The sequence below is a fragment of the Streptomyces sp. NPDC048718 genome (assembly GCF_043198875.1).
Lineage (GTDB): Bacteria > Actinomycetota > Actinomycetes > Streptomycetales > Streptomycetaceae > Streptomyces.
This window is the reverse complement of sequence record NZ_JBICVG010000015.1, coordinates 153963-210004: the sequence shown is the minus strand read 5'-3', so window position 1 is coordinate 210004 and position 56042 is coordinate 153963. Positions and strand designations below refer to the sequence as shown.

Below are 56042 nucleotides of genomic sequence, written 5' to 3'. Positions count from 1 at the left end.
TCGAGCCCGCGCACGCCACGGCGGCGATCGACGCGGCGGCACCGGGGCCGGTGGCGGAGGGCTGTGTCGGCGGCGGTACGGGGATGCGCTGCTACGGCTTCAAGGGCGGCGCGGGCACCGCCTCGCGGGTGGTCGCGTACGGCGAGGACCGGTACACGGTCGGGGCGTACGTCCAGGCCAACTTCGGGGCCCGGGACGAGCTGGTCGTCGCCGGGGTGCCGGTGGGCCGGGAGGCCGCCCGACGGGCCGAAGCGGCCGGGGACGCCGGGACGGCCGGGGAATCGGGAGACACCGGTGACACCGGTGACACCGACGGGATCCCGCCGGGTGCCGGTTCCGTGGTGGTGATCGTGGCGACCGACGCACCGCTGCTGCCGGGGCAGTGCAAGGCGCTGGCCCGGCGGGTGCCGATGGGTCTGGCCCGTACCGGCACCGCGGGCAGCCACTTCTCGGGCGATCTGTTCCTCGTCTTCTCCACGGCGAACGAGTCGGCGCTGACCAGCACGTTCCCCGTGAAGGGCGCCCCGGCGGAGTACGAGACCATGCGGTTCGTGCCGTGGGGCCGGATCGACCCGTTCGGGACGGCGGTGGTGGAGGCGGTCGAGGAGGCGGTGCTCAACGCGCTCACGACGGCCACCACGACGACGGGCCGGGCCGGCCACCGGGTCCCGGCGCTCCCGCTCGACCTGGTGCGCGGGCTGCCGTCGAGCCGCCGCCGGTGACGGTGACACTGATCGTGTGCCGGCCGGTGGCACCGTTCGGCATGGTGGCGGAGGTCCGGCCGGTCTGGACGGCCCCGGTGCCGTCGACGGCCCGGACGGCGAGGGTGTGGTCGCCGGGCACGGGGTGCCAGCGGTAGACCCACTGGCGCCAGGTGTCCCGGCTGTCCTGGGCCGCGAGCTCGGCGTCCCGCCAGGGCCCGTCGTCGACCCGTACCTGCACCTTGGAGATCCCCCGGTGCTGGGCCCAGGCGACCCCGGCCACCGGGACCGGCCGGGGCCCGGCGGCGACCTTCGCGAACGCCTGGGGGGTGTCGATCCGCGACTGGGTCTTGATCGGGGCCCGGGCGGCCCAGCCGCGCGGCACCCAGTAGGCGTCGTACGCGGCGAAGGTGGTCAGTTCGAGCGAGGTGAGCCACTTGCAGGCCGAGACGTAGCCGTACAGGCCGGGGACGACCATGCGGACCGGGAAGCCGTGCGCGAAGGGCAGCGGCTGTCCGTTCATGCCGAAGGCGAGCAGGGCGTCCCGGCCGTCCATCACCTCCTCGACGGGGCTGCCGATGGTCATGCCGTCGGCGGAGCGGGCGACGAGCTGGTCCGCCGGGCCGCCCCGGGACGGCGGGCGGACCCCGCACTCGCGCAGCAGGTCGGCGAGGCGGACGCCGAGCCAGCGGGCGTTGCCGACGTAGGGGCCGCCGACCTCGTTGGAGACGCAGGCGAGGGTGATGTCGCGTTCGACCGCCTCGCGCCGCAGCAGCTCGGGCAGGGTGAAGACGCGCGCCCGGGGCACTCCTTGGCCATGGACGTTCAGCTGCCAGGTCCCGGCGTCGAGGCGCGGGACGACGAGGGCGGTGTCGACCCGGTAGAAGTCGCCGTTCGGGGTGATGAAGGGGCTGATGCCGGCGACGGGCAACTGCGCGCCGGGCGGTACGGGCTTCGCCGGGGAGGCGGGCCGGGGCAGTCGGAGTGCTTCGCGTGAGGCGGCGGCGTTCTCGGAGCGGGTGGCTCCGGTGGCCCGGGCCACCAGAAGGACGCCGGTGGCACCGGCCGTGACAACCGCCCCGGTGAGCAGGAAGCGCCGCCGGTCCGCGGGCGCCGGCGGGCGTCCCTCGGGCGCGGGAAGACTCCCCTCGGGTACGGGGGCGGGGACGGGACGCGGCCCGGGGAGCCGCACGGCGAGGACGTACAGGACGAAGCCCGCCGCCAGGGCCCCGGCCAGCGACGGCAGCGCGTCCACCGCGGAGGTGGAGTCGGGCCGGGTGACGGCGGCGAGCGCGCCGGCCAGGCCGAGGACGCCCACTCCGGCGAGGGCGGCGGGGCGGCTGCGCGGGGCGAGCCGGCCGAGGAGCGCGGCGAGGACGACGAGCAGCACCATGATGCCGGTCTCCAGGACCCGCTTGTCGTTCTCGCCGAAGGTGCGGATGGCCCATTCCTTGACCCCGGCCGGGGAGTGGTCGACGACCGTGTCGCCGACGGCGGGCACCGGGCCGGCCTCGGGGCGGGCCACGACGGTGCCGAGCGCTGCGACGGCGAGCCCCGCGTACCCGGCGACGAGGCCCGCCAGGGCGGCGAGCAGCCGGTCGGTGCGGGTGGGCGCGGCGGCCGCAGGAGCGGAGGGCGGAGGTCCGGGAGCGGACGGCGGTCCCGGGGTGGCCGGCGGTCCGGGCGGCGGAGTGGTGCTCATGCCCTTGTTCCTCGGCACACCACACGGCCGGGCTGAGCGTGCGGAGGTGTCACGGCTGCGGCAGCCCGGCGGTGGCGGTGGATGGCGGTGGCGGTGGATGGCGGTGGCGGTGGCGGTGGCGGTGGCGGTGGCGGTGGCGGTGGCGGTGGCGGTGGCGAGCGTGTCCCCGGACTCCGTACGGGCACTCACACGGACGGCGTGCGGTACGGGCGGACCCGCCCCCGCGGACGGACACTGGTGGGGTGGAGGGGGACACGCATCGCAGCCGCCGGTCCGAGGAGGCCCGCCATGACCACCGCCGCCGCGCCGAAGGTCAGCACTCTGCCGCTCGAACAGCGGGAACGGCTGATGGCCTTCGCCCAGGACGTGACCTTCGACGCCGGCGTCCGGCTGTTCGAGGAACAGGACCGGGCCGACCGGTTCTGGATCGTGAAGACGGGCGCCATCTCCCTGGACGCGAAGGTGCCGGGGCGGGGCGCGCCGGTGATCGAGACCCTGCGGCACGGTGAGCTGGTGGGGGTGTCGTGGCTGTTCCCGCCGTATCTGTGCCAGTCGGGCGCGGAGACGACGACGCCGGTGCGGGCGTACGAGTTCGACGGCCGGGCCGTGCGCTCGATGTGCCGGACGGACCCGGAGTTCGGCGCCTCCGTCGCCTTCTGGGTGGGGCAGATCCTCGCGCACCGTCTCCATGTGACCCGGGTGCGGCTGCTCGACCTGTACGCCCCGCACGGGAGCGGGGCGCTGGCCTGAACGGGCGGACCGGCCGGTCGGGGTGTGACGGGGCGAGGCGAGGCAGGCCGAGACCCTTCAGACCGGGGCCGGGCGGGCCGGGGTCCTCCGGATCGGAGGTCTTCGGGTCGAGGCCCGGTGCACCGGGGCCCCGGCGCTCAGGTCCGCCCGAGCGCGCGGACATGCCAGTCGGACAGGGTGCCGTCCGCGTGGCTGATCTGCCCCCGCCGGGCGAACCCGGCCCGGTGGGCCACGGCGGCCGCCGCCGGCCGGCCCGCGGGAGTGAGGATCACCGCGCGGCGGGCTCCCTCGGCACCGGCGTACGCGCAGGCCAGCAGGACCGCCCGGGTCGCGAGGCCCCGGCCGCGGGCCTCGGGGTGCAGGACGTACACCAGGTCGACGTCCCCGGCGGCGAACCCGGCGGGCGCCGGTCGCAGGGCGACGGTGCCGACCGGCCGGCCGGCCCGGATGCCGAAGGCCCGGGCCGGGCCGTGGGCGCGCCACCTCCGGGGGAGTTCCTCGTGCCATCGCTCGTGGAGATCGTGCGGGAGCGGGGCCTCGGGGCGGGGGCCGGCACCCGGACCCGCCGGGTGCAGGGGCGCCAGGGTGACGACGCCGTCGCAGAGCTTCACTTCATCGCGCATCCCAGCGATCTTGTCGGGTCTCGTCCCGCGCCACAATCGGGCACAAGGCGGACAAGCGGCGCCATGCCGACGCGCCCTCATCCAAATGGCTCAGCAAGGCGCGCTCCGAGCGGTTTGTCCGGAACAGGCGGGGCAGGGGAGACAGAAGCGGTGCCGGGTAGGGGACGGGGGACGGACCCGGGTGCCGGCAGGCACGGCGATGGGGAGACGACGGATGAACAGCGGTGACTTCAAGGCGAGCGGCGGCGGTCCGGGGGCAGGGGCCGGGAAGCGGAGCCGGGGCGAGGCGCGGGCACGACTGTTCGCACGGTGCGCTCTGCTCGCCGCGGCCGCCGCCGTGGTCGGCCTGTTCCTGCCGTACGCCGCCGGCGGTCTGCTGATCCTCGGCGGCGGGGTGCTGGGGCTCGCGCTGTGCGCCGCGGGCGTGTGGTGGCTGGTGGCCCACCGCGGGCCGGTGCGGTTCCTCGGCGCGCTGGTCGCGCTCGGTGCGCCGGCGGCCGTCCTCGTCCTGTTCGTCCACGGTGGTCTGTGGACGCACGCCCTGCGCGCGCTGCTGCTGTGGGCGGTGGCCCTCGCCTTCGCCCGTACGGCGATGCGCCACCCCGACCACAAGCGGCACGGCCGGTCCCGTCCCCGGCCCGCACCCCGCGCGCTGCGGCCGGTGCTCCTGATGAACCCGAGATCCGGGGACGGGAAGGTGGGCCGGTTCGGACTCGTCGAGAAGGCCGAACGGCTCGGTGCGCGAGTCGTCCTGCTCGAACCCGGCCCCGACGGCGCCCGTCCGGACCCGGCCGCGCTCGCCCGGGCGGCGGTCGCCGACGGCGCCGACCTGCTCGGGGTGGCGGGCGGCGACGGCACCCAGGCCCTGGTGGCGGCGGTGGCGGCCGAGCACGATCTGCCGTTCGTGGTGATCAGCGCGGGCACCCGGAACCACTTCGCGATGGACCTCGGGCTCGACCGGGCCGACCCGGTGCGCTGTCTGGACGCCCTGACCGACGGCGAGGAGTTGCGGGTGGACCTCGGCGAGGTCGCGGGCCGGGCGTTCGTCAACACGGTCTCGTTCGGGGTGTACGCGGATGTGGTGCAGCGCCCCGAGTACCGGGAAGCCAAGGCGGAGACGGCGCTGAACACGATGCCCGACCTGCTCGCGGGCGGCGCGGGCCGCCGGCTCGACGCGCGGGTGGACGAGGCCCCGCTCCCGGCCCAGCAGGCGCTGTTGGTCAGCAACAATCCGTACGCCTCGCCCGATCCGCTCGGCGGGGGCCGGCGGATCCGGCTGGACGGCGGCGAGCTGGGCGTGATCGGCATCCGGGTGGAGGGCGCGGCGCAGGCGGCCGATCTCGCCGTCCGGGGCCCGCAGTCCCCCGGTCTGAGCGTTCTGACCGCCCACCGGGTCGAGGTCACCGCGGGCTCCGACGGCGGCGCCGACCCGGGGGCCGATGGCTCTGGTTCGGAGTCCGACGGCCCTGGTCAGGGGTCCGGCGGCGCCGATTCCGGGTCCACCGGCTCCGGTTCGGGCCCCGGTGTCGAGTCCGACGGCTCCGATTCGGACTCCGGCGACCCCGGCAGCCTGCCCGTCGCCGTCGACGGCGAGGCGATGCGCCTGCCGACTCCCGTCGTGTGCACGCTGCGGCCGCGCGCGCTACGCGTGCGGCTCCCCCGCGAGCGGCCCGGCACGGTGCCGCCCACGCCGCCACCGGACTGGCGGCTGATCGCCGTTCTCGCGTTCCGCCGCCGTCCCCGAGGAGGGTCCGATGACTGAACAGCCCGCCCCCGCCCCCGCTCCCACCCCCGTTCCGGCGACCGCCCGGCCCCGGGGCATGGCGGCGGTGCGGGCGGTGCTGTCCGATCTGCGCGCGGTGGACGGCGCCTTGTACGCGGCGGTCGCGGCGACCCCGACCCCCACGCTCGACCGGGGGCTGCGCCGCCTGTCGCACGCCGCCGACCACTCCAAGATCTCCCTGTCGATCGCCGCGCTCCTCGCCCTCGCCGACGGTCGGCCCCGCCGGGCCGCGGCGGCCGGAATCGGCGCCGTCGCCCTGGCCTCCGCCGCCGCGAACCTCTTCGGTAAGCGGCTGGTGCGGCGGGCACGCCCGGACCGCGAAGCGGCCCGCGTCTCGGTGGACCGGCAGGTGCCGATGCCGAGTTCGGCCTCCTTCCCATCCGGACACACGGCCTCGGCGGTCGCCTTCGCGACGGCGGTGGGCGTGGTGCTGCCGCCCGCCGCGGTCCCGCTCGGCGTCCTCGCCGGAGCGGTCGGCTACTCGCGCGTCCACACGGGCGTGCACTATCCGGGTGATGTCTTCGCCGGTGCCGTCCTCGGCCTCGCGGGCGCGGTCACCGCGCTGGCGGTCGCCGACGCGCACCCGAGCGGACGGGACCTCCTCCGCTGGTGAACCCGGTTCGCGCGCCCGGTCTCCGGCCGGGGGGCCGGGCGCACGGAATCCGGAGCGTGGGCCACGGACGCGAGGGGCGGACGCGAGGGGGCGTCGCGCCTCCGGCGGCCGGTTCCCCACGCCATCCGACGGCCCCCGGCTTGCCGAAGTTGCTCTTATCGGGTGAGTGAGCCGGGATGTGAGGAACAAGACGGCACACGGGGCGACTTGACTGTGAACATGACCTCCTCTTCGTACGACCCGCGCACCCTGCTCGCCGAGAGCCGTCTCGGCGTCCTCGCCACGCTCAAGGCCGACGGGCGGCCGCAGTTGTCGCCCGTGATGCCGTACTACGACCCGGCGACCGAGACCCTGTACGTGTCGGTCACCGAGGGCCGCGCCAAGACGGCGAACCTGCGGCGCGATCCGCGCGCCGCCCTGGAGGTGACCGCCCCGAACGGCCGGTCGTGGGCCACCGCCGAGGGCACGGTCACCCTGATCGGCCCCGGTACCGATCCGAACGGGCCCGAGGTGGAGGCGCTGGTGGAGTACTACCGGCTCGCGTCCGGGGAGCACCCGGACTGGGCCGAGTACCGGTCGGCGATGGTGAACGACCGGCGGGTGCTCGTACGCATGCCGGTGGACCGGGTGTACGGGCAGAGCATGGGCTGAGCCCACAGTCCGGGCCCGGGGGCCGGGGCCCGCGGCTCCCCCCGGCCGCCGGCTCCGGGCCGCGCCTGCGGGCGCCGACGGCCGCCCGCGCCCGGACGGCTACGCCGGCACCCGACAAGGCCGCACCTTCCCCTCCCCTCACTCCCCCACGTTCCCCTCCCGCGCCCTCACCGTGCCACCACCGCACCCTCACGCCTCCCCCGTACCGGCTCCACAACCGCGCACCCTCATCCGACGCCCCGTCAATAGGTCGTTTGACCCGGACTATTGACTCACTCCTCGTTCCTCGCGATCCTCGGCCCGAGCCGCCGTTACCCACGGAAACATCACGCGCCGCTCACTGCCCGGTATCCCCCATGACCGAAGGCATCGCCGACATGAATCGATCACCACGACGCGGGCCGGGCGGCCGGTTCGCCCTCCTGTCCCTGCTCATCGCGCTGACCACCGTTCTCTTCGGCGCGGGCCCGGTACCCGCCGCCGGCACGGGCGGCTCCTGGTGGGAGCCCACCGCCCGCCCGGCCCCCGATTCCCGGATCAACGCCACCGGCGCCCCCTTCACGGGCACCGACTCCCAGGGCAAGGTGCGCGGCTTCGTCGACGCGCACAACCATCTGATGTCCAACGAGGGCTTCGGCGGCCGCATGATCTGCGGCGCGACCTTCTCCCCCGCGGGTGTCGCCGACGCGCTCAAGGACTGCCCGGAGCACTATCCCGACGGCGTCGGCGCCATCTTCGAGCATCTGACCGGCGGCGACGACGGCACCCACGACCCGGTCGGCTGGCCCACCTTCAAGGACTGGCCGGCCCACGACTCGCTGAGCCATCAGCAGAACTACTACGCGTGGGTCGAGCGGGCCTGGCGCGGCGGCCAGCGGGTCCTGGTCAACGATCTCGTGACCAACGGACTGATCTGCTCGCTCCTGCCCCGCGACCGAGGCTGTGACGAGATGGACGCCATCCGCCTGGAGGCCCGCAAGACCTTCGAGCTCCAGGACTACATCGACCGGATGTACGGCGGTCCCGGCAAGGGCTGGTTCCGTGTCGTCACCGACTCCGCCCAGGCCCGCTCGGTCGTCGAGCAGGGCAAACTCGCGGTGGTGCTCGGCGTGGAGACCTCCGAGCCGTTCGGCTGCAAGCAGATCCTCGATGTCGCGCAGTGCTCGAAGGCCGACATCGACAAGGGTCTCGACGAGCTGTACGGGATGGGCGTGCGCAGCATGTTCCTTTGTCACAAGTTCGACAACGCGCTGTGCGGCGTACGGTTCGACACCGGCACCACCGGAGTCGCCGTGAACATCGGCCAGTTCCTGTCGACGGGCACGTTCTGGGCCACCGAGAAGTGCGCGGGTGCGCAGCACGACAACCCGATCGGGCTGACCGCGCCGCCCGCGATGGCGGAGAAGCTGCCGCCGGGCGTGACCGTCCCCGCGTACGCCTCCGACGCCCGCTGCAACACGCGCGGGCTGACCCGGCTCGGCGAGTACGCCCTCAAGGGCATGATGCACCGCGGCATGATGCTGGAGCTCGACCACATGAGTGTGAAGGCAGCGGGCCGGGCGCTGGACATCGTGGAGGCCGAGCGGTACCCGGGTGTCATCTCCAGCCACAGCTGGATGGACCTGGAGTGGTCCGAGCGGGTCTACCGGCTGGGCGGCTTCATCGCCCCCTACATGCACAGTGCCGAGGGCTTCGTCGGGGAGGCGGCGCAGAACGCCGCGCTGCGGCGCGAGTACGGCGCCGGGCTCGGCTACGGCACGGACATGAACGGGGTCGGGGGCTGGCCGGCTCCGGTCGGCCCGGGCGCTTCGAACGCCGTGACGTACCCGTTCCGCAGCTTCGACGGCGGTACGGTCCTCGACCGCCAGGTCACCGGCGAGCGGACCTGGGACATCAACACCGACGGCGCGGCGCACAACGGTCTCGTCCCGGACTGGGTGGAGCAGATCCGGCTCACACCGGGCGGCCAGGACGTGGTGAACGATCTGGCCCGGGGCGCCGAGACGTATCTGACGACCTGGAAGGCGACCGAGCGGCACGAGACGAGTGTCGATCTGGCGGCCGGACGGGCGGCCTCGGCGTCCAGCACCCAGTGGTGGAACCCGTTCACGAACTTCGCCCCCGCCCTGGCCGTGGACGGCGACAGCGGGACGCGATGGGCGAGCGAGTGGTCCGACGACCAGTGGTGGCAGGTGGACCTGGGCGAGCCGCGCCAGGTCGGCCGGGTGACCCTCGACTGGGAGGAGGCGTTCGCGCGCGGCTACCGGATCGAGCTGTCGGACAACGCAAGCAGCTGGCGGACCGTGTGGTCCACGGACGCGGGGGACGGCGGCATCGACACGGCGACGTTCGCCTCGCAGTCGGCCCGGTACGTCCGGGTGCACGGGGTGAAACGGGCGACCGGCTGGGGCTACTCGCTCTTCGACGTCACGGTGGCCCGGTCCTGACCGGCTCCCGGCCCGGCCCCCGAACCCACCCCCGAACCGGACTCTGATCCACTCCGGGCGGGAGACGGACAAGGCCCCGGCGGTGCCGTCACGGCACCGCCGGGGCCTGCCGTTCCTCGTACGGGGCGGTCCGTTCCGTCGTACGGCCTCTCGGTCCGTCGTACGGAGTTCCGCCCCGCCGGGCGGGAGTCAGGAACCGCAGGTGGCGAGCATCCGGCCGAGCATGGCCTTCTCGGCGGAGGTCACCGTCAGGCCGTACGTCGACTTCACCGAGGTCCACGACCGCCCGTACGCACACCAGTACGACTCCAGCGGAGGCTGCCACTCGTCCGGGCCCTGGTCACCCTTGGAACGGTTGGAGGACGCCGAGACGGCCAGGAGCTGCGGGTGGCTCAGGTCGTTGGCGAACGCCTTGCGCTGCTCCTGGGTCCACGAACGGGCTCCGGAACGCCAGGCGTTGGCGAGCGGCACGGTGTGGTCGATGTCCAGCCCGGACGCGGAGGTGATGACCTTGCCGTCGTACACACTGACCCAGCGGCCGGAGACGGCCCGGCACTGCGCGTCGCGCCGCACTCCCTTGCCGTCCCGCTGCAGGATCGTCTCGCGGGTGTCGCAGCTGTCGCCCTGCCCCGCCCAGTGGGGGAACTTGTCGCGGTTGTAGCCGGTCATCGTCCCCTGCGGGGCCACCGTGAGACCGGCGAGCAGGCGGCGGGAGTGGGCCGCGGTCGGCATGCCGGGCAGCGTGCCGTCGCCGGCCGACGGACGAGGGGTGGAGGTCCGGGTGGGCTTGGCGGTGGGGGTGGCACCGGCGGTGGGGTCGGCCTTTCCGGTGGCGGTGGCACCGGGAGCCGGCGCGTCACCGGTCCGCGAAGGCGAACCCGGAGCCGTGGCCGAGGCGTGGCCCTTCGACTCCGGTCCGGCCGGGCCGGAGTCGACTCCCTCGCACCCGGCCAGGGCGAGCAGCGCCGCCGCTGTCAATACCGTTATCCACTTGTTCTTCTGACGCCGCATGAGCTGAATCGTTCCCTCTGTTTGGCACTGCTACGCGGCAGCGTACCTGTTCGATCCTGTGGGACCGGCTGATGCTCTACAGTCACGTAGAAGTGCAGGCAGAAGCATTCCGCATGTGACGAAGGAGTGGACGCCACGATGGTGTTCAAGAGGCTGCTCGGCTCGCTGGGCGTCGGCGGTCCCGCCGTGGACACGGTCCTCGATCCCGGCGCGGTGACGCCCGGTGGCCAGCTCGGCGGACAGGTCCATCTGCGCGGCGGGGGCGCGGAGTTCACGATCGAGCACATCACGCTCGAACTGGTCGCCCGGGTGGAGGCCGAACACGCCGAGGGCGAGTCGGAGGGCACCGTCGTCTTCCACCGCCATGTCGTCGGGGGCAACTTCCGGCTCGGCGCGCAGGAGCGGCGGTCGGTCCCGTTCAGCTTCCCGCTGCCCTGGGAGACGCCGGTCACCGAACTGCACGGGCAGAGCCTGGGCGTCGTGCTGGGGGTCCGTACCGAGCTGGGCATCGCCGGGGCGCGCGACAAGGGCGACCTGGATCCGCTCGCGGTGCGCCCGCTGCCCGCCCAGGAGGCGGTCCTGGAGGCGCTCGGGGAGCTGGGCTTCGGCTTCAAGTCCGCCGACCTCGAACTCGGCCACATCGGCGGCAGCGGGCAGCAGCTGCCGTTCTACCAGGAGATCGAGCTGGTCCCCGCGCCCCGGTACACACACCGGATGAACGAGCTGGAGGTGACGTTCCTGGCCGGACCGGCCGGTGTCGACGTGGTCCTGGAGGCCGACCGGCGCGGTGGGTTCCTGTCCTCGGGCGACGACGCGCTGTCCCTGTTCACGGTGGGCCACCAGGAGGCCGGACGGCCCGACTGGGCGACCGAGGTGGACGGCTGGATCGCCCGGCTGCTCGACCGGCACGCCGCGTACGAGGCCGCGGCGGCGCATCACGCGTACGGACAGCACCATGGGTACGACGCGTACGACCCCCACAAGGGCCACGCCGACGGATACGGCAGCCCCCACGGCCATAGCGGCGGACACGACGGCGGACACCGCTCGGGCCCCGGCGTGGGGACCGCGATCGCCGCCGGGGCGGCCGGTCTCGCGGTGGGCGTGGTCGGCGGCATGGTCGCCGCCGAGGTCGTCGACGAGGTGGGAGACTTCTTCGAGGGTGACGACGAGAACGAGGAGGGCTGATCATGTTCGGCTTGAGTGAACTGGCGATACTCCTGATCGTCGTCATCGTCCTGGTCGGGATCCGCAAGCTGCCGGGCCTCACCCGCAGCGCGGGCACCTCGCTGCGCATCCTCAAGAGCGAGGCGCGAGCGATGAAGCGGGACGGCGAGGAGGCCGAGCCCCGCGCCGTCTACCAGGTCAAGCGGACGCCCCCGGAACCCGGCCCGGACCGCCCGCTCTGACCAGCGGGCCGATCCGCCCGGCCAGCCCCGGCGCGAGCGCCCTCACCAGCAGCCCCAGCGCCAGGGCGACCAGGGCGCCGACGACGATTCCGACGGCCACGTCGTGCGGGTAGTGGACCCCCACCCACACCCGCGAGGCGGCCATCGCGAGCGCGCAGACGCTCGCGATGACGCCGAGCCGGGCCGACACGAACCACAGGGCGATCGCGGCGGCCGCCGCGATCGTGGCGTGGTTGCTGGGGAAGGACCAGTCGCCGGGCGCCGGGCACGCCTCCAGGGTGACGGCGCGCAGCGACTGGCACGGGCGCAGTTCGCGCACGGCGGACTTGACCAGGGTGCTCACCACGAACGCCAGGACGGTGAGCAGGGGCGCGGCCAGCGCCCGCACGGCGCGTTCACGCTCGCCCCGCACGCGGGCGCGCCACCAGCCGTAGAGCATCAGGACGGCGAAGACCGCGAGCCCGTACGAGGAGTAGAGGCCGACGGCGCGGTCGAGCCAGCCCGGCGCGTCCTGCGCCGCGCGCACCACGTCGAGGTAGGCGGGGCCGTCGATACCGGCCCCGTCGTAGCCGGTGGGCGCGGGGGCGGCGGCGAAGGGCAGAGCGTGCGGAAGGTTCATCGGGTCCATCGATTCATCCGGTTCGTCGAATGCGGCGGTATCGGCTGTTCCATCGGTCTCATCCGACTCATCCGACTCAGTTGATGCGGCTGACGCGGCAGGGGCGCTTGGGCCGTCACGGCGAGCGGGGCCGGCGGGATCACGGCCGGGCCCCCGCACCGGCGCGCCGGGTCCGGCGGGCCCTGCGCACCTCCAGGGCCACGGGCACCAGGGAGAGCGCGACCACGGCGGCGATGACGGGCAGCAGATAGCGGTCGACATTCGGCACGGACGCGCCGAGCCCGTATCCGGCGAGGGTCACCCCGACGGTCCACAGCAGACCGCCGAGCACCTGCCACACCGTGAAGACGCGGGCCGGGACGCCGAGGACGCCGGCGAGCGGATTGAGCACGGTGCGCACGAGCGGCAGGAAGCGGGCGAGGACGATCGCCTTCGCGTAGCCGTACCGCTGGAGGATCTCACCGGCCCGGGCGGCGCCCTCGGCGATCTTCCGCGATCTCGAGCGCGCCAGGAAGGCCGGTCCGGCCCGCCGGCCGAGGAGGTAGCCGGTCTGGGCGCCGGCCAGCGCACCCGCCGCCGCGGCGGTCAGCACCCAGGGCAGCGAGAGATGGCCGGGCACGGCCTTGGAGCCGGCGCACAGCAGTCCGGCGGTGAAGAGCAGCGAGTCCCCCGGCAGGAAGAAACCGACGAGAAGGCCGGTCTCGGCGAACAGGACGACCGCGATGCCCAGCGTGCCGAAGGCGGCGAGCAGGGATTGCGCGTCCAGCACGTTCACCGCCAGAGGGGTGAGCGGGGGCACGGCGGCGGGCGGCGGGAGCATCGGCTCGGCCCTTCGGGTCGGCGGGGGCGCCGGAGCGTACGTCCGGGGCCGGGGCAGCGGAAAGCGGCGACCGCGTATCCTGTGTCTACAGAACAGTAGTCGGTCTACTTCACTGTAGACGAAAGTGCGGAGACGAAGGTTCCGATGGCGGACACGGAGAACGAGCGGCGCCCCTCGGGCGAGCTGGAGGCCAGTGTGCTCGCCGCGCTGTGGGCCGCGGGCGGCCCGCGCACGGCGGCCCAGATCCGGGCCTCGATACCCCAGCCCCTCGCCCGCACCACGGTGGCGACCCTGCTGGCCCGGCTGTACGAGAAGGGGGCGATCGACCGCAGCCCCGCCGGGCGCGGTTTCGCGTACCGCCCGGTCGAGGACGCGCACGGGCTCACCGCTCGCCGGATGCACCGCGAGCTGGACCAGGACGCCGACCGCGGCCTGGTCCTGGCCCGTTTCGTCGAGGGCCTGAACCCCGAGGACGAGGCCGAGCTGCGGCGTCTACTGGAGGACGGCGGCCAGTGACCCTGTCGGCACTGCTGCCCACGGCACCGCTCCCCTTCCTTCTGCTCCCACTGGCCCTGCCGTGGGGGCTGCCGCCGCTCGCCCGGCGGGTGGCGGAGCGGGTCCGGCCCGACATCGCCCTGTGGACGGTCACCTCGGCCGCCGCGGCCCTCGCCCTCGGGGTGCTGGCCTGCCTGGGCGCCCTGCTGCTGCCGCCGGCCCTCGCCCTGCCGCCGCTCGCGCACCTCGCCGAACTCGTCCGCCCCCTGGAGACCGGGCCGCGCGCCCTGGTGCTGGGCGCCGCCGCACCGGCCGCCGGCGCCCTCGCGGTCACCGCGGCCGTCGCCGTACGGCGGGCGCTCGCGGAGGTCCGCCGGTTCCGCGCGGCCCACGAGGACGTGGCCGGACTGCCGCAGGCCGGCGGCCTGTGCGTCGTCGACGACCCGCGCGCGGACGCGTACGCGCTGCCCGGCACCCGCCGCCGGGCGGACCGGATCGTGGTGACGACCGGAATGCTGCGCGCCCTGAGCGCGCCGGAGCGCGAGGCGCTGCTCGCACACGAGCGGGCCCATCTGGCCGGGCGCCACCATCTCTTCCTGGCCGTCGGCCGGCTCGCCGGCTGGTGCCATCCGGCGCTCGGCGGCGTGGTGCGGCAGGTGTCGTACGCGGCGGAACGGGCCGCGGACGAGGCGGCGGCCCGTGCGGCCGGGGACCGCGGCCTGACAGCCCGGGCCGTGGGGCGGGCCGCGCTCGCCACCACCGGGGGACGTACGGACCGGCCCTCGTTCGCGCCGGGCGCGGCCGGCGGCCCCGTACCGGCCCGGGTGAGGGCCCTCATGGGCCGCGCCCCGACGCGGCGGATGGCGCCCGCGCTCCTCGTCATGGCGCTGCTGTGCGGGGTCGCCGGGGGTTCCGCGACCACGGGTCTGACCCTGCTGCACCGGGACGTCGAGATCGCCCAGGGGGACGTCGCGGAACTCTGAGCCGCGAAGAGCCGGGCCGAGTCGACCGCAGGCCTCTGCGCCGTGACAAGCCATGACGGGCGTGACGGACCGTGACGGGCGACCGAGGCCCGGGCCGCCGTACGGCGGCCCACCGACACTCCAGGCCACCGTCCGCCGTAGCCGACCGTGACACATTCGACACCGGTCGGCCGCCGCCAGGCGGAGGCGAAATGCCCGGATCGCGGCCATTTTCCCGCCGAATTCGCCAGTTTGTTGCCTGGGTAAAGTAATTGCCAAGACGCCCGTTCCCCGGGACGTCTCCTTCGGCCTGCCCATCCCCAGGAGATTCGCCATGCCCGCAGCGCGCATGAGCCGCACCCCGCTGCCCGGAATCGGTGTCCGCTACGACCTGACCACCCGCGAGGACCGCCGTCTGTCGGTCGTCGCGAGCCGGGACGGTACCCGGGTGCTCAACACCTACAACCGCGACGATCCCGACGATTGCTCCTTGTCGGTGCGGCTGACCCCGAACGAATCGGAGGCGCTCATCGACGCGCTGATGCCCTCGCACCACAGCCCCAGCCTGCTTTCCACCACGGACCTCGGACTGGTCGCCGAGCGGATCGAACTCGGTGGCTCCTCCCACTGGAACGGCCGCGTCCTCGGGGACACCCGAATGCGGACCGAGACCGGTGTGTCGATCGTGGCCGTGCTGCGGCGCGCCGACGCCATCCCCTCCCCCGGCCCCGATTTCCGTCTCGCCGGCGGGGACACCCTCATCGTCATCGGCACCCGTGAAGGGGTCGACGCCGCCGCCCTGATACTCGAAAGGGAGTGATCCATGCACTCGTCCGCCGTCTTCCTCATCGAGTTCGGTGCCATCATCCTCAGCCTCGGCCTCCTCGGCCGACTCGCCGGCCGGCTGAAGTTCTCCCCGATCCCGCTCTACCTCCTCGCCGGCCTCGCCTTCGGTGAGGGCGGGCTGCTGCCACTCGGCGCGAGCGAGGAGTTCGTGGCCATCGGCGCCGAGATCGGCGTCATCCTGCTGCTCCTGATGCTGGGTCTGGAGTACTCGGCGTCCGACCTGGTCGGCAATCTCAAGACCCAGTACCCCGCCGGTCTCGTCGACGCCACCCTCAACGCCCTGCCCGGCGCGGCGATGGCGCTGATACTCGGCTGGGGGCCGGTCGCGGCCGTCGTCCTCGCCGGTGTCACCTGGATCTCCTCCTCCGGCGTCATCGCCAAGGTCCTCGGCGACCTCGGCCGGCTCGGCAACCGCGAGACGCCGGTGGTGCTGAGCATCCTGGTCCTCGAGGACCTGGCCATGGCGGTCTACCTGCCGATCATCACGGCCCTGCTGGCCGGCGTCGGTCTCGCCGCGGGCAGCGTCACGCTCGCCATCGCGCTCGGTGTCGCGGGTCTCGTGCTCTTCCTCGCCGTCCGCTACGGCCGGATCATCTCCCGCTTCGTCTCCAGTGACGACCCGGAGAAGCTGCTCCTCGTGGTGCTCGGTCTGACCCTGCTCGTCGCGGGCGTCGCCCAGCAGCTCCAGGTGTCGGCCGCCGTCGGCGCGTTCCTGGTCGGCATCGCCCTGTCCGGCGAGGCCGCGGAGGGCGCGCACAATCTGCTCAGCCCGCTGCGGGACCTGTTCGCGGCCGTCTTCTTCGTCTTCTTCGGCCTGCACACCGACCCCTCCAGCATCCCGCCGGTGCTGCTCCCGGCTCTCGCGCTCGCCGTGGTCACGGCCGGTACGAAGATCGCGACGGGCTACTGGGCGGCGCGCCGTGCCGGAATCTCGGTCAAGGGCCGCTGGCGCGCGGGCGGCACGCTCGTGGCGCGCGGCGAGTTCTCGATCGTCATCGCGGGCCTCGCCGTCAGCGCGGGCATCGAGCCCTCCCTGGGCCCGCTCGCCACGGCGTACGTGCTCATCCTGGTCATCGTCGGCCCGCTGACCGCCCGTTACACCGAGCCGATCGCCGCGCTGCTGACGCGCCGGTTCCGGCCGGCCACCGCCGGCGCGGACGGGGCCGCGGTGATGCCGGGGCCGCGGACGTCTCCCGAGGACGCGTCGGCCCCGGTGGGCGACGGCACGAACCGCCGCTCCTGACGGATCCCCCGGCCATCGGGCCCTCGGCCCTCGCGCGGCGCGCGGAGCGGGCCGGGAGAGCCGGGAGGCCGGACACATCGAACGGGCGCGTTCGGACAGCCCCTCACGGGGACCTGTCCGGACGCGCCCGTTCGTTTTCCGCCCCGCCCCGGGGCCTCGGGGTCAGGGGTCGGAGGGCAGGGAAGGCCCCGGAGAGTTCCGGGGGAATCTCCGGGTCGGCTCCAGGGGTTCAGAGCGTACGGAAGACCGAGACGACCTTGCCGAGGATCACCGCGTCGTCGCCGGGGATCGGCTCGTAGCGCGGGTTCTCCGGCATCAGCCAGGCGTGCGCGCCCCGGTGGGCGAGGCGCTTCACGGTGGCCTCGCCGTCCAGCATCGCGGCGACGATGTCGCCGTCGTCCGCCGTCTCCTGCGCGCGGACGATCACCACGTCACCGTCCTCGATCTGCGCGCCCCTCATCGAGTCGCCCACGACGGTCACCGCGAACAGCCGTCCGGAACCGACGACCTGGGCGGGCAGCACCAGGGTGTCCTCCACCAGCTCCTCGGCCGTGATGGGCACACCGGCCGCGATCCGGCCGACCAGAGGCACGGTCACGGCCCCACTCGCCGCCCGTTCCCGGCCCAGGCCCCGCACTCCGGCCCCGAGGGGGCCCAGCGGCGCGCGCCCGGGCAGCCTCGCGGTCCCGGCTTCGGCCTCGGCGACCACGTACGCGCGCGGACGCTGCGGGTCCTGCCGCAGGAAGCCCTTCTTCTCCAGGGCCCGGATCTGGTGGGACACGCTGGAGGTGCTGAGCAGTCCGGCGGCTGCCGCGATCTCCCGCATCGAGGGCGGGAATCCGTGGTCCTGTGTGTGGGACCGGATGATGTCGAGGATCTGCTGCTGCCGCTGGGTCAGCCCGGCAGCGTTGGTCCGGCTGCCGGGCGGCCGGCCGGCACGGTTCCTGCTCATGGTCGGCCTCCGTTCGTCCGCTTCTCCGACAGAGCACACTAACCCGCCGCACCGGGAAAAGGGCAGGTCGGGTCGGCGAGAGCGTCCCGAAATCCCCCGGAATCCCCTGGTCGCCACCCCACCCGGCCCTATCGCAGCGGCCCGCGCTCGTCGACGAGGACCGCCGGTTCGGTCAGGAAGACGTCCCGGTCCCGGGGGCCGTACGCGATGTTGAAGGTGTCGAGCCAGTACAGCCAGTCGCGCAGCCCCAGGGCACTGGAGAACCGGTAGTTGAGCTGCCAGCGGACCCACTGCCCGGGCAGCAGCCGTACGGCCGGCGGCCTGCGCCGCCGGGGCGGTACCCCGCACAGCGGCTCGACCCGGGCGAGCACCCGGAGCCGGTCGCCTTCGTCGCGCAGCCGGAGCCCGACCTCGTCGAGATTCCGGACCGCCGGGCGCGGCGCGAATCCGTCCCGTTCCGCCATCTCGACGTAGTGGGCGAACCCGTAGGGCTGGGAGGGCGGGGGCGGAGAGGACGATCCAGGGGCTCCGGGGCTCCCGTACGGCGCCTCGTCGGGGAGTGGGAATCCGGCCGGCAGCGCGTTCCTACGGATGGCGGCCGGTCCGCCCCGGGACTCCTTCGTCCAGAAGGTCCTGACCCACTGCACGGTGATGTCCACTCCGCCTCCCCCGTCACCGGGAGCGTACGGGCGTTCGGCCGCCGGCCGCATCCGTGTTCCGGCCCGTCCGACCGGCCGCCCCTCCACTCGTCTCGTCCGCCCCTTCCGCTCGGGTCACTCGAAGCGGGCCGGATCCCCCGCCCCGCGCCGGACGATCTCCGCCTCCCCGCTGGAGAAGTCGACGACGGTGGTCGGCTCGGTGCCGCAGTCGCCGGAGTCCACGACGGCGTCGAGGACGTGGTCGAGCCGTTCCTTGATCTCCCAGCCCTGCGTCATCGGCTCGTCCTCGTCGGGCAGCAGCAGGGTGCTGGACAGGAGCGGTTCGCCGAGCTCGGCGAGCAGCGCCCGGGTCACGGCGTGGTCGGGGATCCGGACGCCGACGGTCTTCTTCTTCGGGTGCTGGAGGCGGCGCGGCACCTCGCGGGTCGCGGGCAGGATGAAGGTGTAGCTGCCCGGGGTGGCCGCCTTCACCGCGCGGAAGACGTCGTTGTCGACCTGGACGTACTGGCCCAGCTGGGCGAAGTTCTCGCAGACCAGCGTGAAGTGGTGGCGGTCGTCGAGGTGCCGGATGGAACGGATCCGCTCCAGTCCCTCACGGTTGCCGATCCGGCAGCCGAGCGCGAAGCAGGAGTCGGTGGGGTACGCGATGAGGGCGTCGGCACGGAGGCTGTCGACCACGGTGCCGATGGTACGGGGCTGCGGGGAGATCGGGTGCACGTCGAAGTACTTGGCCATCCGCCGACCCTACGGGATGACGCCCGCCGCACCGCGCCGCACGGTCCTGTGCCGCGCCACGACGCCACCGCCGGAGCACCCCCGAAGCACCGTCCGACCACCGCCGGATCGCCCTCGGGCCACCCCCGGACCAGCGCCCGTACAACCCGCTCCGAGGCGGCCGAGCCGCCGTCCCGTGCGGCTCCCCGCCGTGGCAGTGGTGCGGCGTCAGGGCACGGGACGGGCCCGGAGCATGGGAATCCTGGCGCGCGACTTCCTGGCCCCCGCGTGGAAGGCGAGGATCACCAGCCGGGAACCGGGCGCGGTCATCGGCTGGGCGGCGCAGATGGCGACATGCCCCGGCCCGTGCTCGGGGTGCAGGATCGGGCGCTCGTCGCCGTCGGGGTGGATGGAGGCGCCGCCCGCGTCCCACAACGGCCGCAGATCGGGATCGAGCGCCGCCTCGCGGGCGATCCGCAGCAGCGTCCCGTCATCGGGACGCAAGGTGAGCGCCGCACGCAGCTGCGGCAGAACGGCCGGCGCCCAGACGGTGTCCCACTGGAGCAGGGTCTCGCGGCCGTCGGGTTCGAGGAGGATCCACCGCATCATGTTCCGGGGGATCCGCCGCCCGGCGAAGAACGCGGCCCAGGCCTCGTTGTAGGCGAGCGTGTTCCAGGAGGCATCCGTCACGTACGCCATGTGGGAGATCCCGTCGACCGCGTCCTGCCACAGGCCGGGCACCTCCAGGCCGGAGACCGTGCTGAGCGGGGCGGGCGGGTCGCCGATGCCGGCGTACCGGCACAGGCTGCCCCACTCCTGCTCGTTGAGCCGGAACAGCCGGGCCACCTGGCGGAGGTAGTCGACCGGCGGGTGCGGATAGCGGCCGGTCTCCAGCCGGTTGTACGTGTGCAGCGCGCGTGCCGTCAGCTCGTCGACCTGCTGCTGGGACAGGCCCTGGGCACGGCGGCCCTGCCCGGTCGGCCGGGCGAGTCCGTACTGCTCGGGCTCGATCAGCGCCCGTCGTTCCATCAGGAGCGCCTTCAGCGCGGGCTTGTTCATCGCCATGGTCTGTCGTCCCCCGTGGAGCGTGTGGACACCGCACCGGGAGCCTAATTCCTGGCGCCGTTATTCCTCATAAAAACTGCGCGTAGAAATCGGCTCGGCAGCGGGACAAGCTGTCCGGTGTGGACGCCCGACCAGCCGGAAGGCCGCTCGGGACGGCCACAGTGCAGCACGGCGGGGTGATGGCGAGCCGGGCGGGCGGATCCCGTCCCACAGGCGCGCCGGGGCAGCCCTGTCCGTCCTCGTCGGAGTTCCGGCGGGGTGCGGCCGGCCGGCGCCACGGCGCCGGGACCGGTCGCGCCCGTGCCGGGACTCCGCGGGCCCGTGACTGCGGCCGGTGCCGACAATCGCCACGATGTCGCGTCCTCGACACCGGTCGCGTGAGCGGCCGACGGCGTACACCCGTGGCGCCGGACCGGCCCGTCGACCGGCCCCGGGCAGTTCCCTCCGCCTCTGCCCGGGGCCGCACGACGTCACCCGCCGACCGCGGACCGGGCCGTGCGGACCGGATCCATGGATGGACCGGATCCCCCGGCCCGGGTGGGGTAGCGTGCGCGGACCGCCCGCCGCCGACACACCCGGGAGCCCCGAATGAGCCGACGTTCGGCCGACGAACGCCGTGAGGAGCTGATCGAGGCGGCGATCCGGGTCATGATCCGCGACGGGGTCGGCCGGGCGACGACGCGCGCGGTGGTGGCGGAGGCCGGACTGCCGCTGGGCGCGTTCCACTACTGCTTCCGCTCCAAGGAGGAACTGCTCCAGAGCGTGATCGAACGGATCATGGTGCGGGCCTCGGCCCCGGCGGTCGCGGCGGCCTCGGTCGACGGGATGTCCGTCGAGTCGGCCGTACGGACGGCGCTGCACGCGTACTGGGAACGGATCCGGCAGAGCCCGGACGAGCACCTGCTGACGTACGAGTTGACACAGTACGCGCTGCGCCAGCCCGGCCTCGCGGAACTGGCACGCAAGCAGTACGCGCACTACACCCGGGTCACCCGCGACTCCCTGGAGGCGATGGCCCGGCTCGCCGGCGCCGAGTGGACCGTGCCGATGGCGGTCCTGGCCCGGCACGGGCTCGGGGTCCTCGACGGTCTGACCCTCACCTGGCTGATCGACCGCGACGACGAGCTCGCCCGCGCCGCGCTCGACGAGTACGCCTCCTATCTGGTGTCGGTCGCGCGGCCGGACGGAGGGCGGGGCGCGCGAGCGGAGTGATCCGCGCCGGTACGATCGGGACCATGCCGCACGGGGCACCCGCCGACCAGCCAGCACTCGCCAGCGCGAGGCGGGGGCGAGGCGATCTCGCACCGGGGGCATCCGCCGGGACGTCCGCGGGGCCATCCGCCCGGCCGAAACCCGGGGCGGGGCACGGGGCACGGCGCGGACAGCGGGTGGTGCTGGTCGCCGCGCGGTCGGCGGTGGCGCTGCACCGGCTGCTCGACGCGCTGCCCGTCTTCGAGGGCGATCCCCGGGTCGCCACCCGCTTCACCCTGGTCCCCGGGTCCCGCTTCGGCACCGAGGCGCTGGCCGCGCTCGACCGGGCCGGGGCGCGGACCGTTCCCTGGGACGAGGCCCGGCGGGGCACGCACGATCTGGTGCTGGCCGCGAGCCCCAAGGGCGAGCTGCGCACGCTGTCCGGGCCACGGGCGCTGCTGCCGCACGGGGCGGGCTTCAACAAGGCGCTGAGCGAAGAGGGTTCGGCGGCGCTGCCGTCCGGCCTGGATCCGCATTTCCTGACGTCCGGCGGGGCGCCGTGGGCCGATCTCTACGCGCTGGCGCACGAGGCGGACGCCGAACGGCTGGCCCGGTCCTGTCCGTCCGCCGGGCCGCGAGCCGCCGTGGTCGGGGACCCGACCCTGGACCGGCTGCTCGCCTCCGTCCCGCACCGCGAGTCCTACCGTGACGCGCTGGGCACGGGTCCGCGCCGGCTCGTCGTCCTCGTGTCGACCTGGGGGCCGGAGTCGCTGCTCGAACGCCGCCCCGAACTGCCCGCCGAACTGCTGCTGGGCCACCCCCACGACGGGTATCTGTTCGCCCTGGTGCTGCACCCCAACGCGTACAGCGAGACCGGCCGTTTCGACCTGGCCCGGCAGCTCGCCCCGGCCGTGTCCGCCGGGCTGCTGCTGCCCGATCCGTACGAGGAGTGGGCCGCGCTGCTCGTCGCGGCCGACGGCGTGGTGACCGACCACGGGTCCACCGCCCTTTACGCGGCGGCGCTCGGTCGGCCGGTCGTCGGCGCGTACGACGGGGGCGTGGAGCTGGTGCCGGGCAGTCCGATGGCGCGGCTGCTCGGGTCCGTACCCCCGTTGGCCGCGCCGGAGCGGCTGGAGGAGGCTCTCGGGCTCGCGTCGGCCGTCGACACCCGCGCCGTGGCGGGGGCGGCCTTCGCCCGCCGGGGGCACGCGCTGGAGAGTCTGCGGCGGGAGCTGTACCGGCTTTTGGACCTGGACCCGCCGTCATACGCTCCCCGGCCCCGGCCCTTCCGGTGCCCCGCGCTCCGCCCGGACCGGCCGGCCGTCCACGCGGTGCGGGCCGAGGTGGCGGGCGACCGGGTGGTCCTCGCGCGCTTCCCGCCGGACACCCGCGAGCCGGTGCACCATCTGGCGGCCGAGTACCGGGCGGGCGCGGAGCGCGCGCCGCAGAGCGCGGCCGTTCTCTGGCGCCGGGCGCCCGAGGGCGACGACGGGGCCGGCGGCGGGGCGCGCGGTGCGCACAGGGCCGGCGGGCCGTACGGGTCCCCTGGACCTTACGGGTCCTACGGCGCGCGGACGGCGTGGACCGCGGGCGGCTGGTCGGCGCACACGCTGGGCGAGTTCCCCGGCTGTCGTACGGCCGCCGTGATCGAGTCGGCCGACCGGCTGCTGCTCCGGCACCGCCGGGCGGGACCGCTGCTCGTCCGCGTGGAACCGCACCGGACGGCGGGGCGGGTGGCACGACCCGACCCGGTGGCGGTCGTGTCCGCGGTGCACGCGTGGCTCGGCGCGACCCGGGAGCCGTGTCTGCCGGCGACGCTGTCGTGCGAGGTCGGGCCGGTGACGGTCCGTGTGCGGGTCGCCGAGGCACGGGAGGCCGACCTCGACGCCCGCGAGCTGTGACCGGCCCCGGCCTGGGCAGCTCTCCCAGGGATCTGCCCGGCGGACCGGGCCGGACAGGCCCTATGTCCCGCCGTCGGCGGGCAGCGCACCGGCCTGTTCGGCCAGATTCCGCGCGGCCGCGCCGTACTCCCCGGCCTCCCTCATCCTCCCCAAGTCCTTCATGAGGGCGGACAGTTCGTCCAGGATCCGCTTCTCGTCGGTGCCGGAGCCGCGCCGGCGGGCGGCGGCGAGGGCCGCGGTCATCAGGGGTTCCGCCTCCTCCGTACGGCCGGCGAGGCGCAGCGCGCGGCCGAGTTCGAAGCCGGCCCGGGCGCTCAGCCGCTCCCGGTGCTGCTCCCGCGCGGCCTCGTGGGCCTCGCTCAACAGGCGTACGGCGGCCTCGGCGTCGCCGCTGCCGAGGGCGGCCTTGCCCAGCAGATAGGTCTGGAGCAGGACACCGTACGCGTTGCCGATCGCGGCGTGGATCGCGCGCGAGGCCTCGAAACCGGCGACGGCCCCGGGCCAGTCACCGGCCTCGGCGGCCAGCAGGCCGCCGAACTCCAGCGCGGAGGCCCGCAGTCGGCGATCTCCGGCGTCCGTGCCGAGGTGCTCGGAGGCCGCCACCGCGCGCCGCACCTGCTCGTCCGCTTCCGCGTAACGCCCCTGTTCCCACAGGGGTCTGGCGAGCTGGCAGCGCATCCGGATCCGGGCACCGAGGTGTTCGGACCGGTCGGCGGCGGCCACCCCGGTCCGGAAGGCGTCGATCACGTCCGCGTAGTGGGGGTGGTCGAGGAAGTGGGTCCACAGCGGCTCGCACAACGCCCAGGCGTCCTCGTCGAGTCCGGACGCGAACGCCAGCCGGACACAGCCGTACAGTGCCGCCCGGTGGTCGTCGAGCCAGCGCAGCGCCGCCGCCTTGCCCGCGAAGTCCACGTCGGGTCCGTCGAGAGGGCCCGCCGGGGCGGGTGGTGCTGCGAGGGTCATCCGGGGGCCGGCGGCGAGCAGGTCGGCGCGGGCGGCCTGGCGCCGGAACCACCGGACGAGCGCGGTGCGCGCGGCGAGCGGATCGCGTGTGGCGCCCACGGCGCCGGGGGCGCTCGTGGCGTCCGTGGCGTCCGTGTCCTGCCGGGCGCGCCGCTCGGCGTGGCCGCGTACCAGGTCGTGCATGCGGAAGCCCTCGTCGCGGCCTTCCAGCAGGCCCGCCGACTCCAGTTCGGCCAGGGCGTCGAGGGCCCCGTCCAGGTCCAGGCCGAGGAGGGCGGCGACCGGCTCGGGCTCGACGAGCGGCGCCGGGTAGAGGGGCAGCAGCCGGTACAGCCGGGCGGCTTCGGGGCCGAGTCCGGCGTAGGAAGCGTCCCAGACCGCCTCGACCATGGGGATGCCCTTCCGGTGGAGTTCCCCGGTCAGCTCGACGACCAGCCGGGACAGGCTCTTCCTGCGGTACTTGCGCACCCACTGGCCGGCCACAGTGAGCGCGGCGGGCAAGCCGCCGCAGCCCTGGACCAGTGCGGCCGCGGCGTCCGGCTCGGCGGTCAGCCGGGGGTCGTCGACGATGGCGGCGAGCATCCGTACGGCGTCGTCGGCGGCGAGGGGCGGCACCGCGATCTCGACAGCCGCCGTGCCGTCGAGGTCGTACAGGGGTCCCTGGCTGGTGACGATGACCAGGCTGTGCGGCGACGCCGGAAGCAGCGGCAGCACCTCGCTGCCGAACCGGGCGTTGTCGATCACGACGATGAGCCGCTTGTCCCTGGTCCTGGTCCACAGCTGCCGGGTGCGGCCCGCGAGCGAACGCTCCAGCCATTCGGGGCGCACGTGCAGACCGGTGAGCAGACCGCCGACGGCGTCGGCCACGTCGACGGCGCCGTCCCGGCGCAGGTCGTCGAGGTCGAGGGAGAGCACCCCGTCCGAGTAGCGGTCGGCGAGGCCGCGCGCGACATGGAAGCCCAGAGCCGTCTTCCCGATGCCGGCGATCCCGGTCAGGACGACGGTGAGCGGCCCCGCCCGGCCGGGCCGCTCGTCGACGGCACACCGGATGCATTCCTGTTCGGCGTGCCGGTTCTCGAAGTGGGCGAGTTCCGGCGGCAGCTGATACGGGACCGGGTGCTCGGCCGCCGCCGTGGTGTGGATGTGCTGGTGCAGTTCCCCGATGCGGCCGGCCTGGACGACGAGGTCCGCCTGCCCGCTCACGCTGTTGTGGGTCTCCTCGGCCATGGCCCAACCCTAGGGCCTCGGTGCCGGGGTGACGGGTGCACTGGAGCGGTCGGTGTTCCCAGCAGGCCGCGTTCTTCGGTGGGGCGCGTGAATCCCGTGCTCACGCGTCTTCGGTGTCTCTTCACGCTCTCGGGTGTTTCGACGCTCCCCCCGGCGGGGCCGGGACGGCGCCTCCGGTCCGCTCAGGAGGTGGGGCGCCAGTCGAAGGGGAAGTGTTTGCTCGATCCGCCGCGGTAGCGACGGGAGAAGTCGAAGCCCTCGGCGTGGTCCGCGGACACGACTCCCCAGGTGGCCACCTGTCCCGGTCCGACCTCCGCGCCGGGGGCATTGATCAGCTGGACCCTGCGGCTCGGGTCGGCGGTGGGGCCGGTCAGCGCCCTGGCGCCCACGTCCACCTGGTCCGCCACGGAGGCACGCCAGTACCCCAGGTCCTCGGCGGCCTCGAAGACGACCGGGGCGTACCGCACTTCGCGTACCTCGCCGATGAGCGAGCCGAAGGTGCCCGGCCAGCCGCCCACGTTGCCGCGGAAGATCTCCTCCAGGGCCTGCCGCTGCCGCTGCGTGCCCTTGGCGTCGATGTAGAACATCACGCTCATGCGGGTGTCGGTGTCCTTCTCCCACATGTTGCCGGCGAACTCCCCCAGGGCCACCACGCCCAGGCCGTCCAGCCGTACGTCGTCGAAGTGTCCCTCGTGGATCTGCCACACCAGGGTGAACAGGCAGGCCCCGTCCGTGGGGGCCTGGGCGAAGGTGCAGGGGCAAGGCAGGGAGCAGCTGCAGACGTCGAACCACTCGCCTCGGATGTGCCAGTTCGTCTTGTCCATGACCGCCACCTCCCCACTACCCCTGGGGGGTATGCATTCTCGATTTCTCGTTCGACGCTGATCGGCCACGCGCGAGCCTCCCGGACAGCCCCTCGCCCGCCCGACCCGGCCGGGAACTCCCGCCCGCGGCGCACCTTCAGGCCTGACGGCGCAACCGACCAAGCGTCATCCATGGTTCCGGGCGGGTCACTTCGGAGCACGGGGAACCAGGACCGCGACCCGCCCTCCCCCACAGGACACCCCAAGCGCGAACCGGCCGACAGTGGCGCACAAGAGGAAACGTTTCACGCCCGTCCGAAAACCTACGACCCCGGAACAGACAAAAGGCATGTCGAATGACACTCGCTTTCGAATATACGAAATATATCCCAAAAATCCTTATCCGGACATTTTGGAGTGCATTTCGGCCAGGAGGAATAAAGATGATTGCCGTGCACACCGTTCCCACAGGATCGTCTTCCTGCAAGCCCGAGACGAAACGACGCGAGGGTCGCTCCACGAGGTCATCGACACGCTTTTCCCTGATCGCCCCCAAGGCGTTGCGAAAGCGGCCTCCCGGTTCGGCACCCGAATGAAGGAGAACTCGTGATCTCGAAAATGAAGAGGTTCGCCCGCTCCATGGCCATGGCTTTCGCCGCGGCCGCGACGATCACCCTGACCATGCCCGCCGGCAACGCCTACGCGATCGACCACGTGGAGTGCCGGGGCGGCGAGAGCTTCCTGAAGATCTGGTCGCACAGCGGTGGCCGGAACAGCGTGGACTGCTACGCGAACCGCGGCAGGACCGACTTCGGCGGGTGGTGGGTCGACAAGATCTCCACCGGCAACAACGACCTCATCTACTACGACGCCAACGGCGATTCGGTGAAGATCGAGCGGTGGCACGAGATCTCCTTCCCGAACCGTCCCCCGAAGGTGAAGGCCATCGAAATCCTGTGACCGGCCGAAACTCCTCCGCCAGGAAAGGGAGTTCCCTCGTCTGATCCCTTTTCGAGAACAGCCGCCTTCATGAAAGACATCTCCTCCGAATTCTCCCGCGGGTGAATCCCGCTCCGCCGCATCCCTGATGCCGGCCACGCACTCCGGGCGTGGCCGGTTTCAGTCGTGTTCCGCCACGGAGCCGCCGACATGATGTGTGCGCGAGGCGCCGCCCTCCGGCGCGGCGGCGCGAAGAGCGGTCGCCTTCTGTTCCGTGCACGTTCAACTCGCGGTCCCTGGGCGGGCGATGTGCCACTCCTAAGGTCCTCGGAGGTTTCGACGGAAGGGCCTCATGAACACTCTCCTCGCGATCCGCGCGCGTGGGATCACCAAGTGTTTCGGTGACGTCGTCGCTCTCGACGGCATCGACCTGGAGGTGACGCGAGGCCGGATCCACGGACTCGTCGGACCCAACGGCGCGGGCAAGACGACCCTGCTGGGACTTCTGCTGGGGCTCGCGGTCCCCGACGACGGGCGGCTGGAGATCCTGGGGACGCCGGTCGAGCGGGCGCTCGCCACACCCGACGGTGTCGCCGGGTTCGTGGACGGCCCCGGTCTCTACCCGTCCCTTACCGCCCGGCAGAATCTCGCGGCGCTGGCCGCGCTGCGCGGCCACGACACCCGGGCCACGGGGATCGACGAGGTGCTCGACGAGGTCGGGCTCCGCGAGGTCGCCGACGAACGGACCCGCGGCTTCTCCCTCGGCATGCGCCAACGGCTCGGGCTGGCCGCCGCGTTGCTCACGCAGCCACGGCTGCTCGTCCTCGACGAACCGTCCAACGGTCTCGACCCGGCGGGCAAGCAGCATGTCCACGGCGTCCTGACCCGGCTCGCGGCGCGGGGCACGAGCATCGTCCTGTCGAGCCACCGGATGGACGACCTGGAGGCGTTGTGCTCCGAGGTCACCCTCCTCGCCACCGGCCGGGTCGTCTTCTCCGGCCCGCTGGACAAGCTCGCCGCCGACCACCGTGAACTCGACTACCGGCTGCGGACATCCGATCCGCGGGCCGCGCGGGCCCTGGCCGCGGACACGGCCGGGATCCGGATCGCCGAGGGCGCCCGGCCCCTGCCCGAGGGCTCCGGCACCCTCGTCGTCCGCGCACAGGTGCCCGCCCTCGACGAACTGGTGGAACGGCTCGTCCACGCGGGCATCGCGCTGCGCGAACTCGCCCCGCTGGTCTCGCCCCTCGAAGCCGCCTTCCTCGCCCTCACCGAACCGCGACAGCGACAGCGACAGCAGGAGGCCGGCCGATGACCGCGTCCGCGACCACCGTCCTCGATCCCCCTCGTACGGCGGCTGCCCGCCGCGTCCCGCTCTCCCGTGCCTGCCGGTTCGAGCTGGTCAAGGTCGTCTCCCCGTGGCGGACCCGGCTGCTCCTGCTCACCTGCTGGATCGCGCCGGGGCTCTTCGTCGCGGCGGTGAACCAGCAGAGCACACTGCCCTCGGACACCCTCTTCGGCCGCTGGATGCACGCGACGGGGTGGGCCGGGCCGCTGGTGGTGCTCGGGTTCGCGGGCATCTGGGCGCTCCCGCTGCTGACCTCGGTGGTCGCCGGTGACATCTTCGCCTCCGAGGACCGGCTCGGCACCTGGCGGCATCTGCTCGTCGCGGTCCGGTCGCCCCGGCGCATCTTCGCGGCGAAGGCACTGGCGAGTCTCGCCGTGATCCTGCTGCTGGTGGCCGGGCTCGCCTGTTCCAGCACGGTCGGCGGCCTTCTGACGGCCGGTCACCGGCCGCTGGTCGGGCTCGACGGCCATGCGCTGACCGCCGGGGACGCGGCCGGCCGGGTCGCGCTGGCCTGGCTCTGCGCCCTCGCCCCCACGCTGGCCCTCGCCGCGATCGGCCTCCTCGGGTCGGTCGCCCTCGGACGGTCCCCGATGGGACTGCTGCTGCCCGCGCTCGTCGCCCTCGTGACGCAGCTCGCGCAGCTGCTGCCGCTGCCCGTCGCCGCGCGGCTCGCGCTGCCCGGATACGCGTTCCTCGCCTGGAACGGACTGTTCACCGGCCCCGCGCAGACCGGGCCGCTGCTGATCGGCGTCGCGGTCGCTCTGGCCTGGGCCGTGCTGGCGACCGTCCTCGCGTATCTGCTCTTCCTCCGGCGCGACTTCACCAGCCTGGCCGACGACGGCTCGGGCCGCCGCGCCGCCATCGCCGGGGCCCTGCCGCTCGTCGCCCTGCTCGCGGTGACGATCGTGGCCGTCCGGGTGGCGACGGGGGCCACGGGCTCCGGGATCGACCAGGACAAGGTGCGGCGTTCCGTCGCCACCGCGTTCGCCCACCTCTACCGGCTGCAGACCGATCAGCTCAACCGGCCCGATGTCACCGAGGCGCAGCTGAAGACGGCGGCGACCTGTGACAAGGGCGCCGGGCGGGTCGACGCCGAGGGGCCGGGCAACGACTGGCGCTGCGTCGTCACCTGGCGTCTTCCCGGCGTCGAGGCCGTGGGCTCCGCCGTCTACCAGCTCGACGTCACCTCGGACGGACGCTTCGTCGCCGACGGCGACGGGCCGAAGGAAGTGAACGGCTACTTCGTGGTGCGGACCCCCGCCGGGGACGCGCCGAATCCACTCTGGCAGTTCGACGGCACCGTGGAACTGCTTCCCTCAACCCCGAAGGGATGACCATGCAGGTGACACGCCGAAGGCGTGGCGAGAAGAATCGTTCCGGGTTTCCCGGCGGCCGTCTCGTCCGCAGAGCACCGCTGATCACGGCGGGGGTCACCGCGGCCGCCGTCGCCGCCGCGGGCGTGGCCGTCGCCCGGACCGACCGGTTCGGCACCGACCAGGTCGGCCAGAGCACCACGCGGGGCCAGGTGATCTCCAGCGACCAGTACATCGCCCCGTACGGCGAGCGCCTGGTCGTGAACAACGGCAAGATCATGTCGTCGTCCGTCAGCCCGGACGGCACCCACCTCGCGGCGTCCGTCGCCGACGGCGGCGCGGCCCTCGCCCTCGTGGACCTGGCGAACTGGAAGGTGCAGCAGGTCGTCGGCAGCGCCGCGTCGTCCACACCGCGCATCACCAGCAACGAGGTCGGCCAGGAGGGTCCCACGTACTCCCCCGACGGTACGCGGCTGTGGCTGGGCCAGACCGACGGCTACACCCGGTTCAGCGTGAAACCGGACGGCAGCGTCACCGACCCGTTCACCGTCAAGATCCCGGCGGACGGGCCCCGGCACGCGCTCGTCGGCGAGGCCGTGTTCTCGGCCGACGGCGCCACCGTGTACTCCGCGGTCAACGGTCAGAACCGGGTCGTCGCGATCGACGCGGCGACGGGTGCGATCCAGCGCAGCTGGGCCGTCGGCAACGCGCCCCGCGACATGATCGTGGCCGACGGCAAGCTGTACGTGAGCAACGAGGGCGGTCGTCCGGCGAAGCCCGGCGACACCACGATCAACTCGTACAACACCCAGGTTCCGGCCGACCCGGTGACCGCGGCCACCACGACCGGCACGGTCAGCGTCATCGACCTGGCGAAGCCGGACGCCGCCGTCGGGACGATCGACGTCGGTCTGCACCCGACCGCCCTGTACGCCAAGAACGGGGCGCTGTTCGTCACGAACACCGCCACCAACGACGTGTCGGTCGTCGACATCCGCAAGAACAAGGTCGTCCAGACCATCGCCACCCAGCCGTGGCCGGAGGCGTCGGTCGGCTACGAACCCGACGCGGTGACCCTCACCGACGACGGCCGGCTCCTGGTGACGCTCGGCCGCGCCAACGCGATCGCCGTCTACCGTTACACCTCCCCGCAGGAGCCGGTCGGTTACGTCGGCCTCCTCCCGACGGACTACTTCCCCGCGGAGATCGCCGAGGTCGGGGGGCAGATCGTGGTCTCCAACACCCGGGGCATCGACGCCCGCCGCCCGGGCAACCCGAAGGGGCACGGCACTCACGACACCACGTCGAGCCTGCAGCGGTTCACGCTGCCCGGCGACCGTGTGATCAAGTCCGAGACGAAGAAGGTCTTCCAGCAGAACGGCTGGACCAAGGGCGCGGTCAAGCAGACCCAGGGCAAGGGCGGCGGCAAGGCGAAGGCCGTCCCCGTCCCGGCCCGGATCGGCGACCCGTCGACGATCAAGCACGTCTTCCTGATCGTCAAGGAGAACCGGACCTACGACCAGGTCTTCGGCGACATTCCACAGGGCAACGGCGATCCGGCGCTCGCGGAGTTCGGCGAGAACGTCACCCCCAACCAACACGCTCTCGCCCGGCAGTTCGGCCTCTACGACAACACGTACGACATCGGCACCAACTCCGCCGAGGGCCACAACTGGCTGATGCAGGCCGACAATCCGGAGTACACCGAGTCGTCCGCCGGTGAGTACAAGCGCAGTTACGACACCGAGGACGACGCACTCGGCCACCAGCGCACCGGGTTCCTGTGGACCGGCGCGCAGGCGGCGGGCAAGTCCGTGCGGAACTTCGGCGAGTTCCACAGCTTCCTGACCAAGCCCGCGAACGCGAGCTGGCAGAACTTGTACTGCGATGCCAAGAACATGGCGGCGACCGGGCAGGACACCGCGTACCCGCTGAACTCGTCCTCGCCGATCCCGTCGCTCAACGACGTGTCGGTGCACGGCTTTCCGATGTTCGACACCTCCGTCCCGGACGTCTACCGGCACCAGATCTGGAAGCGCGACTTCGAGAAGAACGGTCCGGCGAACCTGAACATGTTCTGGCTCTCCAGCGACCACACCGGCGGCCCCGCGAACGGGCCGGCGCAGGTCGCGGACAACGACCTCGCCACCGGCCGGATCGTCGACCGGATCACGCACAGCCCGTACTGGAAGGACTCGGCGATCTTCGTCCTGGAGGACGACTCCCAGGCCGGCCTCGACCACGTCGACGGCCACCGCGCCCCGGTCCAGATCATCAGCCCCTGGGCCCGGCACGGTGTCGTCGACAGCCGCTACTACTCCCAGATCACGGTGATCCGCACCATCGAGCAGATCCTCGGGATCCACCCGATGAACCAGAAGGACAGCGCGGCCACCCCGATGCGCACCGCGTTCACCCAGAAGCCGGACTTCACCCCGTTCACGGCGCTGCCGAACCGGACCCCGCTCACCGACGGTCTGAAGACCATGCCGTCGTGCGGCGTGGACGTCCCGGCACCGCAGAACCCGAACGCCGCGGCCGTGCCGTCGGCGAAGGTGCCGGCGGACATGAGGAGCGTCGCGGCGACGTGGGACACCTGGAAGTCGCGACAGCGGCTGACCGGTCCCGGTGCCAAGGCCGACTTCGCGAACCCCGCGCAGATGAACCACTTCACCTGGTACGAGGCGCACGGGTGGCGCGAGCCGTACCCCGGTGAGAAGCGGATCCTCGCGCCGAAGGACGTTCCGGGTTCCTTCATCCCGGCGCCGGAGTCCGACGGCTGACGGCTGACGGCTGACGGCTGACGGCTGATCCGGCCCTGGCCCCGGCGCCCCGAGTGGAGCCCCTTCGCCGCGTGCGGCGAGGGGGCTTCCGTGTGCGGCGTGCGCCGGAGGGCTCGCGGGGCGGGCCCCGCCCCGCGAGCCCTCCGGATCGCCGCCTTCCCCGCCGGACTAATCCGGGCAGCGCTCCAGCGTGCCGCTGTCCACGGCGGACTTGTCGCCGAACACCCAGCCGGCCGTGCCGGTTTCCGCGACGCGGGCGTACATCCACTTGTTGGCGTGGGCGTTCATGACGTAGCAGTCGTAGGAGAGCTTGGTGCCGACCTTGACCGCGGTCACCCAGGAGCACTCCGCGTAAGGCCCGGTGTACAGATGGGTGTTGAGGGTCACATGACCGGTGCCGTTGCTGCTGTTCGCGTGGGCCCAGCCGGTGCATCCGGTCGACACCGGGGTGGGCTCCTTCACGGGCTCCTTCGCCGCGGAGGAGGGCTTCGCCTCCGCGGAGGCGGACGGGCGTCCGGCCGGCTTGGCGTCTTCGGCGCCGGGTGCCGGCGTGGGACTCGCCCCGGGACTCTCCGCCTTCTTCGAGGGGGTGGCGGACGGCGTCTCGCCGGGGTTCATGGACGTCAGGTCCCCCGGGGAGGCCGGCTCGTCGTCGGCACCGTCGGCCCGGCCGCCCGCATCGGACATGTCGCCGTCGGCGGGGGTGCTCGCTCCCGGCGGAAGCGCCGCACCGGCCCCGCCGCCTTCGCCGTTCCGCATGTTCATCACGGCGTACGTGACTCCACCGCAGGTCAGGACGGTGGCGGCGGCCACGGCGGCGACCGTGCGGCCACGACGGCGGATGTGCGCGGTCGCGGCACGGGTCTCGGAGCGACTGTGGGATCCGCCGACGGATCCGGCGGATCCGGGTCCCACGGGCCCCATCGGTCCTACGGGTCCCATGCCCGGCTGTCCGCCGCCCGGCGGCACGGGGGCCGCGTACGCACCGGCCGGCAGCGGGGGCACGACGGACTGCGGCGAAGGCGGGGCGGGCGGCGGGACGGCGGGACCGAAGCCCGGCGTACCGAACGCGGGCGGAGTGGCGGCGGGCGGACCGAAGGCCGGCGGAGCGACCGCCTCGGGCGCGACCTGCTGAGGAGCGGCCTGGGGAGCGGCCTGGGGAGGGGGGACCTGCTGGGGCGTGACCGGCCGGGGCGGTGTGAGGGTCGTCGTCCCGCCCCTGGCGACCGTCTCCAGCATCTCGCGCGCCTGCCCGGCGTCGGGCCGCTGCGCCGGGTCCTTGGCCATCAGCGCCCACAGCACCGGGGTGAGCGGCCCGGCGTTGCGGGGCTCCGGCAGCGGGTCACTGATGATCGCCGCCAGCGTGGACCACATCGACGTACGGCGGAACGGCGCGGCGCCTTCCACCGCCGCGTACAGCGTCATGCCGAGCGCCCAGATGTCCGACGCGGCACTGGGCGGCTGCCCCTGCGCCCGCTCGGGCGACAGATAGTCGAGGGAGCCGAAGATCTGGCCGCTCTGGGTCAGTTTGGCCAGGGCCTCGTCGCCGGTGTTCTCCATGCTGGCGATGCCGAAGTCGGTGAGGACGACCCGGCCTCCGCGTTCGAGCAGGACGTTGCCGGGCTTGACGTCCCGGTGGAGGACCCCGGCCCGGTGCGCCGCGTCGAGCGCGTCCATCAACTTGGCGCCGATCGCCGCCGCTTCGCGCGGATCCAGCGAGCCGCGCTCGGTGAGCACATCGTCGAGGGAAGGCCCGTCGACCAGTTCCATGACGATGACCGGCTGCCCCTGCTCCTCGACCACGTCGTGCACGGTGACCACACCGCCGTGCCGGATGCGGGCGGCCGCCTGCGCTTCGCGCCGCATCCGCAGCCGCAACTCGGCGAGTTCGGCCGGGGCGGCGTCGGTGTAGGTGCGCAGCACCTTCACCGCGACTTCGCGGTTCAGCAACTGGTCCACCGCGCGGGCGACCACGCCCATGCCACCGCGGCCGATCATCGCGGTCACGCGGTACCGACCGCCCAGAACCTCGCCGACCATATCCGCGCCGTTCACCCCCGCCACGTGTCACATCCCCTTCATCGCGCAGTCCGACATCCGCCACTTGGCGAGAACCAGACTAGGGGGTTCACACGTAGCGAGTGCGCACGGTCCGACTCGCCTCGATGGCCCCGTATTTCCTCGTCACCCAGACCGGGACGCACCACCCAGACCGGATGTACTGCCTGCTCAGCGGGCCCGGCGGGCGGTTGACCCGACAGCGGAGCCCCGCACTCGGGGATCGGCTTCGCGAACCGGTCCGTCACCAGCGCATCGCGGTGAAGTCGACCGGCCGGGGGCGCGGTTCGCGGGTTCGCTCCGCCAGTCGCCGCCGACGCCCTGATCACCGCGGGCCGGGTCGTAGGATCATCGGACCGACCTCCGCACCGCTGGGCGGTTGCGGCGAAGCGTCAGAAGTGTTTCCGCGCAGGCGAGTCGGCCTTCCTGCGGCCTTCCATGAACGGGTGAAGACATGACTGGATCCGCGGGCACCGACTCGTCCCTCGCCCCCTTGGCGAACCTCGCCGCTCTGCCCTCCGAAGAGTTCCTCGCGGGTATCGAGGAGGCCGCCGCGCACTTCGACGCGGCGTCCTACCCCCAGCGGCAGATGCCCGCCGAGGACTGGGCCGTGCTGACCGGGGCGGGCGTGCTGCTGCCGGTGCTACCCGCCGCGTACGGGGGCCGGAACAGCCATGCCGAGATGTGCCGGGTCGTCGAGATCCTGGCCGAGCGGAACCTGGCCGTCGCCGTCTACACGGCGATCGTCACCGGGCTGGCGCTGCGCCCCGTCGTGGTGTGGGCCGGGGAGGAGACCAGGCGCGAGGTGCTCCCGCTGTTCGCCGGGCCGCTGGCGCCCACGGCGGGTTTCGCCTCCACCGAGCCCGCCGCCGGCTCCGCCATGTCGGGTCTGACCACCACCTTCGAGGAGGTCGAGGGCGGCTACCGGATCCGCGGCCGCAAGCACTGGCAGGCGCTGAGCGCCACCGCGTCCTGGTGGCTGGTCGTCGCCAGGCGGGACGGCGAGGGCGGTCGCGAGTACGGGTGGTTCGTCGTCGAGCGCGGCGACGGGTTCCGCACGTCGCAGCGGTACGACGCCGTGGGTCTGAAGGTCATCGACTACGGGGTCAACGACATCGACGCGTTCGTGCCCGCGCACCGGCGCATCGACATCGGGGCGGGAAGCCTGAGCTCGATGGTGGACGTCTATCTGTCGGGGCGGGCCCTGATCGGGGCGCTGGCGGGCGGTTTCCTGCGCCGCGTCGCCCGCGAGGCACACACGTACGCCGATACTCGTCGCGTGGGGCGCGGGCCGCTGTCGTCGATCGGATTCGTCCGCTACCGGCTCGACGCCATCGACGGAGCCCACACGGTCTGCGCGGCGCTCGGCCACCATGTCCGGACCCGGCTGGACCTCACCTCCGACCTCACCCCCGCGTTCCCCGCCGTCCAGGCCGTCAAGATCGCGGCCACCGAGCTGATGGTCGGCGCCGCGAACCACTACCAGCAGCTCACCGGCGGCGAGGGCTACCGGTCCGGTTCGCCGACCAACATCGCCGCCCAGGCCTTCCTGGACTCCCGGGTCTTCACCATCTTCGACGGCACCAACGATCTGCTCAGCCAGCAGCTCGCCCAGTACTGCCTGGACCGCTCGGACGGCGTCGGCCTCGGCACCTTCCTGGCCGCCTGGGAGCCGACCGCGCCCGCCGTCTCGGTGTACGGCCTCGACCTGCGGTTCCTCGACGGCGCACTCGCCCAGGAGCACCTGGTCCTGGCCGGCCGGGTGATCGCCTACGCCTTCGCCGCCGCCCGGGTCCTCGAATGGGCCGCCGAGACCGGCACCGACACCGACACCGCCCGCAGGGCGGTCGCGTTCCTGGAGGCCGACATCGAGCGCGTACGCGTGGAGTTCGGTCTCCTCGCCCGCCTCGGGGCCGACACTTGATCCCGGCCCTCACCCGCACCGCCACGGCACACCACTCACGGCTCATGAAACGGAGGAAGAGGTGACCGGAACCCGAGGCTGGATCCACCTCGTGGACTGGCACGGTGAGCTCCCCTACGGGGCGACCGCACTGGGCCTCACCCCGGCGCGGCTGGCCGAAGCCGAGGAGAAGGCCGCAGCCGCCCTGGCCGGCCTGGTCCTTCCCGCCTCCTGGCTGGACGTGGACCCGGCGGAGCGACGGCGGCTCGTCGCCGCGTGCCGGATCATCCCGACGGAGGGACTCTGGCACGTCACGGACGACCGTCCGGACACCGACGAGGACCGCGCCCGGCAGGACTGCCTGCGCGTCCTGGCCGACGATTGGCCGTACGCCCGTCTCATGACGGCGGAGGAAACCGACCGCCTACCGGGGCTGACCGCCCTGGCCCGGCTGAGCGCCGTGGTCTGCCGGCTGCCGGTGGACGGCGAGTGGCTCGACGCCGAGGAGGATCTGCTCGACATCTACGACACCTTCTCGGTGGGCGGCATGCCCGAGCTTTCCTGAGCCTCCGTCGGCGCTGTGGGCCCTCGGGGGACGGTCGCCGATGTGCGTCTGCCGTCGCCCGGCGCCGGCGGGACGGCCGACGGGCGACACACCACGTGAACACCGGCCCGGCACCGGGTCGACGGCGACCGCGAATTCGATCACCGGCGGTCACCAAGTGACGGGCCTCGACCGGGGCTGCGTCCCGAATTTCCCGGGCCGCCGCGGCCGCGTGTGCGCGGAGCTCGACCGCCAGGCCGCGGGTGAGGCGGCTGACGAGGTCGGTGGTCTCGGTGAGCTCGCGCAGTCCGGCCACCGCCTCGTGCTCGCCGAGGCCGACCAGCGGACGGGAGGCAGTGGCCGGCCTGTCTCCGCTCAGCCGCGAGCCGATACGCGTCCTCTCACCGAGACGCTCCGTGGCTTCATGCGCCGGCCAATGGCCGAATCCCCGGCTGACGACCCGTCGACAAAGTCAGCAAAAGGTCAGCATCGATCCGATCGAACCTTGTCACATACTCCCGAACACAGGGCCCGACAGACCCCGCTGCCAAGCCCAGGCCACCTCCGATCCGCCGGCACGCGACAGGCAGCGGATCAGAGTTCCAGACATAACGGCGGCCAGCCGGGGCACCGCCCCCCGCCACACGTTTTTGGAGGTCAGCGCACTCGACCACGCGGCTTGAGAGGGGTGGCGGGCAGCTCCGGAGCGGACAGGCGGGCGCCGTCGTAGCCGTGTACCTCGCCAAACCGTGAACCCTGCTCCCAGTCGTCGCGTGCCTGTGCGATCTCATCACCGGAACGGCCGACGAAGTTCCACCACATGACGATCTCCTCCTCGAAGGGCTCGCCTCCCAGGAGCATCAGGCCCGCGTCGGAGCCGGCGCGCAGGGGGAGTTCGGTGCGGCCGCAACCGAGGTAGAGCATGGAGCCGGGCTGTACGGGCACGTCGTCGACGTGGGCCTCGCCGGACATGGCGAGGACCGCGTACTCGAAGTCGGGGTCGAGCGGCAGACGGGTCTCGGTTCCGGCGGCGAGGGCGAGGTCGGCTCCGGTGAGAGGCGTGTAGGTGGTGCCCGGGGAGACGGCGCCGGCGAGTTCGCCGAGGATGACCGTGGCGGTCAGGCCGGGGGCGGTGACCCGCGGGAGGTCGGCGTGGTGCTCGAAGCGCGGTTCGACGTGGCGGTGGGTGTCGGGGAGGGCGACCCAGAGCTGGGCGCCGTGCAGGAAGCGGGCGTGCGGCCGGGGGCTCTCCTCCGAGTGGGAGATCGCCCGGCCGGAGGTCATCAGGCCCAGTTCGCGCGGCCGGATGGTCTGCAGGCTGCCGGTGGAGTCTCGGTGCAGCACCTCGCCCTCGTGCAGCCAGCTGACGGTCTGCAGCCCCATGTGCGGGTGCGGCGGGACCTGCATACCGGGTTCGTCGGCGATGTCGTCGGGGCCGTAGTGATCGACGAAGGCCCAGGCGCCGACCATGCGGCGGCCGAGGTTGGGGAGCAGTCGGCGGACCTCGGTGGATTCGCCGAGCTGGACGTGGCGGGGGCTGAGGAGTTCCCGTACCGGTTCGGCGACCACGAAGCCCCGGCCGCCGCAGACCTGGAGGGCGGCCTGGCGATCAAGATTGCTCATAGGCTCAACCTATTCCCGGCCGGGTCGGGGGGCGGGGTGGACCGCACCGGAACTTTGATGGAATGTTCAACCACCTCGGGGTGTTGTCATGCCCGACGGCGGGAGGACCGCCGGAGAACGGAAGAGACGAGGCAAGGGCACCGTGAGCGACGAGACGTACTTCGAGTTCGGCACCGCGGCCGACCGCTGGGACCGCGCGCAGCTGTTCTTCGAGGCGAAGGAGTACCAGACGGCCATCCGCGTCCTGCGGGGCCTGGTCTCCGAGCACCCCGAACTGACGGCCCAGCGCCTCCTGCTCGCCCGCGCCTACTACCACTCCGCCCAGCTCGGCCGCGCCGAGGAGGAACTGCGCGTCATCCTCGACCGCGACCCCGTCGAGCACTACGCCCGTCTGATGCTCGGCCGCACCCTGGAGCGGCAGGGCCGGAGCGACGAGGCGACCCCGCACCTGCGGCTCGCCGCCGCCATGGCCGGTGAGCTGCCGGAATGACGTGATCCGTCACCCTCCGCACGAGTGGGGGTGACCCAGAGCGACCCTTGCCGGGTGCCCACAGGGGTATCCGGCAAGGGTCGTTCCAGGCTGGGTGGGGGGCCGTACGTCCGATACGCCATCGGCGTACGCGCGAGCGGGGGTACGGAGGGCGCGTGGGGCACCGCACCACGGCACCACTCCCGGCTGAGGAAGATCCCCGACCACCTCGCTCCAGTCCCACCCCGCCCTCGGCATTCAGGACGTACGGCTCCCCGACCCGTGTGGCGGCGGTTCCCACGGTTCCGGGTCCACAGGGGTGAACGGCCAGTCGGGCGCGTCGGGGTGGCGGCGCATCTGGTCGGCGTACCAGAGGAGCTGTTGGGCGTGCAGCGCCGGGCGGGAGAGCCGGGCCAGAGGGGGGTGGCGGGCCGCGATCTCCTGGGCGAGCGCCAGGGCCGCCGCCGCGTCCGCCGCGGGGTCGCCGGGGTGGTCGAGCGGAACGCCGTACCAGTCGGCCACGGCCGGCAGCGAACGGCCGCCTGGCCGGTAGCGGTCGGCGTGCCGGTCCAGGACCAGCGGGTCGCAGACCGGGGCCACGCCGGCCGGGAGGCGTTCGGTGAGCGGGGTCAGGCCGTGGCGGAGGAGTTCGGCGTGCAGGGTCGCCAGAACGTACGGAGCGAACCAGACGACAAGGAGTTCCCCGGCGGCGAGCTGGGCGGTCACCAGGCCGGCGAGTTCGTCGAGCACGGCCGGGGACAGTGCGCCTTCCCGGGGCTCCGCCGTCCTCGACCCGCCCTCCCGGGGCTCCCCCGCCCCCGACCCGCCATCCCCGGACCCGCCCTTCCCGGGCTCACCCTCCCCGCTCTCCGTGTCCTCACCGCCCTCCGCGCGCCAGTCGTGGGCCGGCCCCTCGCTCGACCGCAGTGCCGCCGACACGATCCGGTCCACGGCCGGGCGGTGCCCGGTGGCCCCGATGTCCAGGGACAGCAGGGGCCGCCGGTGCCACCCGGGGTGGTCGCCGCGCGGCGGCGGGCCGGGGGCGGGGGCGTGCTCGGGGTGATGGACCTCCCAGCCCGTCGGGCCGTGCCGCAGCAGCCCGGTGCCGGCCGGGACCGGACCGCCGCACTCGGCACAGACGTCGTCGTACGCGTTGGTCCGTTCCCCGGGCCGTTCCCCGCCCCGTCCTACCGCCCGCCCACCCGCCGGCTCCCCCGGGCTCACCACCGGCCGCCCGGGCCCGGCCCCGCTCCCGGACTCACCTCACCGCTCCCCCGGGCTCACGGCCGGCCCGCCCCGTCCCGGTACGCCTCCAGCAGACGCAGCCAGATCTCGCTCAGCGTCGGATAGGACGGGACCGCGTGCCAGAGCCGCGCGATCGGCACCTGGCCGACGACCGCGATGGTGGCCGCGTGGACGAGTTCGCCGGTGCCGGGCCCCACGAAGGTGACGCCGAGGACTGTCTCGTTGTCCACGTCGACGACCATGCGCGCGTGCCCCCGGTAGTCCTGGCCGTACAGCCCGGCGCCGGCCACCGCCGAGAGGTCGAGGTCGACGGCCCGGACCTGGTGCCCGGCCGACTCCGCTTCGGCCAGCGAGAGCCCGACGGCGCCCGCCTCGGGATCCGTGAACACCACCTGGGGCACGGCCGCGTGGTCGGCGGTCGCGCTGTACGGGCTCCACGGGGCGGCGATGGCGGCCCCCGCCCCGGCCCCGGTGTCGTCGCCCTCCGCCGCGCGGGCGGCGATGGCGGCGCCCGCGATCCGCGCCTGGTACTTGCCCTGGTGGGTGAGGAGGGCACGGTGGTTGACGTCCCCCACGGCGTACAGCCAGTCGTGGCCGGTGACGCGCAGACTGTCGTCGACGCCGAGCCAGCCGCCGGGTTCCAGTCCGACCGTCTCCAGACCGATGTCCTCGGTACGGGGCAGCCGGCCGGTCGCGAAGAGGACCTCGTCGCCCATGACCTGCTCGCCGTCGTCCAGGACGACCGTGACCGGTCCGCTGCTGCCGTCCCGTACGACCGCCGCGACCGTGACGCCGGTCCGGACGTCGGCGCCGCGTTCGATGAGGGCGGCGGCCACGTGCTCGCCGACGAAGGGCTCCATCCGGGGCAGCAGGCCGGCGCCCCGGACCAGGACGGTCACCCGGGAGCCCAGCGCCTGCCAGGCGGTCGCCATCTCGGCCGCGACCACGCCGCCGCCGACCACGATCAGCCGGTCGGGCACCTTGCGGGAGCTGGTCGCCTCCCGGCTGGTCCAGGGCCGCGCCCCGTCCAGTCCGGGCAGATCGGGCAGGGCGGCACGGCTGCCGGTGCAGACGGCGACGGCGTGCCGGGCGGTCAGGACGTGGCGGTCGCCCTCGGTGCCCTGGACGACGACACGGCGCGGGCCGTCCAGGCGGCCGTGGCCGCGGAAGAGCTCGGCACCGATGGACTTCACCCACTCCGCCTGGCCCTCGTCCCGCCAGTCGCCGACGACCGCGTCCCGGTGGGTGAGCACCTCGTGGGCGTCGAGTGGGCCGAGGATCCTGCCGCGCAGTCCCGGCACCTGGAGCGCCTCGGAGCGGGCGATGGCGGGGCGGAGCAGCGCCTTGCTGGGCATGCAGGCCCAGTACGAGCACTCGCCGCCGACCAGCTCGCTCTCCACCAGGGCCGTGCTGAGCCCGGCGGCGCGGGCCCGGTCGGCCACGTTCTCGCCGACCGGCCCCGCACCGAGGACCACCAGGTCGTATGTGTGTTCGTTCATCGGTCCGTGCTCTCCCCGATCCTCGCGTTGCCGGCCGCTCCGCGCGCCGTGCCCGCCGCGCGGTCCGCGGCTCCAGTCATGGGGACAGTCTGCTCGGGACCGGGTGGAATAGAGCGGCCCGCTACGCCGTTGAGCGTGACGAGTCCCCCCGAGGGACGGTGGAAAACGGCGTAACCCCGACGCCGCACCAGGAAAGGCAGGAACATGAGCACGGTTGAGCTCACCAAGGACAACTTCGACGAGATCGTCAGCGAGAACGATTTCGTCCTGATCGACTTCTGGGCTTCCTGGTGCGGTCCGTGCCGTCAGTTCGGTCCCGTCTTCGAGGCGGCCTCGGAGCGTCATCAGGATCTGGTCTTCGCCAAGGTGGACACCGAGGCGCAGCAGGAGCTGGCGGCGGCCTTCGAGATCCGCTCGATCCCGACCCTGATGATCGTCCGGGACAAGGTGGCGATCTTCGCGCAGCCCGGCGCGCTGCCGGAGGCGGCGCTCGAGGACGTCATCGGCCAGGCTCGCAAGCTGGACATGGACGAGGTCCGCAAGTCCGTCGCGGAGCAGCAGGCCGGGGCTTCGCAGGAGAAGTGACCCACGCGCGGGACGAGACCTGCGCGGAACGAGAAGGGGGGCCGGGGGGGGGGGCCGCCCGGCCCCGGCGTGGGTGCGTACGTGGGCCCCCGCGGGGGGCGGGTTGTCCGCCCGCCCCCCGCCCCCCCCCGCCCGCCCCCCCGCCCGCCGGGGGGGGGGGGGGGGGGGGGGGCGGGGCCCCCCCCCCCCCCGCCCCCCCCCCCGCCCCCCCGCCCCCCCCCCCCCCCCCCCCCCCCCCCCCCCCCTTCCGCGTCTTCGTTCCGTACGTGGCACCCGGCGGGAGGCGTATGGACCGCCGTCCCGCCGCCGACCCGCGCGAGCCGTCTCCCCGGCGCATGCGGCACTGTCCCGTCGGCGCACGCGGCGCCCGTACGGGTCGGCGTACGAAACACCTTCCGTCTGCGTACGAAACCGCTCTCCGCCGACGCGGGTTCAGCGCTCCAGGACCAGGGCCAGACCCTGGCCGACGCCGATGCAGAGGGCGGCGAGGCCCGTGCCCGAACCGGCCGCCGCGAGCTGGTGGGCGACGGCGCCGGTGATCCGGGCGCCCGAGGCGCCGAGCGGGTGACCGATCGCGATGGCGCCGCCGCGCGGGTTGACGAGGGCCGGGTCCAGGTCCGGCCACTCGGCCAGACAGCCGAGGGCCTGGGCCGCGAAAGCCTCGTTGAGTTCGACCGTCGTCAGGTCCGCGAAACCGCGCCCGGCCTTGTCCAGGACCCGGCGCACCGCCTCCACCGGGCCGAGCCCGAAGAGCTGCGGCTCGACACCCGTGACGGCACTGGCCCGGATCCGGGCCAGCGGCTCGCGCCCGGTCTCGCGCAGTCCGTCCTCGTCGACGAGCAGCAGGGCAGCCGCCCCGTCGTTGAGCGGGGAGGCGTTGCCGGCGGTGACGGTGCCGTCGGGGCGGAAGGAGGGCTTGAGCTTGGCCAGGGCCTCCGGCGAGGTGGTGTCGCGGATGCACTCGTCCCGGAGCAGTTCGACGCCGTCGTACGGGACGACCTCCCCGTCGTACAGTCCCTCGGCCCACGCCGCCGCGGCCTTGCGATGGCTGGCGAGGGCGAAGGCGTCCTGCTCCTCGCGGCCGATGGCGTGCTTGTCGGCGACGAGTTCGGCACCCTCGCCGAGCGGCACGGTCCACTCGGCGGGCATCCGCGGGTTGGTCATGCGCCAGCCGAGGGTCGTGGAGTGCAGCTGCTGGTGCCCGGCCGGGAAGGCCCTCTCCGGCTTCTGCAGCACCCACGGGGCGCGGGACATCGACTCGACGCCGCCCGCGATGGCCACCGAGGCGTCGCCGACGGCGATGGCGCGGGCCGCCTGGATGACCGCCTCCATGCCGGAGCCGCACAGCCGGTTGACGGTGACGCCCGGGACGGAGGTGGGCAGTCCGGCGAGCAGGACGGCCATCCGGGCCACGTCGCGGTTGTCCTCGCCGGCTCCGTTGGCGTCGCCGAAGTACACGTCGTCGACCCGGGCCGGGTCGAGGTCGGGGGTGCGCCGGACGAGGGACCGGACGACATGGGCGGCCAGATCGTCGGGGCGGACCGAGGAGAGCGCACCGCCGAACTTGCCGATCGGGGTGCGGACGGCGTCGACGATGTAGACGTCGCGGATGCTCATCGGTTCTCTCCCAGCTGGCCTTCGTCCGGACGGCCGGGCGGACTCACCGGACCGGCCGGGCGGGGAGAGCGTGTCCCGATCCACGGCCCTGCGTCGCACCGTACGATCTTCGTCCCCGCCGCGCCCGAGTCTCCGCCCGACCGTTCGTTCTGTCAACGCCCGCCCGACCGTTCGTTCCGTCAGTCTCCCGGCCGCCCCGCCCCGCCCGGGTCCGCCTCCCTGACCAGCGCCGTCAGGCCGTAGTCCAGCTCCCGCCCGTCGACGAGCAGCGCCTCCACGGTCCGGGTACGGGGGTCGATGTCGGCGACCACGCCGTGGCCTTCGTAGATCGGATAGCCGGACTCGCCGGTGTGGCCGGTGGCCTCGACGACCGCCGTACGGACGGCGCTGTTCTCCACGGAAGCGCCGCCGCGGTCCTCGACGTGCTCGGGCACCAGCAGGATCTCGTACCGCAGCGGGTGTGCGCCCCTGGGATGCGGGCGCTTGGCGTGAGTGCTCATGGGACCGACGCTAAGCCGGTAGGGCGGCCGCCGCCCGGCTCGACTCGCGGGGCCGGGGCGGCGGGACGGGGGCGTGGCAGGGCCGAGGGGCGCGCGACGGGGTGGGGCGGGGCGGGGCCGAGCGAGGTGGGCCGAAGGGACTCTTGAGGTCTCCCGTGCGGTCCGTACCGTCCGTGCCACCCGGTCCGCCCGCTGCCGTACGGTGGGGGCATGGGCGACGCTTCGATGGTGGGAATGCTCGGCCGGGTCACCGGCACTGTCGGTCCCGGCCTCGTCGGCGAGGTGATCGTCAGGATCCGGGGCGGCGCCGAGCACTTCCTCGCGTATCCGGCTCCGGGAAGCGACCGGATCGAGGTCGGGACGGTCGTCGTGGTCATGGAGCATCTGCCTCCGCGTACGGTCTATGTCACAGCCGCGTACGACAGTTGACCAAGCCATTGAGCGCGCGACGCGGCAGGAGCAGACTCCGTTCCACCGGAACCGCACGGCTCCGGTGAAGGGGGACCTTGCCCATGAGCCTCGGAATTCTGGCGGGCACCATCGGTGGTGCCTTCGTCGTTCTGATCGCTCTGTTCAAACTGATGTGGCGCGTCGCCGAACCCAACGAAGCGCTGATCATCTCCGGTTCGAACCACAAGACGGAGGGCCTCGGCGACGGCATGGGCTTCCGGATCGTCACCGGACGGGGCACGCTCGTGCTGCCCGCCGTCCAGGCGGTGCGGAAACTGTCGCTCGACCTCAACGAGACCCAGCTGTCCGTGGAATGCGTCACGCACCAGGGCATCCCGCTGAAGGTGCGGGGGGTCGTGATCTTCAAGGTGGGCGACGACTACGTGTCGATCGCCAACGCCGCCCGCCGCTTCCTCGACCAGCAGAAGCTGATGTCGGAGCGGGTGCACATCGTCTTCGCCGGTCATCTCCGCGCCATCGTCGGCGGGTTGACGGTCGAGGACATGATCCGGGACCGGGAGAAGCTGACCGGACAGGCCCGTTCGGCCTGTGGTACCGAGATGGAGAAACTGGGCCTGATCGTCGACTCGTTGCAGATCCACGAGATCGAGGACCCGACCGGCTACATCAAGAACCTGGCCGCGCCGCACGCGGCGGCCGTCCAGCGTGACGCCCGGATCGCGCAGGCGGAGGCCAACCGGCGGGCGACCGAGGCCGAACAGCAGGCCGCGGCGCGGATGTCGGAGGCGACCCGGGACAGCGAAATCCTTCAGGCGGGCTACCAGGCCGAACGCGACCGGGCCGGGGCGAAGGCCCGGCAGGCCGGCCCGCTGGCCGACGCGGCGGCGCGCCAGGAGGTCGTGGTCGAGGAGACCCGGATCGCCGAGCTGGAGGCCCACCGCAAGGAGCAGCAACTCCAGGCGGAGGTACGCAAACCGGCCGATGCGAAGGCGTATGAGAAGCGAACGCTGGCGGCCGCCGAGCGCGACGCCCGCATCCTGGGCGCCGAGGCCGAGGCGAAGAAGACCGAGCTGGCGAGTGCGGCGATGGCGACGGCCACCCGGGTGACCGGTGAGGCCGAGGCGGCCGCGGCCCACGCCAAGGGTCTCGCGGTCGCCGAGGCTGCCCGGGCGAAGGGCCTGGCCGAGGCCGAGGCGATCAAGGCCCGGGCGGCGGCCCTCGCCGAGAACCAGGAGGCCGTGGTCGCCCAGCAACTCGCCGAGAAATGGCCGGAGATCGTTCAGGCGGGCGCCTCGGCGTTCGGCAATGTCGATCAGATGGTGCTGCTCAACGGCGCGGACGGGATGGCGGAGATGTTCGCCAAGGCGCTCACGATGGGCGGCACCGGACTCGGTCTCGCCCGGCAGTTGCTCGCGAACATGAGCCCGGCCGCGCGGCCGGACGGCGCGGTCCAGGGGGTCGCGAAGGGTCAAGGGGCGGAGATCAGGGAGGAGATCACGGTCGGCGACGACGCCTGACCGGTGCGGGCGGGGCGCGGGGCGTCTCGCCTTCCGGGGCCCGAGCCGTCGTGCGGCTCGGGCCTCGGCTCGTACCACCCCGGCAGCCTTGAACTCACCTGCCACGGAACTCACTCGCCGCGGACGGCGCTCCACTCGCCGCCGCCCCGTGCTCTCGCCTCGCTCAACCCACCTTGTGTGCGCCGTACTTGATGTCCGGACGGTTGGTCGTCACACCGTCGAGTCCCAGAGCGCGCGCCCGGTGCAGCCCCTTCTGGTCGTCGACCACCCAGCCGATGACGGCCATGTGCGCCGCGTGCGCCTGCTCGACCGTCTCCGGGGCGATCCGGTCCATGTACAGCGCCACCACCGTCGCGCCCACCGCTCGCGCGCGTTTCACCACGTCCTTCTGGTCCTGGGCGACGATGAGCACGGTGCGCACGCCCGGTACGAGTGCGCTGATCTTCGCCAGGGCCTCGTCGTGGAAGGAGCTCACCTCCACCCGCCCGGCCAGATGCCGGGCGTTGAGCACCTTCGCCAGGACCTGAGCGGCGCGGACGTCCTTGATCTCGGCCTGGATCGGCACCTTGACGGCGTCCACGACCTCCTCGAAGACGGGCACCCGTTCGCCGTCGCCCGCGTCGAGCCGCCGCAGCTCCGCGAGGGTCTTCCCGGCGATCGGCCCGGTGCCGTCCGTCGTGCGGTCGACGTCGGGGTCGTGCATGACGACGAGCGCGCCGTCCTTGCTCAGATGGAGGTCCAGCTCGACCTCGTCCAGGCCCGCCTTCTCGGCCGAGACGAAGGAGCGTAGCGTGTTCTCGGGCGCGGTCGCCATGACTCCGCGGTGCCCGATGGTGAAGGGGTTCGGGACCTTCGGGCCCGTCTCCGGTCGCGCCCTCGACTCCGCTCCGGCCCGGTCGGCCGTGGCCCCCACCGCGACCTTGGCCGTAGCCCTGGCAGCGGGAGCCGGAGCGTCCCGTCCGGTACGTGGGTCGGCACCGGGCGCGGACGCGCCACAGCCGGTGAGTCCGGCGGCCAGGGCCGCGGTCAGAACGGTGACCGCCCCCGCGGTCACCGTATGAGGTATACGCATTGCTTCCCCCGACGAACGATGGTGCGAAGCACCGATCATCCCCCGTGCCGCCGCGCGGGCGGCATGCCGGTCCGGCGTTCGTCTCAGTTGTGCCCGAACTTCCGTTCCTTGCGGTGCGCCGGTACGTCCATGACCGGGCGCGGTTCGTCGGCCGGCCTCGCGGCTTCCCGCGCGGTCTCCCGCTCCTGACCTGCGGCGGCTGCCCGGTGCTCGTGCCCACCGGTACGGGCGCCCTTGTTGACCCTGGTCTGCTTCTTGCCCACGATCATGCCTCCCGTGGTCGTCACTTCTCGTTCCAGGCTGGCATGAGGGGAGGAATACCGCATTTCAGACAGAGGAGCGATGCCCGGCCGCCGGCCGGAGGCGGCAGGGGCCTCGGCCGGCTGTCCGATCGCCGCCCGGGATCGGGCCCGGACGGCTCCGTCACCCCATCCGTCACTCCACCGGTCCAGCGGGGGCCTACGGGGTCTCCACTTTCTTCATGACCCCATAAGTCGTATGGACCCCACGAATCGCATGAGCCGCGCGAGCCCCAGGGACCCCGGAACCACCTCGCCCCCTCAGGCACCCTCCCCCGCGCCGCTCCCGTCGAAGACCCGCCGGAAGGCCCCCAGCGTGGCGCGCTCACGGGTGCGGTCGAGGATCCCGAAGACGATCTCGTCGAAGTGCCGCGCGAACCGGCCGGAGCCGGTGAGCAGCCGGTGGAAGGCGTGCGCGACATCGGCCGGGTCGTTGGCGAAGACGCCACAGCCCCAGGCGCCCAGCACGAGCCGGCGGTAGCCGTTCGCGGCGGCGGTCTCCAGGACGCGTTCGGCGCGGGCGGCCAGGGCCGCCGGGACACGGCCGGCCTGTTCGGGCGTGCGGCGCCGGATCACGCCCGCGTTGGGCGCGGGCGAGGTGAGGAAGCCGACGGTGAAGGGCTCCGCGAGGAGCATGCCGCGATCGTCGCGGAAGACGGGGACACCGGGCGAGTGGATGACCCGGTCGCTGTAGAAGGCGTCCCGTTCGGCCCGGTGGTGCGCGTAGTACTCGGGGGCGCGCAGCAGGGTCGCGTACAGGGCCGAGCAGCGGCACAGGGCTTCCTCTTGTGCCTGGGCCCCGCCCAGATATCCGCCGCCGGGGTTGCGGGCGGAGGCGAAGTTGAGGACGGCGGCCGGCGTCGCGGGCTCGGCGGCGACCAGCCGGCGGGCGGCGGCGAGGCTGCTCTCCCCGGTCACCTGGAGGGCGGTCGTACGGTCCGTCGCCGGGGTGACGGCGACCGGTCCGGGGCCGTACAGCCGGGTCCCGGCGAGGGCCTCGGCCAGCTGTCCGGCGAGATCGACCGTCCGGCCGCCGGGCGCCGTGTAGCGGCCCGCCGCCACGATCTCCTCGGTTTCTCGGGCCAGATTGCGAAGTCGTGCGCTCATGCCCCGGAAGCATGATCGATTCGGGCGCGCGGGGGCAAGCGTTTTCCCGTCCGCGCCCCGCATGCGCTCTTGCAGGCCCGGCGGTCGTGGCTTTAGGTGGAATCAGCGCTTTCCCAGGAGGTGAAGCGATGACGACACCGTCGTCGTCCGGCGCACCTCGGGGCGGTCCTCCCCTCACCGAGGACGGCGCCGAGGATCTGCTGCGATGTATCTGTTTCAAGACGGGGCCGCCCCGTACGGTCGGGGCGGAGCTGGAATGGCTCGTCCACGATCTGCGCGATCCCCGTCTTTCCGTTTCGCCCGGCCGGCTGGCCGCGGCGATCGACGCTCTACGGGCCGTCCCGCTGACGGCGGCCCTCACGTTCGAACCCGGGGGACAGCTGGAGCTCAGCTCGCTGCCCGCCGCCTCTCTGATGGAGTGTCTGGACTCGCTCGCCGCCGATCTCGTGGCGGTACGGTCGGCACTCGCCCCGTTCGGACTCGGCCTCGGCGGCTACGGGGTCGATCCCTGGCGCACGCCGCGCGCGCGGGTGCTGCGCGAGCCTCGTTACGACGCCATGGAGCGGGTCTTCGACCGTGTCGGGCCCGCCGGACGGACCATGATGCGCGAGTCGGCGTCCGTGCAGGTCTGTCTCGACGCCGGGGTCGACGCACCGGGTCCGCTGGACTACCGGCGGCGCTGGCGCCTCGCGCATCTGCTCGGCGCGGTGCTGGTGGCGGTGTTCGCCAACTCCGCCGTGCACGGCGGCCGTCGGACCGGCTGGCGGTCGACCCGGCAGTCGCTGTGGACGGACCTCGATCCGGTGCGGGCGCTGGCCCCGTCCGCCGACGGGGATCCGCGCGGCGAGTGGGCGGCGCACGTCCTGGACACCCCGGTGATGTGCGTACGGTCGGCGGCCGTTCCGTGGGCCGTTCCGGAGGGGCTGACCTTCCGGGAGTGGCTGCGCACCGGACGGCCGCGCGCGGCCGACGCCGAGGATCTGCGCTATCACATGACGACCCTCTTCCCGCCGGTACGGCCGCGCGGGCATCTGGAGTTGCGGATGATCGACGCACAGCCCGGACCGGACGGCTGGATGATCCCGGTGGCGGTGGCCACGGCGCTGTTCGACGATCCGGTGGCCGCCGAGTCGGCCGAACGGGCGGTGGCACCGCTCGCGGTGCTCGCCGGCCGCGATCCCGCCCCGCGCAATCCGCTGTGGCGGACGGCCGCGCGGGACGGGCTCGGGCATCCGGCGCTGCACGCCGCCGCGCTCGATCTCTTCGGCTCCGCGCTGGACGCCCTGCCCCGGATCGGCGCGACGGCCGGCGTGGTCGGCGCGGTCGCCTCGTTCCACGACCGGTACGTGGCCCGCGGGGCCTGCCCCGCCGACGAATCGCTGGAGATGGCGTCATGACCGCACCCGCGGAGGACGAAGCCGAGGACGCACGGAACACCCGGCCGGAGCAGGCCCCGAAACGGCGGGCGCTGGCCGCGCTGATCGCCGCGCGGGAGCGCACCGCGCTGCTCACCTCGTGCGTGGACGACGGCGAACTGGTGGCCCAGCACTCGCCGTTGATGTCACCACTGGTCTGGGATCTGGCCCATATCGGCAACCAGGAAGAGCAGTGGCTGTGGCGGGCCGTCGGCGGACGAGAGGCGCTGCGGCCCGAGATCGACTCGCTGTACGACGCCTTCGAGCATCCGCGCGCCACCCGCCCTTCGCTGCCGCTGCTCGCGCCCGCCGAGGCGCGGGCGTACGCGGCGGACGTACGCGGCAGGATCGTGGACCTGCTCGACCAGGCCCCCGTCGAGGAGTCCGGGCCGCTGGTCGAGTCGGCGTTCGCCTTCGGCATGATCGCGCAGCACGAACAGCAGCACGACGAAACAATGTTGATCACCCATCAGCTGCGCAAGGGGCCGGTGGCCCTGACCGCTCCCCCACCGCCCGTGGCCTCGGGCAGCTGCCCGCTGGAACGTGAAGTCCTGGTGCCGGGCGGTCCGTTCACGATGGGTACGTCCGACGAGCCCTGGGCACTGGACAACGAGCGCCCCGCGCACACCCGGATGGTGGCGCCGTTCTTCATCGACACCGTGCCGGTCACCAACGGCGCCTATCTGTCCTTCATGGCCGACGGCGGCTATCACGACGAGCGGTGGTGGCATCCGGAGGGCTGGGCGCAGATCCGCCGGCACGGCATCGAGGCGCCGCTGTTCTGGCGGCACGAGAGCGGTGACCGGTGGCTGCGCCGCCGGTTCGGGGCGACCGGGCCGGTCGCCGAGGACGAGCCCGTCCTGCATGTGAGCTGGTACGAGGCGGACGCGTACGCGCGCTGGGCGGGGCGGCGGCTGCCGACCGAGGCCGAGTGGGAGAAGGCGGCCCGGCACGACCCGGCGACCGGCCGCTCGCGGCGCTACCCGTGGGGGGACACCGACCCCGGTCCCGGGCACGCCAATCTGGCCCAGCGGCATCTGGGTCCGGCACCGGCCGGCAGCTACCCGGAGGGCTCCTCGCCGCTCGGCGTACGGCAGCTGATCGGCGACGTGTGGGAGTGGACGGCGAGCGACTTCCTGGCCTACCCGGGCTTCCGGGCCTTCCCGTACAAGGAGTACTCGGAGGTCTTCTTCGGGCCGGGCCACAAGGTGCTGCGCGGCGGGTCCTTCGCCGTCGATCCGGTGGCGTGCCGGGGCACCTTCCGCAATTGGGACCTGCCGGTGCGCCGGCAGATCTTCTCCGGCTTCCGGACCGCACGCGACGCGGAGATTGCCTGATGTGCCGTCATCTCGCCTTCTTAGGCGAGCCGCTGGCCATCCGTGAACTCCTCCTCGACCCTCCGCGCTCCCTTGAGCGCCAGTCCTGGAATCCGCTCACCCAGGCGAGCGGCACGGTCAACGCGGACGGCTTTGGTGTCGGCTGGTACGCGCCGGACGATCCGGTGCCGGCCCGCTACCGGCGGGCCGGGCCGGTCTGGGGCGACCTCGGTTTCGCCGATCTGGCCCGGGTGACCCGGACCGGGGCCCTGCTCGCCGCGGTGCGCGGGGCCACCCTGCCGGGCGCGGACGGGGAGGCCGCGGCGGCGCCGTTCACCGCGGACCGCTGGCTGTTCAGTCACAACGGGGTCGTGCCGGGCTGGCCCGGGGGGCTCGATCCGGTCGCGGCGACCCTGTCCGCGACGGAACTGCTCGCCCTGGAGGCCCGTACCGACTCGGCCCTGATCTGGGCCCTGGTACTGCACCGGCTGCGGGCCGGCGAGGCACCGGGACCGGCGCTCGCCGGCGTCGTACGGGAGGTGGCCGAGGCGGTGCCCGGGGCCCGGCTCAATCTGCTGCTGACCGACGGCGTCACGATGGCGGCAACGGCCTGGGGGGACTCGCTCTCGTATCTCACCGGGCCCGGCCGCACGGTCGTGGCCTCCGAACCCTACGACGACGATCCGCGCTGGACGGCGGTGCCTGACCGGACGGTCCTCACCGTCTCCCGCGCCGATGTCGTCCTCAGCCCCCTCGAGGAGCCCTCCCCGTGAGCCCGTTCCAGCTGACCCGCACCCTCGCCGAGAACGCCGCGGGCGCCGCGTTGCGCGCCGACGTACGGCACGGCCTGACCCGTACTCCGAAGGAACTGCCGCCGAAGTGGTTCTACGACGCGCGCGGCAGCGAGCTGTTCGATGAGATCACCCGGCTGCCCGAGTACTACCCGACCCGCGCCGAGCGGGAGATCCTGATCGCCCGCTCGGCGGACATCGCGGCGGCCACCGGCGCCCGCACCCTGGTGGAACTGGGTTCCGGCTCCTCGGAGAAGACCCGCCATCTGATCGACGCGCTGCTGCCGGACCTCGCCGCCTACGTACCGGTGGACGTGAGCGAGTCGGCACTGGAGGGGGCGGGCCGGGCGCTGCTCGCGGAGCGGCCGGACCTGCGGGTGCACGCCCTGGTCGCGGACTTCACGAGCGGGCTCGCGCTGCCGGACACCCCGGGGCCGCGGCTCGTGGCGTTCCTCGGCGGCACCATCGGCAATCTGCTGCCCGGGGAGCGCCAGGACTTCCTGCGCGCCGTCCGCGGAATGCTGACGCCCGGTGACGCGCTGCTGCTCGGCACCGACCTGGTGAAGGACGAGGCCACGCTCGTCGCGGCGTACGACGACGCGGCGGGGGTGACGGCGGCGTTCAACAAGAACGTACTCGCCGTCATCGCGAGGGAGTTGGGGGCGGACGCCCGACCGGAGGACTTCGACCACGTGGCGCGGTGGGACCCGGAGCACGAGTGGATCGAGATGCGACTGCGGGCGCGTCACGCGCTGACGGTGAAGATCCCGGAGCTGAACCTGGCGGTGCCGTTCGGGGCCGGTGAGGAGCTGCGGACGGAGATCTCGGCGAAGTTCCGTCAGGACGGCGTCCGCGCCGAACTGGCATCGTCCGGACTCTCGTTGGCGCACTGGTGGACGGACGAGGCGGGCCGGTTCGCACTGTCCTTGGCGATGGTGGACTGAGCGGACGGGGCGAGCCGAGCCAACGGGCCGGCGGGCTCGCCGGGCGTCCGGGGATCGCGGCGTCCGGCGGGCTCGGCGCGCTCGTAGGCCTCGTAGGGCTCGTAGGGCTCGTAGGGCTCGTAGGGCCGGCAAAGCTTGGGGCGCTCGGCGGGCTCGACGGTGACAGCGGTCCTGGCGGCGCGCGCCAGGGTTCGGCGGTCGGGGCAGCGGGAGGCCGGTATCGGCTCCCGTATCCGTATCTCCGCGACGAGCCGCCGGGCCCGTACGACCCGCCACAGCGACGCGCCCAGGGTGTCCGCCCCGACGTACGCGGCGGTCCCGGCGGGCGCATAGACGAGCCGTATCGGCAGGACGTCGGTTCCCGTGTCCCGTGCGGCCTGGAAGACGGCGGGCCGGAACTCCCCGTGGGCGCGCCCGCACCAGGTGGTGCCCTCGGGGAACGCGACCGCCCGGCCGCCGCCGGCCAGGATCCGGCCGAGCGCGCCGACCGTGCCCGGCAGGGCCCGGATCCGTTCGCGGTCCACGAACAGGGTGCCGCCGAGGGCCGCGAGCGGGCCGAACACGGGCCAGTCCCGCACCTCGCGCTTGGCCAGCATCCTGCCCGGCAGCACGGCGGCGACCAACGGGACGTCCAGCCAGGAGACATGGTTCGCGACGACGAGGAGCGGGCCTGAGCGGGGCACGGGGTGGCCGGTGACCCGGACCCGTACGCCGAACGCCCCCAGCACGCCCCGGCACCACACCCGGACGAGCAACCGCCGTCCGGCCGGGGGCAGCGGCGCCGCGAACGGGGCGAGCAGCACCCCGAGGAGCGCCGTGCCGAGTCCGGCGGCGAGCCGGAACGCGGCGGTGGGTCCACTGGCGGCGGCCCGCCCGGGAGACGGGCCGGCGGCCGGACCGGCGGAAGGGTCGGTAGGCAGGCCGGGGTGGGCGGCGCACCGGCCCGGGGTGCAGGGGGACGTCGGCAGCCACGGCGACGGACCCTCCGCCGGCGGCGCGGGCAGCCGTACGGGCCGTGCTCGCGGTACGGGCGGGGTGTGCGGTGCGGATGGCGCGGACGGGGTGCGCCGGGTGGTGGTCACCGGCCCGGGGCGAGGGAGAGGAAGTGCCGCAGGTAGCGGGGGTTGGCGCGGCGCATCGAGAGCAGTACGTAGAGATCGGCGACCCCGAACTCCGGGTCGTACGCGGGCGCGCCGCACACCCAGGCGCCGAGCCGGAGGTAGCCGCGCAGCAGCGGCGGCAGGGCCGGGCGCGCGGCGGCGGGCGCGAGGCCGGCGGCGGGGGTCCACAGCCGGCGCGGGGTGACCCAGTACTCCTCGGGCGCGAGATGGCGGGACTTGACGGCCTCCCAGGTCGCGGCGGCGAGGGCACCGCCGTCGGCGAGCGGAACGGAGCAGCAGCCGGCCAGCCACTCGTGGCCCGTACGGGTCATGTAGCGGGCGAGCCCGGCCCAGACGAGGGCGATGACGGCGCCGTTGCGGTGGGCGGGGTGGACGCAGGAGCGGCCGACCTCGACGAGATCGGGCCGGACCGGGGCGAGCCGGGTCAGGTCGAACTCGCCCTCCGCGTACAGCCGTCCGGCGACGGCGGCCCGCTCCGGCGGCAGCAGCCGGTAGGTACCGACGACCTCACCCGTCTCCTCCTCGCGGACGAGGAGGTGGTCGCAGTAGGCGTCGAAGGCATCGCCGTCGAGACCGGGCTCGGGGCCGTCGAGGCGGGCGCCCAGTTCACCGGCGAAGACGAGGTGGCGCAGCCGCTGGGCGGCCCGGACGTCCTCCTGGTCGCGGGCGAGCCCGACGGCGTACCGGGGGACGGGTGCCTCGCCGGGCTGCGGAGCCGGGACCTGCCCCGACCGCGGCGCGGGCGCCTGCCCGCTCCGGTCCGGTGCGGCCGTGTCCGTGTCCGTGGCTGCGGATGCGGATGCGGAGGTGGTTGAGGGTGTGGTCGCGGCCGAGGTTACGGCTGTGGCGGCTACGGGCGGCTGGAAGACGGGTACGGCGGCCATGTCGGCTCCTCCGGCGGTACGGAAGGGACGGGGCCGGGCCGTACGAGCGGCGGCCCGGTCCCTCGTTTCTTCCGCCACCGGCTGGATTCGATGTGACGGTCCGGGAGCCGGTGGGTGTGGAGGCGCTGAATGGTGGGCGCGGTGTGCGCCGGGTGGTGAACGGGGGCGGGAAGAGCCGCCCGAGCGCCGCGGAGGCGAGCGAGGGGCGAAGCGGCGCGGGGAGAGGCGAGCGGCGGGCCGCGAGCGGGGCGCGGGGGGTTACTCGGCGAGCGAGCCGGTGATCCGCTCGTTGGCCTTTTGCGCCTCCGTCTTCGGGTCCGCACCGCCGAGGACGGCGCTCATGTACGGCTTGATCGGGTTGTCGGCCTCGACGTCGGCCCACTGCGGCGAGTTGGGGGTGGCCCGGCCGCGGGCGGCCCCGACGGCCATGGTGGCGGTGGCCTTCTGCCCGGCGACGAGGGGGGCGAGGGAGGTCTTGTTGGGCACGTAGTTCATGGCACGGGCCAGTTCGCCCTGCCACTTCTCGCCGGCGAGGGCGGTGACCACGTCGATGGCGGCGGCACGCTGGGGCGCGTTCTCCGGGATGATC

Annotated in this window: 51 protein-coding genes (2 of these 51 cut by a window edge); 28 read left to right on the top strand and 23 right to left on the bottom strand. The window is 73.5% G+C overall.

The window, feature by feature from the left end; all coding sequences use genetic code 11:
- Positions 1-722, top strand: partial view of a P1 family peptidase gene (locus ACGFRB_RS26460; protein WP_393246541.1) — the 3' portion only. Its footprint begins 427 nt before the window's first position; 722 of the gene's 1149 nt are visible here — the last part of the coding sequence; the start codon falls outside the window, past its left edge; it ends in the stop codon at positions 720-722.
- Here ACGFRB_RS26460 and ACGFRB_RS26455 read toward each other — a convergent pair.
- The gene (locus ACGFRB_RS26455; RefSeq protein ID WP_393246581.1) at positions 625-2403 is read right to left on the bottom strand and encodes a molybdopterin-dependent oxidoreductase; all 1779 of its coding nucleotides are present in this window, start codon (positions 2401-2403) and stop codon (positions 625-627) included. The genes ACGFRB_RS26460 and ACGFRB_RS26455 overlap by 98 nt on opposite strands.
- A gap of 288 nt (positions 2404-2691) precedes the next feature.
- On the opposite strand from ACGFRB_RS26455, the gene ACGFRB_RS26450 reads away from it, so the two are divergent.
- Positions 2692-3153, top strand: coding sequence for a cyclic nucleotide-binding domain-containing protein (locus tag ACGFRB_RS26450; protein ID WP_361223145.1), 462 nt, complete (start codon positions 2692-2694; stop codon positions 3151-3153).
- A 137-nt stretch (positions 3154-3290) separates the two neighbouring features.
- On the opposite strand, the gene ACGFRB_RS26445 is transcribed toward ACGFRB_RS26450, so the two are convergent.
- Positions 3291-3776 carry a GNAT family N-acetyltransferase gene (locus tag ACGFRB_RS26445; RefSeq protein WP_393246539.1) on the bottom strand — a complete coding sequence of 162 codons (486 nt, stop codon included), beginning with the start codon at positions 3774-3776 and terminating at the stop codon, positions 3291-3293.
- A 214-nt stretch (positions 3777-3990) separates the two neighbouring features.
- Here ACGFRB_RS26445 and ACGFRB_RS26440 point away from each other — a divergent pair, with 214 nt between their 5' ends.
- From ACGFRB_RS26440 to ACGFRB_RS26425, 4 genes are all read left to right on the top strand, one after another.
- Positions 3991-5538 (top strand): diacylglycerol/lipid kinase family protein, encoded by a 1548-nt coding sequence (locus tag ACGFRB_RS26440; RefSeq protein ID WP_393246537.1) that lies wholly within the window; start codon positions 3991-3993, stop codon positions 5536-5538.
- Between the two features lie 58 nt (positions 5539-5596).
- The gene (locus ACGFRB_RS26435; protein WP_393246579.1) at positions 5597-6172 is read left to right on the top strand and encodes a phosphatase PAP2 family protein; all 576 of its coding nucleotides are present in this window, start codon (positions 5597-5599) and stop codon (positions 6170-6172) included.
- A 219-nt stretch (positions 6173-6391) separates the two neighbouring features.
- Entirely contained in the window at positions 6392-6823 is a 432-nt protein-coding gene (locus tag ACGFRB_RS26430; RefSeq protein ID WP_361223134.1) for a PPOX class F420-dependent oxidoreductase, read from the top strand.
- A 377-nt stretch (positions 6824-7200) separates the two neighbouring features.
- Positions 7201-9270, top strand: coding sequence for a discoidin domain-containing protein (locus ACGFRB_RS26425; RefSeq protein WP_363007343.1), 2070 nt, complete (start codon positions 7201-7203; stop codon positions 9268-9270).
- A 189-nt stretch (positions 9271-9459) separates the two neighbouring features.
- Here the strand turns inward: ACGFRB_RS26425 and ACGFRB_RS26420 are convergent, their stop codons facing one another.
- Complete coding sequence (locus tag ACGFRB_RS26420; protein WP_393246535.1) at positions 9460-10281, bottom strand: DUF1524 domain-containing protein; 822 nt, start codon at positions 10279-10281, stop codon at positions 9460-9462.
- A gap of 138 nt (positions 10282-10419) precedes the next feature.
- Between ACGFRB_RS26420 and ACGFRB_RS26415 the strand changes: the two genes are divergently transcribed.
- Positions 10420-11469, top strand: a complete 1050-nt coding sequence (locus ACGFRB_RS26415) for a sporulation protein (protein ID WP_393246533.1) — start codon at positions 10420-10422, stop codon at positions 11467-11469.
- Between the two features lie 2 nt (positions 11470-11471).
- Complete coding sequence (locus ACGFRB_RS26410) at positions 11472-11690, top strand: twin-arginine translocase TatA/TatE family subunit (RefSeq protein ID WP_363007280.1); 219 nt, start codon at positions 11472-11474, stop codon at positions 11688-11690.
- Here ACGFRB_RS26410 and ACGFRB_RS26405 read toward each other — a convergent pair.
- Together ACGFRB_RS26405 and ACGFRB_RS26400 are read right to left on the bottom strand one after the other, a co-directional pair.
- Complete coding sequence (locus tag ACGFRB_RS26405; protein ID WP_363007282.1) at positions 11647-12309, bottom strand: phosphatase PAP2 family protein; 663 nt, start codon at positions 12307-12309, stop codon at positions 11647-11649. The genes ACGFRB_RS26410 and ACGFRB_RS26405 overlap by 44 nt on opposite strands.
- A 139-nt stretch (positions 12310-12448) precedes the next feature.
- Complete coding sequence (locus ACGFRB_RS26400) at positions 12449-13129, bottom strand: DedA family protein (protein ID WP_363007284.1); 681 nt, start codon at positions 13127-13129, stop codon at positions 12449-12451.
- A gap of 144 nt (positions 13130-13273) precedes the next feature.
- Here ACGFRB_RS26400 and ACGFRB_RS26395 point away from each other — a divergent pair, with 144 nt between their 5' ends.
- From ACGFRB_RS26395 to ACGFRB_RS26380, 4 genes are all read left to right on the top strand, one after another.
- Complete coding sequence (locus tag ACGFRB_RS26395) at positions 13274-13645, top strand: BlaI/MecI/CopY family transcriptional regulator (RefSeq protein WP_393246530.1); 372 nt, start codon at positions 13274-13276, stop codon at positions 13643-13645.
- Positions 13642-14607: a M48 family metalloprotease gene (locus tag ACGFRB_RS26390; protein WP_393246528.1), complete on the top strand. Its 966-nt coding sequence runs from the start codon at positions 13642-13644 to the stop codon at positions 14605-14607. The genes ACGFRB_RS26395 and ACGFRB_RS26390 overlap by 4 nt, the downstream gene beginning before the upstream one ends.
- Positions 14608-14920: 313 nt before the next feature.
- A complete protein-coding gene (locus ACGFRB_RS26385; RefSeq protein ID WP_363007290.1) occupies positions 14921-15406 on the top strand; it encodes a TrkA C-terminal domain-containing protein in 486 nt (161 codons plus the stop codon).
- A 3-nt stretch (positions 15407-15409) separates the two neighbouring features.
- On the top strand, positions 15410-16675 hold the full coding sequence (locus ACGFRB_RS26380) for a cation:proton antiporter (RefSeq protein ID WP_393246526.1): 1266 nt from the start codon (positions 15410-15412) through the stop codon (positions 16673-16675).
- Positions 16676-16904: 229 nt separating this feature from the next.
- On the opposite strand, the gene lexA is transcribed toward ACGFRB_RS26380, so the two are convergent.
- The 4 genes from lexA to ACGFRB_RS26360 form a co-directional block, all read right to left on the bottom strand.
- Positions 16905-17627 carry a transcriptional repressor LexA gene (gene lexA, locus ACGFRB_RS26375; RefSeq protein ID WP_363007294.1) on the bottom strand — a complete coding sequence of 241 codons (723 nt, stop codon included), beginning with the start codon at positions 17625-17627 and terminating at the stop codon, positions 16905-16907.
- 128 nt (positions 17628-17755) lie between these two features.
- Complete coding sequence (locus tag ACGFRB_RS26370; protein WP_393246524.1) at positions 17756-18286, bottom strand: hypothetical protein; 531 nt, start codon at positions 18284-18286, stop codon at positions 17756-17758.
- A gap of 114 nt (positions 18287-18400) precedes the next feature.
- Positions 18401-19021, bottom strand: coding sequence for an L-threonylcarbamoyladenylate synthase (locus tag ACGFRB_RS26365; RefSeq protein WP_363007298.1), 621 nt, complete (start codon positions 19019-19021; stop codon positions 18401-18403).
- Between the two features lie 207 nt (positions 19022-19228).
- Positions 19229-20065, bottom strand: a complete 837-nt coding sequence (locus tag ACGFRB_RS26360) for a helix-turn-helix transcriptional regulator (RefSeq protein ID WP_363007300.1) — start codon at positions 20063-20065, stop codon at positions 19229-19231.
- A 588-nt stretch (positions 20066-20653) separates the two neighbouring features.
- On the opposite strand from ACGFRB_RS26360, the gene ACGFRB_RS26355 reads away from it, so the two are divergent.
- Together ACGFRB_RS26355 and ACGFRB_RS26350 are read left to right on the top strand one after the other, a co-directional pair.
- On the top strand, positions 20654-21277 hold the full coding sequence (locus ACGFRB_RS26355) for a TetR/AcrR family transcriptional regulator (RefSeq protein WP_363007302.1): 624 nt from the start codon (positions 20654-20656) through the stop codon (positions 21275-21277).
- A gap of 179 nt (positions 21278-21456) precedes the next feature.
- Positions 21457-23157, top strand: a complete 1701-nt coding sequence (locus ACGFRB_RS26350) for a translation initiation factor 2 (RefSeq protein ID WP_393246577.1) — start codon at positions 21457-21459, stop codon at positions 23155-23157.
- A 60-nt stretch (positions 23158-23217) separates the two neighbouring features.
- Here the strand turns inward: ACGFRB_RS26350 and ACGFRB_RS26345 are convergent, their stop codons facing one another.
- Both ACGFRB_RS26345 and ACGFRB_RS26340 read right to left on the bottom strand, forming a co-directional pair.
- Positions 23218-25347, bottom strand: coding sequence for a hypothetical protein (locus ACGFRB_RS26345; protein ID WP_393246522.1), 2130 nt, complete (start codon positions 25345-25347; stop codon positions 23218-23220).
- 182 nt (positions 25348-25529) lie between these two features.
- The gene (locus ACGFRB_RS26340) at positions 25530-26171 is read right to left on the bottom strand and encodes a DUF1326 domain-containing protein (protein ID WP_393246520.1); all 642 of its coding nucleotides are present in this window, start codon (positions 26169-26171) and stop codon (positions 25530-25532) included.
- 585 nt (positions 26172-26756) lie between these two features.
- Here ACGFRB_RS26340 and ACGFRB_RS26335 point away from each other — a divergent pair.
- From ACGFRB_RS26335 to ACGFRB_RS26320, 4 genes are all read left to right on the top strand, one after another.
- Positions 26757-27110 carry a beta/gamma crystallin domain-containing protein gene (locus ACGFRB_RS26335; protein ID WP_363007306.1) on the top strand — a complete coding sequence of 118 codons (354 nt, stop codon included), beginning with the start codon at positions 26757-26759 and terminating at the stop codon, positions 27108-27110.
- A gap of 331 nt (positions 27111-27441) precedes the next feature.
- Positions 27442-28404: an ABC transporter ATP-binding protein gene (locus ACGFRB_RS26330; protein ID WP_393246518.1), complete on the top strand. Its 963-nt coding sequence runs from the start codon at positions 27442-27444 to the stop codon at positions 28402-28404.
- Entirely contained in the window at positions 28401-29771 is a 1371-nt protein-coding gene (locus tag ACGFRB_RS26325) for an ABC transporter permease (RefSeq protein ID WP_393246516.1), read from the top strand. The genes ACGFRB_RS26330 and ACGFRB_RS26325 overlap by 4 nt, the downstream gene beginning before the upstream one ends.
- Before the next feature lie 2 nt (positions 29772-29773).
- Positions 29774-32533 carry an alkaline phosphatase family protein gene (locus ACGFRB_RS26320; RefSeq protein ID WP_393246514.1) on the top strand — a complete coding sequence of 920 codons (2760 nt, stop codon included), beginning with the start codon at positions 29774-29776 and terminating at the stop codon, positions 32531-32533.
- 168 nt (positions 32534-32701) lie between these two features.
- Here ACGFRB_RS26320 and ACGFRB_RS26315 read toward each other — a convergent pair whose 3' ends face one another.
- The gene (locus ACGFRB_RS26315; RefSeq protein ID WP_393246575.1) at positions 32702-34531 is read right to left on the bottom strand and encodes a protein kinase; all 1830 of its coding nucleotides are present in this window, start codon (positions 34529-34531) and stop codon (positions 32702-32704) included.
- Between the two features lie 514 nt (positions 34532-35045).
- On the opposite strand from ACGFRB_RS26315, the gene ACGFRB_RS26310 reads away from it, so the two are divergent.
- Positions 35046-36515 (top strand): acyl-CoA dehydrogenase family protein, encoded by a 1470-nt coding sequence (locus ACGFRB_RS26310; protein ID WP_393246512.1) that lies wholly within the window; start codon positions 35046-35048, stop codon positions 36513-36515.
- A 61-nt stretch (positions 36516-36576) separates the two neighbouring features.
- Positions 36577-37059, top strand: coding sequence for a hypothetical protein (locus ACGFRB_RS26305; protein ID WP_393246510.1), 483 nt, complete (start codon positions 36577-36579; stop codon positions 37057-37059).
- 636 nt (positions 37060-37695) lie between these two features.
- On the opposite strand, the gene ACGFRB_RS26300 is transcribed toward ACGFRB_RS26305, so the two are convergent.
- Positions 37696-38661 (bottom strand): pirin family protein, encoded by a 966-nt coding sequence (locus tag ACGFRB_RS26300; protein ID WP_393246508.1) that lies wholly within the window; start codon positions 38659-38661, stop codon positions 37696-37698.
- 142 nt (positions 38662-38803) lie between these two features.
- On the opposite strand from ACGFRB_RS26300, the gene ACGFRB_RS26295 reads away from it, so the two are divergent.
- A complete protein-coding gene (locus ACGFRB_RS26295; protein WP_361223049.1) occupies positions 38804-39151 on the top strand; it encodes a tetratricopeptide repeat protein in 348 nt (115 codons plus the stop codon).
- 237 nt (positions 39152-39388) lie between these two features.
- Here ACGFRB_RS26295 and ACGFRB_RS26290 read toward each other — a convergent pair whose 3' ends face one another.
- Both ACGFRB_RS26290 and ACGFRB_RS26285 read right to left on the bottom strand, forming a co-directional pair.
- Complete coding sequence (locus tag ACGFRB_RS26290; protein WP_393246506.1) at positions 39389-40354, bottom strand: hypothetical protein; 966 nt, start codon at positions 40352-40354, stop codon at positions 39389-39391.
- A gap of 56 nt (positions 40355-40410) precedes the next feature.
- Positions 40411-41874, bottom strand: coding sequence for a dihydrolipoyl dehydrogenase family protein (locus ACGFRB_RS26285; protein ID WP_393246504.1), 1464 nt, complete (start codon positions 41872-41874; stop codon positions 40411-40413).
- A gap of 204 nt (positions 41875-42078) precedes the next feature.
- Between ACGFRB_RS26285 and trxA the strand changes: the two genes are divergently transcribed.
- Complete coding sequence (trxA, locus tag ACGFRB_RS26280) at positions 42079-42459, top strand: thioredoxin (protein ID WP_361223041.1); 381 nt, start codon at positions 42079-42081, stop codon at positions 42457-42459.
- 432 nt (positions 42460-42891) lie between these two features.
- Here trxA and ACGFRB_RS26275 read toward each other — a convergent pair whose 3' ends face one another.
- The gene (locus ACGFRB_RS26275) at positions 42892-44076 is read right to left on the bottom strand and encodes a thiolase family protein (protein WP_393246502.1); all 1185 of its coding nucleotides are present in this window, start codon (positions 44074-44076) and stop codon (positions 42892-42894) included.
- Between the two features lie 179 nt (positions 44077-44255).
- Positions 44256-44576, bottom strand: a complete 321-nt coding sequence (locus tag ACGFRB_RS26270; RefSeq protein ID WP_363010299.1) for a hypothetical protein — start codon at positions 44574-44576, stop codon at positions 44256-44258.
- 210 nt (positions 44577-44786) lie between these two features.
- Between ACGFRB_RS26270 and ACGFRB_RS26265 the strand changes: the two genes are divergently transcribed.
- Positions 44787-45005 carry a hypothetical protein gene (locus ACGFRB_RS26265; RefSeq protein ID WP_363010297.1) on the top strand — a complete coding sequence of 73 codons (219 nt, stop codon included), beginning with the start codon at positions 44787-44789 and terminating at the stop codon, positions 45003-45005.
- Between the two features lie 83 nt (positions 45006-45088).
- On the top strand, positions 45089-46504 hold the full coding sequence (locus tag ACGFRB_RS26260; protein WP_393246500.1) for a flotillin family protein: 1416 nt from the start codon (positions 45089-45091) through the stop codon (positions 46502-46504).
- A gap of 163 nt (positions 46505-46667) precedes the next feature.
- Here ACGFRB_RS26260 and ACGFRB_RS26255 read toward each other — a convergent pair whose 3' ends face one another.
- From ACGFRB_RS26255 to ACGFRB_RS26245, 3 genes are all read right to left on the bottom strand, one after another.
- Positions 46668-47318 (bottom strand): glycerophosphodiester phosphodiesterase, encoded by a 651-nt coding sequence (locus ACGFRB_RS26255; protein WP_393246573.1) that lies wholly within the window; start codon positions 47316-47318, stop codon positions 46668-46670.
- A gap of 341 nt (positions 47319-47659) precedes the next feature.
- The gene (locus tag ACGFRB_RS26250) at positions 47660-47863 is read right to left on the bottom strand and encodes a hypothetical protein (protein WP_393246499.1); all 204 of its coding nucleotides are present in this window, start codon (positions 47861-47863) and stop codon (positions 47660-47662) included.
- A 273-nt stretch (positions 47864-48136) separates the two neighbouring features.
- On the bottom strand, positions 48137-48982 hold the full coding sequence (locus tag ACGFRB_RS26245; RefSeq protein WP_393246497.1) for a TIGR02452 family protein: 846 nt from the start codon (positions 48980-48982) through the stop codon (positions 48137-48139).
- A gap of 128 nt (positions 48983-49110) precedes the next feature.
- Here ACGFRB_RS26245 and egtA point away from each other — a divergent pair, with 128 nt between their 5' ends.
- From egtA to egtD, 4 genes are read left to right on the top strand one after another with little or no spacing between them, the layout of a single operon-like run.
- A complete protein-coding gene (egtA, locus tag ACGFRB_RS26240; protein WP_393246495.1) occupies positions 49111-50379 on the top strand; it encodes an ergothioneine biosynthesis glutamate--cysteine ligase EgtA in 1269 nt (422 codons plus the stop codon).
- Complete coding sequence (gene egtB, locus ACGFRB_RS26235) at positions 50376-51734, top strand: ergothioneine biosynthesis protein EgtB (RefSeq protein WP_393246493.1); 1359 nt, start codon at positions 50376-50378, stop codon at positions 51732-51734. The genes egtA and egtB overlap by 4 nt, the downstream gene beginning before the upstream one ends.
- Complete coding sequence (gene egtC, locus ACGFRB_RS26230; RefSeq protein ID WP_393246491.1) at positions 51734-52486, top strand: ergothioneine biosynthesis protein EgtC; 753 nt, start codon at positions 51734-51736, stop codon at positions 52484-52486. Before egtB ends, egtC begins: the two co-directional genes overlap by 1 nt.
- Positions 52483-53448 (top strand): L-histidine N(alpha)-methyltransferase, encoded by a 966-nt coding sequence (gene egtD / locus ACGFRB_RS26225; protein WP_393246489.1) that lies wholly within the window; start codon positions 52483-52485, stop codon positions 53446-53448. Before egtC ends, egtD begins: the two co-directional genes overlap by 4 nt.
- On the opposite strand, the gene ACGFRB_RS26220 is transcribed toward egtD, so the two are convergent.
- The 3 genes from ACGFRB_RS26220 to ACGFRB_RS26210 form a co-directional block, all read right to left on the bottom strand.
- The gene (locus tag ACGFRB_RS26220) at positions 53343-54530 is read right to left on the bottom strand and encodes a 1-acyl-sn-glycerol-3-phosphate acyltransferase (RefSeq protein ID WP_393246487.1); all 1188 of its coding nucleotides are present in this window, start codon (positions 54528-54530) and stop codon (positions 53343-53345) included. The two genes, egtD and ACGFRB_RS26220, sit on opposite strands and share 106 nt — an antisense overlap.
- Positions 54527-55453 carry a GNAT family N-acetyltransferase gene (locus tag ACGFRB_RS26215; protein ID WP_393246485.1) on the bottom strand — a complete coding sequence of 309 codons (927 nt, stop codon included), beginning with the start codon at positions 55451-55453 and terminating at the stop codon, positions 54527-54529. Before ACGFRB_RS26215 ends, ACGFRB_RS26220 begins: the two co-directional genes overlap by 4 nt.
- A 258-nt stretch (positions 55454-55711) precedes the next feature.
- On the bottom strand, positions 55712-56042 hold the final stretch of the coding sequence (locus ACGFRB_RS26210; protein ID WP_393246571.1) for an extracellular solute-binding protein. It continues 917 nt past the right edge of the window; 331 of the gene's 1248 nt are visible here — the last part of the coding sequence; its start codon lies beyond the right edge, outside the window — the gene reads right to left on this strand; the stop codon is at positions 55712-55714.

Coding starts and splice junctions, on each gene's coding strand:
- ACGFRB_RS26365 (WP_363007298.1), bottom strand. CDS start 19,021: ATGGCCAAGTACTTCGACGTGCACCCGATCTCCCCGCAGCCCCGTACC.
- ACGFRB_RS26410 (WP_363007280.1), top strand. CDS start 11,472: ATGTTCGGCTTGAGTGAACTGGCGATACTCCTGATCGTCGTCATCGTC.
- ACGFRB_RS26300 (WP_393246508.1), bottom strand. CDS start 38,661: ATGAGCAATCTTGATCGCCAGGCCGCCCTCCAGGTCTGCGGCGGCCGG.
- ACGFRB_RS26355 (WP_363007302.1), top strand. CDS start 20,654: ATGAGCCGACGTTCGGCCGACGAACGCCGTGAGGAGCTGATCGAGGCG.
- ACGFRB_RS26270 (WP_363010299.1), bottom strand. CDS start 44,576: ATGAGCACTCACGCCAAGCGCCCGCATCCCAGGGGCGCACACCCGCTG.
- ACGFRB_RS26325 (WP_393246516.1), top strand. CDS start 28,401: ATGACCGCGTCCGCGACCACCGTCCTCGATCCCCCTCGTACGGCGGCT.
- ACGFRB_RS26435 (WP_393246579.1), top strand. CDS start 5,597: ATGGCGGCGGTGCGGGCGGTGCTGTCCGATCTGCGCGCGGTGGACGGC.
- lexA (WP_363007294.1), bottom strand. CDS start 17,627: ATGAGCAGGAACCGTGCCGGCCGGCCGCCCGGCAGCCGGACCAACGCT.
- ACGFRB_RS26450 (WP_361223145.1), top strand. CDS start 2,692: ATGACCACCGCCGCCGCGCCGAAGGTCAGCACTCTGCCGCTCGAACAG.
- ACGFRB_RS26275 (WP_393246502.1), bottom strand. CDS start 44,076: ATGAGCATCCGCGACGTCTACATCGTCGACGCCGTCCGCACCCCGATC.
- ACGFRB_RS26320 (WP_393246514.1), top strand. CDS start 29,774: ATGCAGGTGACACGCCGAAGGCGTGGCGAGAAGAATCGTTCCGGGTTT.
- ACGFRB_RS26420 (WP_393246535.1), bottom strand. CDS start 10,281: ATGCGGCGTCAGAAGAACAAGTGGATAACGGTATTGACAGCGGCGGCG.
- ACGFRB_RS26360 (WP_363007300.1), bottom strand. CDS start 20,065: ATGGCGATGAACAAGCCCGCGCTGAAGGCGCTCCTGATGGAACGACGG.
- ACGFRB_RS26440 (WP_393246537.1), top strand. CDS start 3,991: ATGAACAGCGGTGACTTCAAGGCGAGCGGCGGCGGTCCGGGGGCAGGG.
- ACGFRB_RS26385 (WP_363007290.1), top strand. CDS start 14,921: ATGCCCGCAGCGCGCATGAGCCGCACCCCGCTGCCCGGAATCGGTGTC.
- ACGFRB_RS26345 (WP_393246522.1), bottom strand. CDS start 25,347: ATGGCCGAGGAGACCCACAACAGCGTGAGCGGGCAGGCGGACCTCGTC.
- ACGFRB_RS26315 (WP_393246575.1), bottom strand. CDS start 34,531: ATGATCGGCCGCGGTGGCATGGGCGTGGTCGCCCGCGCGGTGGACCAG.
- ACGFRB_RS26430 (WP_361223134.1), top strand. CDS start 6,392: ATGACCTCCTCTTCGTACGACCCGCGCACCCTGCTCGCCGAGAGCCGT.
- ACGFRB_RS26215 (WP_393246485.1), bottom strand. CDS start 55,453: ATGGCCGCCGTACCCGTCTTCCAGCCGCCCGTAGCCGCCACAGCCGTA.
- ACGFRB_RS26445 (WP_393246539.1), bottom strand. CDS start 3,776: ATGCGCGATGAAGTGAAGCTCTGCGACGGCGTCGTCACCCTGGCGCCC.
- ACGFRB_RS26380 (WP_393246526.1), top strand. CDS start 15,410: ATGCACTCGTCCGCCGTCTTCCTCATCGAGTTCGGTGCCATCATCCTC.
- ACGFRB_RS26330 (WP_393246518.1), top strand. CDS start 27,442: ATGAACACTCTCCTCGCGATCCGCGCGCGTGGGATCACCAAGTGTTTC.
- ACGFRB_RS26245 (WP_393246497.1), bottom strand. CDS start 48,982: ATGAGCGCACGACTTCGCAATCTGGCCCGAGAAACCGAGGAGATCGTG.
- ACGFRB_RS26255 (WP_393246573.1), bottom strand. CDS start 47,318: ATGGCGACCGCGCCCGAGAACACGCTACGCTCCTTCGTCTCGGCCGAG.
- egtC (WP_393246491.1), top strand. CDS start 51,734: ATGTGCCGTCATCTCGCCTTCTTAGGCGAGCCGCTGGCCATCCGTGAA.
- ACGFRB_RS26265 (WP_363010297.1), top strand. CDS start 44,787: ATGGGCGACGCTTCGATGGTGGGAATGCTCGGCCGGGTCACCGGCACT.
- ACGFRB_RS26310 (WP_393246512.1), top strand. CDS start 35,046: ATGACTGGATCCGCGGGCACCGACTCGTCCCTCGCCCCCTTGGCGAAC.
- egtA (WP_393246495.1), top strand. CDS start 49,111: ATGACGACACCGTCGTCGTCCGGCGCACCTCGGGGCGGTCCTCCCCTC.
- ACGFRB_RS26455 (WP_393246581.1), bottom strand. CDS start 2,403: ATGAGCACCACTCCGCCGCCCGGACCGCCGGCCACCCCGGGACCGCCG.
- ACGFRB_RS26415 (WP_393246533.1), top strand. CDS start 10,420: ATGGTGTTCAAGAGGCTGCTCGGCTCGCTGGGCGTCGGCGGTCCCGCC.
- ACGFRB_RS26400 (WP_363007284.1), bottom strand. CDS start 13,129: ATGCTCCCGCCGCCCGCCGCCGTGCCCCCGCTCACCCCTCTGGCGGTG.
- egtB (WP_393246493.1), top strand. CDS start 50,376: ATGACCGCACCCGCGGAGGACGAAGCCGAGGACGCACGGAACACCCGG.
- trxA (WP_361223041.1), top strand. CDS start 42,079: ATGAGCACGGTTGAGCTCACCAAGGACAACTTCGACGAGATCGTCAGC.
- ACGFRB_RS26285 (WP_393246504.1), bottom strand. CDS start 41,874: ATGAACGAACACACATACGACCTGGTGGTCCTCGGTGCGGGGCCGGTC.
- ACGFRB_RS26405 (WP_363007282.1), bottom strand. CDS start 12,309: ATGAACCTTCCGCACGCTCTGCCCTTCGCCGCCGCCCCCGCGCCCACC.
- ACGFRB_RS26340 (WP_393246520.1), bottom strand. CDS start 26,171: ATGGACAAGACGAACTGGCACATCCGAGGCGAGTGGTTCGACGTCTGC.
- ACGFRB_RS26395 (WP_393246530.1), top strand. CDS start 13,274: ATGGCGGACACGGAGAACGAGCGGCGCCCCTCGGGCGAGCTGGAGGCC.
- ACGFRB_RS26260 (WP_393246500.1), top strand. CDS start 45,089: ATGAGCCTCGGAATTCTGGCGGGCACCATCGGTGGTGCCTTCGTCGTT.
- ACGFRB_RS26425 (WP_363007343.1), top strand. CDS start 7,201: ATGAATCGATCACCACGACGCGGGCCGGGCGGCCGGTTCGCCCTCCTG.